At 40.2% G+C, this 57,671-nt stretch carries 44 protein-coding genes, 2 pseudogenes and 1 riboswitch (1 of these 47 running past the window's edge); of the genes and pseudogenes, 31 read left to right on the top strand and 15 right to left on the bottom strand.

Annotation, left to right across the window (positions count from 1 at the left end; genetic code table 11):
- The 12 genes and pseudogenes from LI112_RS13290 to LI112_RS13235 form a co-directional block, all read left to right on the top strand.
- Nucleotides 1–1,111, top strand: the 3' portion of a protein-coding gene (locus LI112_RS13290; protein ID WP_173722370.1) for a CD1107 family mobile element protein. The gene continues 389 nt to the left of window position 1, outside the view; only the last 1,111 of its 1,500 coding nucleotides appear in the window; its start codon lies off the left edge, out of view; it ends in the stop codon at nucleotides 1,109–1,111.
- 48 nt (nucleotides 1,112–1,159) lie between these two features.
- A complete protein-coding gene (locus LI112_RS13285) occupies nucleotides 1,160–3,262 on the top strand; it encodes a DNA topoisomerase 3 (RefSeq protein WP_227190864.1) in 2,103 nt (700 codons plus the stop codon).
- Nucleotides 3,252–9,983: a SpaA isopeptide-forming pilin-related protein gene (locus tag LI112_RS13280; protein WP_227190863.1), complete on the top strand. Its 6,732-nt coding sequence runs from the start codon at nucleotides 3,252–3,254 to the stop codon at nucleotides 9,981–9,983. Before LI112_RS13285 ends, LI112_RS13280 begins: the two co-directional genes overlap by 11 nt.
- A 63-nt stretch (nucleotides 9,984–10,046) precedes the next feature.
- The gene (locus LI112_RS13275) at nucleotides 10,047–10,517 is read left to right on the top strand and encodes a helix-turn-helix domain-containing protein (RefSeq protein WP_114002924.1); all 471 of its coding nucleotides are present in this window, start codon (nucleotides 10,047–10,049) and stop codon (nucleotides 10,515–10,517) included.
- Between the two features lie 130 nt (nucleotides 10,518–10,647).
- Nucleotides 10,648–10,749, top strand: coding sequence for a putative holin-like toxin (locus LI112_RS13270; protein WP_015524590.1), 102 nt, complete (start codon nucleotides 10,648–10,650; stop codon nucleotides 10,747–10,749).
- 1,035 nt (nucleotides 10,750–11,784) lie between these two features.
- The gene (locus tag LI112_RS18545; protein WP_319638779.1) at nucleotides 11,785–12,177 is read left to right on the top strand and encodes a TnpV protein; all 393 of its coding nucleotides are present in this window, start codon (nucleotides 11,785–11,787) and stop codon (nucleotides 12,175–12,177) included.
- A gap of 1,649 nt (nucleotides 12,178–13,826) precedes the next feature.
- Nucleotides 13,827–18,734, top strand: a pseudogene (locus LI112_RS18540) (SNF2-related protein); the annotation flags it as partial.
- Nucleotides 18,735–18,788: 54 nt separating this feature from the next.
- Nucleotides 18,789–23,606, top strand: a complete 4,818-nt coding sequence (locus LI112_RS13255) for a DUF3849 domain-containing protein (RefSeq protein ID WP_227190862.1) — start codon at nucleotides 18,789–18,791, stop codon at nucleotides 23,604–23,606.
- Complete coding sequence (locus tag LI112_RS13250; protein ID WP_227190861.1) at nucleotides 23,603–23,848, top strand: transposon-transfer assisting family protein; 246 nt, start codon at nucleotides 23,603–23,605, stop codon at nucleotides 23,846–23,848. Before LI112_RS13255 ends, LI112_RS13250 begins: the two co-directional genes overlap by 4 nt.
- Nucleotides 23,849–24,572: 724 nt before the next feature.
- Nucleotides 24,573–26,675 carry a penicillin-binding transpeptidase domain-containing protein gene (locus LI112_RS13245; protein WP_138277355.1) on the top strand — a complete coding sequence of 701 codons (2,103 nt, stop codon included), beginning with the start codon at nucleotides 24,573–24,575 and terminating at the stop codon, nucleotides 26,673–26,675.
- A gap of 40 nt (nucleotides 26,676–26,715) precedes the next feature.
- Nucleotides 26,716–27,873, top strand: a complete 1,158-nt coding sequence (locus LI112_RS13240) for a DUF6070 family protein (protein WP_118012902.1) — start codon at nucleotides 26,716–26,718, stop codon at nucleotides 27,871–27,873.
- Nucleotides 27,860–29,098 carry a DUF6070 family protein gene (locus tag LI112_RS13235; protein ID WP_138277356.1) on the top strand — a complete coding sequence of 413 codons (1,239 nt, stop codon included), beginning with the start codon at nucleotides 27,860–27,862 and terminating at the stop codon, nucleotides 29,096–29,098. The genes LI112_RS13240 and LI112_RS13235 overlap by 14 nt, the downstream gene beginning before the upstream one ends.
- Before the next feature lie 27 nt (nucleotides 29,099–29,125).
- Here the strand turns inward: LI112_RS13235 and LI112_RS13230 are convergent, their stop codons facing one another.
- Nucleotides 29,126–30,922, bottom strand: coding sequence for a BlaR1 family beta-lactam sensor/signal transducer (locus LI112_RS13230; RefSeq protein WP_138277357.1), 1,797 nt, complete (start codon nucleotides 30,920–30,922; stop codon nucleotides 29,126–29,128).
- A gap of 10 nt (nucleotides 30,923–30,932) precedes the next feature.
- On the bottom strand, nucleotides 30,933–31,307 hold the full coding sequence (locus LI112_RS13225) for a BlaI/MecI/CopY family transcriptional regulator (RefSeq protein WP_138277358.1): 375 nt from the start codon (nucleotides 31,305–31,307) through the stop codon (nucleotides 30,933–30,935).
- Nucleotides 31,308–31,425: 118 nt separating this feature from the next.
- Here LI112_RS13225 and LI112_RS13220 point away from each other — a divergent pair, with 118 nt between their 5' ends.
- Nucleotides 31,426–31,839, top strand: coding sequence for a response regulator transcription factor (locus LI112_RS13220; RefSeq protein ID WP_138277359.1), 414 nt, complete (start codon nucleotides 31,426–31,428; stop codon nucleotides 31,837–31,839).
- A gap of 23 nt (nucleotides 31,840–31,862) precedes the next feature.
- Here the strand turns inward: LI112_RS13220 and LI112_RS13215 are convergent, their stop codons facing one another.
- Together LI112_RS13215 and mobC are read right to left on the bottom strand one after the other, a co-directional pair.
- Nucleotides 31,863–33,242: a relaxase/mobilization nuclease domain-containing protein gene (locus tag LI112_RS13215; protein WP_138277360.1), complete on the bottom strand. Its 1,380-nt coding sequence runs from the start codon at nucleotides 33,240–33,242 to the stop codon at nucleotides 31,863–31,865.
- Nucleotides 33,191–33,532, bottom strand: coding sequence for a plasmid mobilization relaxosome protein MobC (mobC, locus tag LI112_RS18535; protein ID WP_005426517.1), 342 nt, complete (start codon nucleotides 33,530–33,532; stop codon nucleotides 33,191–33,193). The genes LI112_RS13215 and mobC overlap by 52 nt, the downstream gene beginning before the upstream one ends.
- Before the next feature lie 400 nt (nucleotides 33,533–33,932).
- Between mobC and LI112_RS13205 the strand changes: the two genes are divergently transcribed.
- A complete protein-coding gene (locus tag LI112_RS13205) occupies nucleotides 33,933–34,292 on the top strand; it encodes an MmcQ/YjbR family DNA-binding protein (protein WP_138277361.1) in 360 nt (119 codons plus the stop codon).
- A 53-nt stretch (nucleotides 34,293–34,345) separates the two neighbouring features.
- On the opposite strand, the gene LI112_RS13200 is transcribed toward LI112_RS13205, so the two are convergent.
- From LI112_RS13200 to LI112_RS13190, 3 genes are all read right to left on the bottom strand, one after another.
- Nucleotides 34,346–34,684 (bottom strand): type II toxin-antitoxin system RelE/ParE family toxin, encoded by a 339-nt coding sequence (locus LI112_RS13200; RefSeq protein WP_019162149.1) that lies wholly within the window; start codon nucleotides 34,682–34,684, stop codon nucleotides 34,346–34,348.
- Nucleotides 34,671–34,844, bottom strand: a complete 174-nt coding sequence (locus LI112_RS13195; protein ID WP_005426514.1) for a hypothetical protein — start codon at nucleotides 34,842–34,844, stop codon at nucleotides 34,671–34,673. Before LI112_RS13195 ends, LI112_RS13200 begins: the two co-directional genes overlap by 14 nt.
- A gap of 94 nt (nucleotides 34,845–34,938) precedes the next feature.
- Nucleotides 34,939–35,202, bottom strand: a complete 264-nt coding sequence (locus LI112_RS13190) for a helix-turn-helix domain-containing protein (protein ID WP_015541275.1) — start codon at nucleotides 35,200–35,202, stop codon at nucleotides 34,939–34,941.
- A gap of 171 nt (nucleotides 35,203–35,373) precedes the next feature.
- Here LI112_RS13190 and LI112_RS13185 point away from each other — a divergent pair, with 171 nt between their 5' ends.
- The gene (locus LI112_RS13185; protein WP_022214380.1) at nucleotides 35,374–35,709 is read left to right on the top strand and encodes a hypothetical protein; all 336 of its coding nucleotides are present in this window, start codon (nucleotides 35,374–35,376) and stop codon (nucleotides 35,707–35,709) included.
- A 63-nt stretch (nucleotides 35,710–35,772) separates the two neighbouring features.
- Here the strand turns inward: LI112_RS13185 and LI112_RS13180 are convergent, their stop codons facing one another.
- On the bottom strand, nucleotides 35,773–36,132 hold the full coding sequence (locus tag LI112_RS13180) for a helix-turn-helix domain-containing protein (protein ID WP_015524620.1): 360 nt from the start codon (nucleotides 36,130–36,132) through the stop codon (nucleotides 35,773–35,775).
- Between the two features lie 504 nt (nucleotides 36,133–36,636).
- On the opposite strand from LI112_RS13180, the gene LI112_RS13175 reads away from it, so the two are divergent.
- The 15 genes and pseudogenes from LI112_RS13175 to LI112_RS18530 form a co-directional block, all read left to right on the top strand.
- Complete coding sequence (locus LI112_RS13175; protein WP_005426505.1) at nucleotides 36,637–37,074, top strand: RNA polymerase sigma factor; 438 nt, start codon at nucleotides 36,637–36,639, stop codon at nucleotides 37,072–37,074.
- Nucleotides 37,061–37,333 carry a helix-turn-helix domain-containing protein gene (locus tag LI112_RS13170; RefSeq protein WP_015541278.1) on the top strand — a complete coding sequence of 91 codons (273 nt, stop codon included), beginning with the start codon at nucleotides 37,061–37,063 and terminating at the stop codon, nucleotides 37,331–37,333. The genes LI112_RS13175 and LI112_RS13170 overlap by 14 nt, the downstream gene beginning before the upstream one ends.
- A gap of 424 nt (nucleotides 37,334–37,757) precedes the next feature.
- Nucleotides 37,758–37,979, top strand: coding sequence for an excisionase (locus LI112_RS13165; protein ID WP_021650362.1), 222 nt, complete (start codon nucleotides 37,758–37,760; stop codon nucleotides 37,977–37,979).
- A 104-nt stretch (nucleotides 37,980–38,083) separates the two neighbouring features.
- The gene (locus tag LI112_RS13160; protein WP_195656017.1) at nucleotides 38,084–39,298 is read left to right on the top strand and encodes a site-specific integrase; all 1,215 of its coding nucleotides are present in this window, start codon (nucleotides 38,084–38,086) and stop codon (nucleotides 39,296–39,298) included.
- A 215-nt stretch (nucleotides 39,299–39,513) separates the two neighbouring features.
- Nucleotides 39,514–39,999 (top strand): low molecular weight protein-tyrosine-phosphatase, encoded by a 486-nt coding sequence (locus tag LI112_RS13155; RefSeq protein WP_227190860.1) that lies wholly within the window; start codon nucleotides 39,514–39,516, stop codon nucleotides 39,997–39,999.
- A 233-nt stretch (nucleotides 40,000–40,232) separates the two neighbouring features.
- The gene (locus LI112_RS13150) at nucleotides 40,233–41,159 is read left to right on the top strand and encodes a DUF5688 family protein (RefSeq protein WP_022387991.1); all 927 of its coding nucleotides are present in this window, start codon (nucleotides 40,233–40,235) and stop codon (nucleotides 41,157–41,159) included.
- A gap of 75 nt (nucleotides 41,160–41,234) precedes the next feature.
- Nucleotides 41,235–41,999 (top strand): N-acetylmuramoyl-L-alanine amidase, encoded by a 765-nt coding sequence (locus LI112_RS13145; protein ID WP_022387992.1) that lies wholly within the window; start codon nucleotides 41,235–41,237, stop codon nucleotides 41,997–41,999.
- 22 nt (nucleotides 42,000–42,021) lie between these two features.
- A complete protein-coding gene (locus LI112_RS13140; RefSeq protein WP_173904076.1) occupies nucleotides 42,022–42,606 on the top strand; it encodes a YdcF family protein in 585 nt (194 codons plus the stop codon).
- 287 nt (nucleotides 42,607–42,893) lie between these two features.
- Nucleotides 42,894–44,516 carry a hypothetical protein gene (locus LI112_RS13135; protein ID WP_227190859.1) on the top strand — a complete coding sequence of 541 codons (1,623 nt, stop codon included), beginning with the start codon at nucleotides 42,894–42,896 and terminating at the stop codon, nucleotides 44,514–44,516.
- 70 nt (nucleotides 44,517–44,586) lie between these two features.
- Nucleotides 44,587–44,937, top strand: a complete 351-nt coding sequence (locus tag LI112_RS13130; protein WP_022388701.1) for a TIGR04086 family membrane protein — start codon at nucleotides 44,587–44,589, stop codon at nucleotides 44,935–44,937.
- 75 nt (nucleotides 44,938–45,012) lie between these two features.
- Nucleotides 45,013–45,153: a six-cysteine ranthipeptide SCIFF gene (gene scfA / locus LI112_RS13125; protein ID WP_015541285.1), complete on the top strand. Its 141-nt coding sequence runs from the start codon at nucleotides 45,013–45,015 to the stop codon at nucleotides 45,151–45,153.
- An 88-nt stretch (nucleotides 45,154–45,241) separates the two neighbouring features.
- Entirely contained in the window at nucleotides 45,242–46,606 is a 1,365-nt protein-coding gene (gene scfB, locus LI112_RS13120; RefSeq protein ID WP_182279514.1) for a thioether cross-link-forming SCIFF peptide maturase, read from the top strand.
- A gap of 24 nt (nucleotides 46,607–46,630) precedes the next feature.
- Complete coding sequence (gene secD / locus LI112_RS13115) at nucleotides 46,631–49,039, top strand: protein translocase subunit SecD (protein ID WP_227190858.1); 2,409 nt, start codon at nucleotides 46,631–46,633, stop codon at nucleotides 49,037–49,039.
- A gap of 134 nt (nucleotides 49,040–49,173) precedes the next feature.
- On the top strand, nucleotides 49,174–50,886 hold the full coding sequence (gene recJ / locus LI112_RS13110) for a single-stranded-DNA-specific exonuclease RecJ (RefSeq protein ID WP_117753385.1): 1,713 nt from the start codon (nucleotides 49,174–49,176) through the stop codon (nucleotides 50,884–50,886).
- Between the two features lie 192 nt (nucleotides 50,887–51,078).
- Nucleotides 51,079–51,174, top strand: a pseudogene (locus tag LI112_RS18530) (hypothetical protein); the annotation flags it as partial.
- A 97-nt stretch (nucleotides 51,175–51,271) separates the two neighbouring features.
- On the opposite strand, the gene LI112_RS13100 reads toward LI112_RS18530, so the two are convergent.
- The 7 genes from LI112_RS13100 to LI112_RS13070 are packed head-to-tail and all read right to left on the bottom strand — an operon-like array spanning nucleotide 51,272 to nucleotide 56,126.
- Nucleotides 51,272–52,333 carry a type IV pilus twitching motility protein PilT gene (locus tag LI112_RS13100; protein ID WP_022388025.1) on the bottom strand — a complete coding sequence of 354 codons (1,062 nt, stop codon included), beginning with the start codon at nucleotides 52,331–52,333 and terminating at the stop codon, nucleotides 51,272–51,274.
- Nucleotides 52,326–52,820, bottom strand: a complete 495-nt coding sequence (locus tag LI112_RS13095) for a hypothetical protein (RefSeq protein ID WP_022388024.1) — start codon at nucleotides 52,818–52,820, stop codon at nucleotides 52,326–52,328. Before LI112_RS13095 ends, LI112_RS13100 begins: the two co-directional genes overlap by 8 nt.
- Nucleotides 52,817–53,272 carry a hypothetical protein gene (locus LI112_RS13090; RefSeq protein ID WP_117628244.1) on the bottom strand — a complete coding sequence of 152 codons (456 nt, stop codon included), beginning with the start codon at nucleotides 53,270–53,272 and terminating at the stop codon, nucleotides 52,817–52,819. The genes LI112_RS13095 and LI112_RS13090 overlap by 4 nt, the downstream gene beginning before the upstream one ends.
- Complete coding sequence (locus LI112_RS13085) at nucleotides 53,269–53,766, bottom strand: DUF4860 domain-containing protein (protein WP_227190857.1); 498 nt, start codon at nucleotides 53,764–53,766, stop codon at nucleotides 53,269–53,271. The genes LI112_RS13090 and LI112_RS13085 overlap by 4 nt, the downstream gene beginning before the upstream one ends.
- Nucleotides 53,763–54,125, bottom strand: coding sequence for a hypothetical protein (locus tag LI112_RS13080; protein ID WP_227190856.1), 363 nt, complete (start codon nucleotides 54,123–54,125; stop codon nucleotides 53,763–53,765). The genes LI112_RS13085 and LI112_RS13080 overlap by 4 nt, the downstream gene beginning before the upstream one ends.
- Before the next feature lie 12 nt (nucleotides 54,126–54,137).
- Nucleotides 54,138–55,181, bottom strand: coding sequence for a type II secretion system F family protein (locus tag LI112_RS13075; protein WP_227190855.1), 1,044 nt, complete (start codon nucleotides 55,179–55,181; stop codon nucleotides 54,138–54,140).
- Between the two features lie 18 nt (nucleotides 55,182–55,199).
- A complete protein-coding gene (locus LI112_RS13070) occupies nucleotides 55,200–56,126 on the bottom strand; it encodes a transglutaminase family protein (protein WP_022388020.1) in 927 nt (308 codons plus the stop codon).
- 174 nt (nucleotides 56,127–56,300) lie between these two features.
- A riboswitch (cyclic di-GMP riboswitch) is annotated at nucleotides 56,301–56,384 on the top strand.
- Nucleotides 56,385–56,571: 187 nt separating this feature from the next.
- Here LI112_RS13070 and LI112_RS13065 point away from each other — a divergent pair.
- The gene (locus tag LI112_RS13065) at nucleotides 56,572–57,594 is read left to right on the top strand and encodes a hypothetical protein (RefSeq protein ID WP_227190854.1); all 1,023 of its coding nucleotides are present in this window, start codon (nucleotides 56,572–56,574) and stop codon (nucleotides 57,592–57,594) included.
- The last annotated feature ends 77 nt before the right edge of the window (nucleotides 57,595–57,671 follow it).

The raw sequence follows: 57,671 nt of genomic DNA, 5'->3' as shown, positions 1-57,671 counted from the left end.
GTCAGACATAACCGGAAATATGGAAGTATCCATCTCTTCTAATTGTAGTGTTTATGTGAGAGTTACCGATCAGAATGGAAATACTTATGAGCAGAATCGTTACATAGAGTGTTTTGATAAAACCAAACCAACTATTATTGCGGCTGCGAAGAATGGGATACTGATCGTGCAGGGAGTTGATGCGGAATCGGGAATTGCTGCTTTGTATGTCAATGGAAATGAATTCACAGAACTGACGAATAATACGTTAAATGTCCGTTTGCAAAAAGCGGATACTTCCTATGAATACTTTACCCTGCAGGCAAAAGACAAAGCAGGAAATATGTCAGAGATCTATAAAGTAGGAAACCCTTATTATGAAAATCCAGATGCAGTAAAAGAGAATACAGAGGTTTCCGGAACGGAGCAGAATGCAGCTTCTTTGCCAGCCGATGGAACTGCAAGTAAGCCCACCAGTGCTACGGCAACCGTAACGGAACATCAGACAACGAACGAGACTGCTACTGCACCAACAGAACCAGAAAACACAGGAAATGAAACGGATACAGAAGCAGATACCGGACGGGTGCAGGGAGAAAGTTATGCTTCCGGCATGACAACAGGAACAGTTCAGGACAAAGGGGGAAAGGAATTTTATACGATCAAGACAAAAAGTGATAAGGTTTTTTATCTGATTGTAGATAAGGATAAAACGGATGAAAATGTTTATCTTCTTACAGAGGTAGGCGAAAATGATCTTTTGAACTTTACGGATACCAACATGGTCACACTTCCACAGAACCAGGCTATTGCAGAATCCGCACTGCCACTTGAAACAGAGAAGATCACAGAGACACCGGAACCAGAAGTTACGATCATACCGGAAGAAAAGGAAGAACCTGAGAAGAAAAGCAATAATTCCGGCACGATTTTATTAATGCTGCTGGTTCTGGCAGGAGTTTGTGGTGCTTACTATTATTGGAAATTTATGAAAGGAAGAAATACTTCTTTTGATTATGAAGAGGACGAGGACGACGATGAGGAGGAAGAAGATACAATTCGTGAGGATGATGAAGAATTAGAAGAATATGAAATGGAAGGTGAAGTAGAAGACGAAGAATCAGAGGAATAACTTTGTTTCACTTAATTACAGCGACAGGTGCAGAAAGGAGATAGAAAATTGCAGCTTGTAATTGCGGAAAAACCCAGCGTAGCCAGAAACATTGCGAAGGTGCTTCATGCCACAAACGTAAAAGATGGCTATCTGGAAGGAAAAGAGTATCTGGTTTCCTGGTGTATTGGGCATTTGATTGAACTGGCCAGTGCAGATCAGTACCGGTATGACTGGAAAGCATGGAAATATGAAACACTTCCCATGATCCCGGAGAATTGGAAATATCAGATTAAAGAAAGTACCAAAGGGCAGTTTTGGGTTTTAAAGGAACTGCTTCACAGAGCAGATGTCACAGAAATTATATGTGCAACAGATGCAGGAAGAGAAGGGGAGTTGATTTTCCGCCTGGTATATAACCAGGCAGAATGTAAACTTCCCTTTAAAAGACTGTGGATTTCTTCCATGGAGGAAAAAGCAATTCTGGAAGGATTTCAGCAGATGAAAGATGGACATGAATATGATAATCTTTATTATTCTGCGGTGGCGAGAAGTGAAGCAGACTGGCTGGTGGGAATTAATGCCACCAGACTGTTTACGGTGCTGTATCACCATCGGTTGATTGTAGGTCGGGTGCAGACACCTACACTTGCAATGCTGGTGGAACGGGAAAAGAGCATCGAGAACTTCCAGAAAGAGAAGTATTATCTGGTTCATCTTCTGATGGATGGATTGGATGCTGTAAGCAACCGGATAAAAGAGAAAAGTGCTGCCGTTCAGATGATGGAGGATATGAAGGATGAAACTGCACAGATTCTTTCAGTAAAGAAAGAGAAGAAAAAGGTACAGCCGCCGAAATTATATGATCTGACCACATTACAGAGGGAAGCAAATCGTCTTCTTGGATTTACGGCACAGCAAACCTTGGACTATACCCAAAGCCTTTATGAGAAGAAACTGGTGACGTATCCAAGGACGGATAGCCAATATCTTACAGATGATATGGAAGAAAATGCGTTTTTGGTTATTGATGCGGTAAATAGAGTATTTCCAGAAATATCAATGAAGGGTTCGGAACCAGAGATAAAAAGACTTTTAAACAGCAAAAAGGTATCAGATCATCATGCAATTATACCAACGGTAGAAATTGCAAACACGGATTTAAAAGCACTTCCGGGTGGAGAAAAAGAAATTCTTATGCTGATTGCATCAAAGTTATTATGTGCATCGGAACAGGAATACATATATGAGAGTATTAAGACTGAAATTTCCTGTCATGGAGAACTGTTTACTGCATCTGGAAAGAATGTTCTCCAATATGGATGGAAAGAAGTGGAAGAACGGTTCTTTAAATCATATGGGAAAAATGCAGAAAAGCCAGAAGAGGAGGAAAGTGATTTTCCAGATATAAAAATAGGACAGGTATTTGAATGTGTTGTTGTAAAATTTAGTGAACATTTTACAGCACCGCCGAAACATTATACGGAGGATACGCTCCTTAGTGCCATGGAACACGCTGGAAGTTCGGATACGATAGAAGACGCAGAGAGAAAAGGGCTTGGAACTCCGGCTACCAGGGCAGCGATTATTGAAAAACTGATTGAGAAAGGCTTTATTGAGCGTAAAAAGAAGCAGATATTACCGACTGCAGATGGAAGAAATCTGATCAGGATTCTTCCGGAAATGATCAAATCACCAAAACTTACAGCAGAATGGGAAAATGATCTGACACTGATTTCCAGAGGCCAGAAAAATGTAGAAGAATTTCTCTTCGAAATTGAAAAAATGGTTACCAAATTGGTAAGTGATAATGGACAGCCAGTGGAAGAATACCAGAAACTATTTTCAGATGGTCGGAAAGAAATTGGAAAATGCCCAAGATGTGGCAATAAGGTTTATGTGGGAAAGAGAAATTATTATTGTTCAGGAAGTGATTGCAGTTTTACTTTATGGAAAAATAACCGATTTTTTGAGAGTCAGGGAAAAATACTTGATGAAGCAACTGTCAGGAAGCTGCTGAGTGAGAAGCAGGTGCATTTCAAAGATCTGGTATCAGAGAAAACAAAAAGGAAGTATGAAGCAACTATAAAGATGGAGGTTTCAGAAACCGGAAATCCAAAGTTTCAGTTGATTTTCCCGGAACGGAAGAAAGGAAAAAAGAATGAAGAATAAAAAAAATATGAGAAGATTTTTGTCGGGATTCTTGGCAATGCTTACAGTGTTATCTACAATTCTATCTCCAATACTGTCCTATGCGGCAGATGTAGTGCCAGAAGAGCCACCGTTATACGAAAAGGTAAAAAATGAACTTGATGCAGATGAGGTGGTAAAAGCAAAAGATCTGGAACTGGAAACAGGCAGTATTTTTGAAGTGGAGAAAGATTTTACCGGACTGGAAATACCAGATGAAAAAAAGGTGAAGATCACTTTCCATGAGGCAAAAAATGAGGAAAAGCAGGACTTTACAACAGATTACGAAGATACATACAAAGCTGTTTATTATGTAGAGCCAGTAAGTGGCCACCCAATTTATCAGATCAATCGTAAGCTGATTGTAAAGGAAGCGGTGGTGCAGGTTGCTGAATCTGAGAATCAGGAATCTGTAAGCAACCAGGAAGATGAGAATGAAGCAGAAGGCGAGGAACCAGCCATAGGCACTGCAGAGAGTGAAGAACCTGTGCAGGATGAGGTAAATGTAGAAATTCCGTCAGAGGATAAAATCTATGAAGAAGTAACTCCGACAGAAATTCCGGTTGAGGAAGAGCCAATAGATACACCAATCCCGGAAAATCCGTCTGAGGAAGTTTCAACAGAAGAACCTGCCATAGATGATAATCCGGATACAGACAGCACATTTGAAGAAATTACAGATACAGATCCGGAAGAAATGCCAGAGGCGACAGACGACTCTTTTACAGATGGAACAGAGAAAACAGAAGATGCAGATGGAAATTATCAGGTAAATATTGTTCGTGGAGAGGAATTTCATATTGAGCTGAACCATGAAGATGGACAGTATCAGCCAGGAGAAACCGTTGTTTTTTCCGGAGATATGCCGCAAGGCAGCTTAATTGCAGTAGGAACAACAAAAGTACAGGCAAACCAGACAGAGAATACAGAAGATTTATTGTATTCTGAGGTGACTTATCACGAAGAATCGGATAAATTCAGTTTTGAAATGCCAGCAGATGACATTGATCTAAGTGTTTCCATGGATCAGGCAGAAAACGGTATCATGTTACTTGCAACCGATACTCCATGGGATGATGCAACAAATATTGAAGCAAATAAATATTACTATTATTCAGATGGCCAGCTTCATCCGTTTGATACAGTTATGGGACAGGGTGGAAATGACAGCTACAAATATGTTCGTTACAAAGCAGGCGGAAAGACTTATACAGTAAATGCGTATTGTATGCAGCACTCCATGCAGTCACCTCCAAGTGGGACAACATATAAAAATATGGTTGAACTGGATGAAGGCGGAGATGATAAATATTTGAGAAAAGCCTTATTCTATGGATATGGCGGTCCAGGATGGGGACATACATTCAATGGATATAATGTAAAATCCATTATGGAAAAATATGGATGCAGTTCTGAGACAAGAGCCATGCAGCATTACCTGGTTGACTATTTATATGATGGCGAATCCGGATTTGGAGGTGCGCTTTCTACAACCGCTAAAAATATGCTGAAAGAGATTAAAGCAGCTCTTGCTAAAATGCCTGATCCGACAGCAATGAAACTTCTTCCAGGACTTTCCGTTAATGCAACGGGAAAGGAAACAGAAAGTTTTACCTGGAAGGCAAATGAAGCATTTACCATTACCATTCATCTGGAGAACGGAGTAAGCCTTGTTAATGAAACCACAGGAAAAACGGCATCTGGAAATGTCACTGTAAAGGGTGGAGAGAAATTCCATCTTGTAGCTACAACAGCCAATATGGGCAGTCTGAAAGGAAAGTATGCGATTACATCTAATTTCCCTTTGGATTTCCATGCAATGCTCTTAAAATTGGAGAGTTCACAGGACATTGGTTTTGGCTACTATACAGATTCCTCTGACCTGCAGATTACAGTTGACTGGCCGGAAGAAGCAGTTATTGAAATTACAAAGAAAGATGGAGATACTGGAAAAAATCTAGCTGGAGCCGTGTATGGGGTATATAGTGATAACGCCTGCACAAAGCTGATTGCTAAAATGCCGCCAACAGACAGCAATGGTTCTTCACGTGTAACTCTTACTAAGACACAGGATACAGTTTACTTAAAGGAAATTACAGCACCAGAAGGTTATGTTGTCCAGGCTTCCTCTTATGGAGTGAAATTAGTAGTTGGCAGTACGACCAAACAGACTGTAACGGACAAAGAGCAGAAAGGAAATCTGACCGTTTATAAAGAGGGAGAAGTTTTTGTAGGAGCTGTATCTGATGAAAATGGAACTTCATTCCAGTATGAGAAACGCCGTCAGAAAGGAGCCGTTTATAACGTATATGCTGCCGAGGATATTGTAACAGCAGGTGGAAAAACAGTTTACAAAAAAGGCGCAGAAGTAGCGAAAAATCTGATCACAGGTGAGAACGGTTCTGTAACGGTAAAGAATCTTCCGCTTGGAAGCTATAATGTAACAGAAGCACAGGCCCCGGAAAATTTTTATAATGCAAAAGAAACAAAAAAAGTAACCATTTCTTATGCAGGGCAGACTGCAGAAGCGGCTTTCTCAGAGACTACCTTTACAAATGACCGTCAGAAAGCAGTGGTGCAGGTGATAAAGAAAGACAAAGATACTGAAAATACACTATCCGGAGGGCATTTTGCTCTGTTTGCAGCGCAGGATATGAAAACTGTGGATGGAAAAGTAGCGGTAAAAAAAGATGCTCTGATTGAGACTGCAATTACTGGTACTGATGGAAAAGCAGCATTTAAAGCAGATCTTCCAGTGGGATTTTCTTATTATGTAAAAGAAGTCCAGGCTCCGGCTGGTTATGTCAGAAATGAGAAAGATACTTATTCTTTCCAGTTCAGTTATACCAATGATGAACAGGCAAAAATTTCTTTCAGTCATACTTTTGTGAATGACAGGGTCAGTGCTGCAATCTCTTTGAATAAAAAAGATGCCGAGACAAAAGAAAATAAGGCACAGGGAGATGCTTCCCTGGAAAATGCGGTGTATGGACTTTATGCAAGAAACGACATTACCCATCCAGATGGAAAGACAGGCGTTATTTATAAAGCCGGAAGCCAGATTGGTACGCTAACTACCGATAAAGAAGGAAAAGCAAGGATAGAGAATCTTTATCTTGGAGAGTATTACATCAAGGAAATTACCCCATCCGTAGGATATCTGGCAGACGAGCATGAATATGATCTTGTATGCAGTGATGAAGGTGATCTGACAGCGGTTGTAGAAAAAGAGTGTACCTCACTGGAAACGGTGAAGAAACAGCCGTTTGAACTTATTAAAGCTGCCAATAATGGAGACACAGATGCTGCATTACTATCCGGAGCTGGATTTAGTGCATATCTGGTATCTTCTTTGGTGGTAAAAGAGGATGGAAATTATGATTTTTCCTCTGCAGAGCCAGTTGTGATCGGTGAAAATGGAGCAACGGAAATTTTTACAAATGAGAAAGGCTATGTAAAATCCATTGCAATTCCATATGGAACATATCTGGTGAGAGAAACTACAACACCCCATAATTACAAACCTGTAGATGATTTTATTGTCCGGATTACAGAGAATAAACCAACAGAGCCGCAGACATGGAGAGTTCTTTTGGATAAAGAATTTTCTGCAAAACTGAAAATTATCAAACAGGATGATGAGACTAAAAAATCTGTTCTAATTCCGGGAACAGAGTTTAAAATTTATGATATGGATCATGAAAAATATGTAGAGCAGGTAACTACATACCCGACAACTGTTACACATACCTCATATTTCACAGATATAGATGGATATCTGATACTGCCTCAGAATTTAAAAATTGGTCATTATAGAATCGAAGAGGTAACAGCACCGGACGGTTATACCATTAACAAAAATTATGTCGAAATACAGGTGGATACCAATACCCTGTATCAGACGGATCCGGTTTCAGGTGATGCGGTCATTGAAGTGGTATATGAGGACCATTCGGTGAAAGGAAAACTCACTGTACAGAAAAAAGGAGAGGTTCTTTCGACCTATAAGAATGATTTTAGGTATGAAGTTCAAAACCTTTCCGGTGCAGTATATGAAGTATATGCTGCAGAGGATATCTATACAGCAGATTTCCAGAAAGATGATACAGGAAAAAGAATCCTGAAATATGCAAAGGGTGAAAAAGTTGCAGAACTGACAACGGATGAATCCGGAAAAGCAGAGCTTGATAATCTGCCTCTAGGAGAATACAAAGTTGTAGAAAAGACTGCACCGGAGGGATTTGTATTAAATGAAGAAGAACAGAAGATTTCTTTCGTCTATGCAGACCAGAATACACCAGTGATCTCACAGAGTGCAGAGTTTATAAATGACCGCCAGAAAGTAGAAGTGTCAGTTGTGAAAAAAGATGCTGAAAATGAGAAAGGGCTTTCTGGAGCAGAGTTTGGTCTTTACGCAAAAGAGGATATAAAAGCAGGGGATAAGGTACTGGTAAAAGCAGACGAACTGCTTACAAAAGCGGTAACAGGTGAAGATGGAAAAGCTGTTTTTGAGCAGGATCTGCCATTTGGAACTTATTATATAAAAGAACTGGCAGCCCCAGATGGTTTTGTATCTTCGGATGAGCAGATTGAGGTGACTGCGAAATATCAGGGACAGGAAGTAAAAACAGTAAAACTGGAAACTGTTTTTAGGAATGCGCCGACAACAACTGAATTTACGAAATCAGATATTACAACAGGTGTGGAACTTGACGGAGCAACACTGACGGTTTTGGATTCAGACGGAAAAGAAGTAGAAAAATGGACTTCTGTAAAAGGAAAAGCTCATGTAATAAAGAGACTCCATGTGGGAAAAACCTACACACTTCGGGAAGAGTTTGCACCATATGGTTATCTGCAGGCAGAGGAAGTGAAATTTACAGTTTCTGATACCGCAGAAGTTCAAAAAGTAGAGATGAAGGATGCTGTTCCGGTTGGACGAATCATCATCAATAAAAAAGGTGAATTTGTCAAAGAAGTTACCTGGAAAGATATGCTGGCAGGCGGCATGGACGCAGCATTTGGTTATGTTACAGGTTCTTTGAAAGATGTTACTTTTGAAATTTATGCAGCGGAGGATATCAAGGCTGCAGATGGGGAAAGCAGTGATTATTATAAAAAGGACGAACTGGTAGCAACAATTACGACAGATGCTCTTGGATATGCGAGATCAGAAGATCTTCCTTTAGGCAAATATTATGTAAAGGAAAAAGAGGCGGCGGATGGATATGTTCTGGATGGAGAAATCAGAGAGGTTGATCTGACTTATCGTGATCAGAATACTCCGGTTGTGACTTATGATGAGGACTGGCAGAATAACCGCCAGAAAGCAAAAGTAACTGTAGTTAAGAAAGAAAAAAATACAGATCGTGTTCTGGAAGGCGGAGTATTTGCACTTTATACAAAGAATGATATTTTAAATGCAGAAGGCGAAGTAATCATGAAAGCAGATACCATGATCGAGCAGAAAGCTACGGATCAGGATGGAAGAATTGTATTTACGGCAGATCTTCCAATCAATGGCAGCTACTATGTAAAAGAAGTGCAGGCTCCTGCAGGATTTGTAACAACAGAAGAAATCAAGGAATTTGACTTTACTTATGCGAGAGAAGATGTTGCAGAAGTATCCTTTGAGTTCACTTATGAAGACGAGCCAACTACTTTTGAAATCACAAAATCAGATCTTACAACTGGGGAAGAATTACCAGGTGCAAAACTGAAAGTATCCGATCCAGAGGGAAACGTTGTGGATGAGTGGACTTCCGGAAGCACACCACACATCATTAAGGAACTGGAAGTTGGAAAGAAATATACATTAACAGAGACAATTCCTGCTGATGGTTATGCAACTGCAGAATCCATTACGTTTGTAGTAGAAAATACTGCAGATATACAGAAAGTAGAAATGCAGGATGATACAACAAAAATTCTGATCAGTAAAGTTGATATGACAGATGGAAGCAGCGAGGTCAAAGGTGCTAAACTGTATATTCTTAATGAAAACCAGGAAGTTATGGAAAGCTGGACATCTGGTGATCAGCCCCATTATGTAGAGAAACTTTCAGTCGGCACTTATACGTTGTTGGAGGAAACAGCACCGAAAGGCTATATTGTGGCAAATAAAGTGACATTTGAGGTTAAGGACACCGGAGATGTTCAGGGAGCCAAAATGGAAGATGAACAGGCAATGGGCAAGGTAATCTTAAATAAAACGGATAAAGATACCAAGAAGCCAATGAAAGGTGTAGAATTTGCCCTTTGTGACAGCAAAGGTAAAGTTCTGGAAACTCTGGTAACAGACAGTGCTGGCCATGCAGAATCAAAGAATTATCCGATTGCGACTTTTAAGAATGGGCAGTATAAAAAAGCAATCACATATATCCTGAAAGAAACAAAAACACTGGATGGCTATCAGCTTGATGAAACCGAGCATAAGATTCAGTTTGAATATGTCAATGACCGTACTCCTGTGATTGAATATACTCTGGATCTGACAAATAAGAAAGCTCCGGAAAAAGACACTCCGGAAACATCAGAAAACCAGGGAGTCAGCACTCCTGGTTCCCATGGTTCTGATGCGACTTCTGTATCCAATTCACCAAAAACAGGAGATAATACAAATATTGCTATTTTTGTGCTGGCACTTGCAGTATCAGCAGGATGTCTGGGAACTGTAGTGACAGTTAAGAGAAAACGCAAATGATAATATAAATAGTGTTCTGGGGCTGTGGTTACTGCACAGCCCCATTTTGAAAAGGAGAAGAAATTGAAATTAGGAGCAAGAATAAGAAAAATCCGTATGTTTCGCAACATAACTCAAAAGGAATTGGGACGCAGATTAGGATATGGGGAAAGTAGTGCGGATGTGAGAATCGCCCAATATGAAAGTGGACAGCGTACACCGAAGCAGGAAACGCTTATCCGGATAGCAGAAATATTGGAAGTTGATGTCCGAAATTTTTTAAGTCCTGGAATTGCGACAATGGACGAATTAATGGAAACTTTATTCTGGATGGATGAAGAAAATAGAGGGCTTTTTCATCTGTTCCTGCTAAATGATTCAGAAAGTGAAATAGTTGGAATCACAATGAGGGATAAAAAAACAATGTCTTATCTGCAGGAATGGATGGGGAAAAAGCAGAAATTGGGCGATGGAAGAATCACAGAAGAGGAATATCTGGAATGGAAACTGCATTGGCCAGAGAATAAGAGAAAAACAGAATATAAAACCGTATGAAGTAAAAAGGAATTGCTTTGCGGAGAGTTACCTGTTAGAATATTACTGGAGTAACCGTGTACAGGGTTGGTAAAAACCTCCTGGATTTTCAGATTCCGTTAAGGGATACAGAAGAAGGGAGGTGGAGCGAATGGATACATACGAAGTCTTGAGCTTATTGTTCTTAGGCGGTACGTTTCTGATTGCTTTGCTTGCCTATTTGGATAATAGGGACAACAAGCGAAAAAAATAGCCTACCCTGTCTGCCAACAGGATAGGCAGCTCTCTTTGAGAGCAAAATAAATTAAAACCTAATCCAGGAGCATCCACCTTGTGGGCGGTTACTCTTTTCAATTAGAATATAGCATTTTCTCTCCGAAAAGTAAAGTACATTTTATGCAGCCAATTCTAAAAAAGAGTGGGCTGTTTTTTTATTGATAGGAGGGAAGTTTAATGTCTAAACTACAGGACATCCGAAACTTGGTGCAGGAACATGCCGTATCAGTGAGCAGTTCGCCAGGGGATTGGATGGATTATATGGACACAGCATCAAGGTTATATCGTTATTCTTTTTCAGACCAGCTTCTGATCCATGCACAGCGTCCAGACGCAACAGCCTGTGCATCACTGGAACTATGGAATGAAAAGATGTTACGCTGGGTAAATCGTGGTGCAAGAGGAATTGCCTTGTTTGATGAAACCTGGCAGAATACCAAACTTCGTTATGTGTTTGATATTTCGGATACCCACATGGTAGCCGGAGGCAGAAGCCCATATCTTTGGAAGATGCAGGAACACCAGAGAGAAGAGATCCTCACCCATCTGGCAGAAGTCTATGCTCTGGAAGAAAAGGATGCGGCAACTTTGCAGGACGCATTGATGGCGGTCGCAAGGGAAATGGTCAATGACAATCTGGAGGAATACCTGGATGGATTGGAATATGCTGTAGAAGGTACTTATCTGGAAGATCTGGATGAGGTGACGATCCGCAGTGATTTTCGTCAGCTGGCAACAGACAGTGTTTACTATCTGCTTTCCAGGCGATGCGGGCTTGACCCGATGGAACTTCTGGAAGAAGAGGACTTCATGCATATCACAGATTATAACCGTCTGTCAGTTCTCACCTTCCTTGGAAATGCGGCAAGCCAGCTCAGTGAGAGTATTCTGATTGATATTGGAAAGACCGTACATAAAATTTCTCTGGAAGAAGCGAGAAAAGAGGTTGAAAAATCCAATGAAAGGAATTATAACAACTTTACCACGTTAATATGCGAAATTAAAAATCAGGATGCAGAAACGAAAAAAGAAGGAAATATTGAAAATGAAGGAGGAAACGATTATGGAACTGACATATCATCGCAAGGGAGATTACCTGTTTCCGAATCTGACCGTCGAAGAGGAAGAAGTGACGATCGGGAAATATGGGATGCTGCGGAGGACATTTCTGAAAGAACACAAGAACAGCCTTTATCAGAGCCTGTTCCTGACCGGGAAGCTGAACAGCCATCTGGAACAGATCGAGAAAGCAGCACAGGAGAGAATGGACAGCCAGATGGAGAAATTACTGGAGAAGAATCCGGCACCGGACAAGGAAGCAGATCCGATGGCATGGACAGCACACATGAACGTACTGATGGCAACAGCGGAAGAGAGCATCTTGACGGAATTGGTATACAGTTAGTCGAAGATACAAGAGAAGATGGATTGAGTAAAGCAGAGGAAGAAATCGCCTCTGCTTTATCTTTGCCCGAATATCCCACCGCAAATGAACAAAGACGGCAGATCGAGGAAAGGACAGCTGCCCTTTATGCCGGAGAAATCCCGATTCCAGAGGAAGTTGTCGATGAGATCTTACGGACAGGAGGAAACCGGAAAGCCAGCCAGCTCCGGATCATCTATAATTTCATGAGTGAACAGACACCGGAGGAATATACGGAGTTTGTGAAGCGTGAATACCGCAAAGGGGGAAAAGGTTTTCAGATTGATGGAAATGAATATTCGGTCTGGTTTGATGAAACAGGGATGCAGATCGCAGTAGGGCATACAGTTACAGACCATATCTTAGATAAGGCATTTTTATCATGGGAAGATGTCAGCGGACGTATCCATCAGCTTTTAGACCAGGGTGAATATGCACCGCAGTCTGTATTGGATGCGGCAAGAAGTAATGCAGTAAAAGAACACGCCCAGGCTCTTGCCTATATGAAAGGGGATATGGCAGAAGGAGTAGCGGAGATTGTTTTCGACGAAGAGGACTTACCACATCTTCGCAGTATCTATCCAGAGATCACGGATTATCTGGAAGAAAAATTGGAAGATCCCCAGTGGCTTTCGGAACTGGATGAAAGACTGGATGCACTGGCAGAAGCCTATGAAGAAAATCATTCCATTATGCGTTTCCATCATTATAATCCTGTAAATATCTCAAAGCAGTTTCAGAAGTTTGCGGATGAGGTCATCCCTTATCAGGCAAGGGACGGATTTGTGTGGAAAGAACATCAGATGTTTATTACGCAGGATGAGATAGATTCTTTTCTCGCAAGGGGTGGCCCTTATTCAAAAGATAGGCTCAAAACGTATTCTTTTTATCTGTTAAATGAAAATGAAAAATCCAGAACAGATTTTGTTAAAGAAAAGTATGGAGCTAATAAAAGGATTCATGCACTGCCTGATGTAGATGATTTTTATGTAAATTATGACAGGAAAGGACTGCTTCTTGCAAGAGGTGATGATAATAGCCCATATGCTTCAATTTCATTATCTTGGAAGAAAGTTGCCAATAGAATATCCTATTTGATAAGGAATGACCAGTTCCTGCAGGCAGAAGATTATGTTCATATGCCAGAATATGAACGGGAACAGATGGCGAATAAGATACTTAGTTTTTATGCTCGTCTTCCGGAAGGAATAGACAGACCATTTACCAATGACTTTTTTGGGGCTGTGTCGAGAGCAGAATTGATGGCAGTGTTGGAAAGAACAGAGCAGACAGAGGAACTGTTACAGAAGATGGATGCAGCATTGGCAGCTTTGTCATTAGATTTTGAGGCGTATGGGACAAACTATCAGCAGAAAACAGAACTTCTTTCAGAACTCCACCAGTATGCAGAAGGAACCTATACGATATTTCCGACACCGGAAGTAGAACCGTCTTTTGCGGAACCATCCGGACACCAGATGACCATGTTTGATTTCTTGGATACGAAGGCAGTGACAGAACCGACCGTAGTAGATATGTCAGATGTGGAGGAAATAGAAGAGGAAGAGGTTACTGCCAAAGAAGATATTCCGGAAAGTCAGGAACAGGAAAAAGCTGTGTTAGAACTACACAACTTCCGTATCCAGGATAATGATCTTGGTGCAGGCGGTCCGAAGGCAAAGTATAAGGCAAATATGGAAGCCATCCATTTGTTACAGACTTTGGAGAAAGAAGAACGTTTGGCAACACCCGAAGAGCAGGAAATCTTATCCCGTTATGTTGGCTGGGGTGGTATCCCACAGGCATTTGAGGAGAGTAACAGCAGCTGGGCGAATGAGTATCTGGAATTAAAGAATACCTTATCACCAGAAGAATACAGTGCAGCAAGGGCATCGACCCTAAATGCTTTTTATACATCCCCGACCGTGATCCGAAGCATGTATGAAGCACTGGAAAATATGGGACTGAAACAGGGAAATATCCTGGAGCCGTCCTGTGGTGTCGGTAACTTTATGGGAATGATCCCGGAGAGTATGAGCAAAACCAATATGTACGGTGTAGAACTCGACCCGGTTTCGGGAAGGATCGCAAAACAGCTTTACCAGAAAAATAAGATTGCCGTGCAGGGATTTGAGGAAACCAGTTATCCGGACAGCTTTTTCGACTGTGTGATAGGCAATGTTCCGTTTGGAGCGTATCAGGTCAGTGACCGCAGGTATGACCGCCATCATTTTATGATCCATGATTATTTTATTGCAAAATCCCTTGATCTGGTTCGTCCGGGCGGCGTAGTTGCAGTGGTAACTTCCAGTGGAACGATGGATAAGCAGAACCCAGCAGTGAGACAGTATATCGCAAACCGGGCAGAACTGCTTGGAGCCATCCGATTACCGAATAATGCGTTCCAGAGAAATGCCAATACCAGCGTTGTTTCTGATATTTTGTTTTTCCAGAAAAGGGACAGGGCATCCATTGAGGAACCGGAATGGTTAAATCTAAAGGAAACACCGGAAGGCTATTCGGTCAATGCTTATTTTGCAGAGCATCCGGAAATGGTGCTTGGTGATTTTACTACAGAAAGTACCCAGTACGGAAAGCAGGAAGTGACCGTAAAACCAAAAGAAGGCATTACATTAGAAGAACAATTAAAGGAAGCCGTCCAGAATATCCATGGCACGATCACGGAACTGGAACTTTCGGATACAGAGTTAGAAGAGGATGTTGTCTCTATCCCGGCAGACCCGGATGTAAAGAATTTCAGTTTTTCCGTAGTGAATGAGGAAGTCTATTACCGGGAAAATTCTGTGATGAACCGCATGGAGCTTCCGGCAATGACAGCGGAACGTGTCAAAGGGATGGTGAAGATCCGTGATGTTACGAATGAACTGATCCGGTATCAGATGGAAGAGGGAAGCGATGAGCAGGTCACAAAGCTGCAGGAAAAACTCAATGAAGAATATGATATCTTTACAGCAAAATATGGTCTTATCAGCAGCAATGCCAATAAGAGGGCATTCAGTCAGGACAGCAGCTATTGTCTTTTGACTTCTCTGGAATTTCTGGATGATAAGGGAGAACTGAAACGGAAAGCGGATATTTTTACCAAAAGGACGATCCGCAGGGCAGAAACGGTAACTTCCGTGGATACTGCCAGTGAAGCACTTGCGGTTTGCATTGGTGAGAGGGCAGGCGTTGACCTTTCCTATATGGCACAGCTTTCAGGGAAAACAGAAGAGGAGCTTACAGAAGAACTGGCAGGGGTGATCTTTAAGAATCCGATCGGTGAAAAATGGGAGCCGTCGGACGAATATCTTTCTGGAAATGTGAGGGAGAAACTGCAGATCGCAAAACAGTTTGCAGAAGATCACCCGGAATATCAGGTGAATGTGCAGTATTTGGAGCAGGTACAGCCAAAAGATCTGGATGCATCAGAGATTGAAGCAAGACTTGGGGCAACCTGGATCTCCGAGGATTACATTACACGGTTCATGGCAGAAACATTCCATACACCAAGATATTATGTAGGGAGCAAGGTCAAAGTCCAGTATGCCGAAGTGACCGGACAGTGGAATGTTATGGGAAAAAATGTGGACAGCTACGGAAATGCCCTTGTTACTTCCACATATGGAACACAGAGAGCCAATGCCTACCGCCTTTTGGAAGATGCCTTAAACCTTAGAGATACCAAGATTTATGACACGGTACAGGATGCCGATGGGGAACACCGGGAATTAAATCGGAAGGAAACGATGCTGGCACAGCAGAAGCAGGAGCTGATCAAAGAGGAATTTAAGGAGTGGATATTTAAAGACCTGCACCGACGGGAAGATCTCTGTAAAATTTATAATGAACGATTTAACAGCATCCGTCCACGGGAATATGATGGAAGCCATATTCAGTTTGTCGGCATGAACCCGGAGATCACCTTGATGCCGCATCAGAAAAACGCAGTGGCTCATGTGCTGTATGGAAATAATACGTTACTGGCTCATTGCGTAGGAGCAGGAAAGACGTTCCAGATGATTGCAGCCGGTATGGAATCAAAACGGCTGGGACTCTCACAAAAGAATCTTTATGTTGTGCCAAACCATCTGACCGAGCAGTGGGGCAGTGATTTCCTACGTCTCTATCCGGGAGCAAATATCCTGGTGGCAACGAAGAAAGACTTTGAGCCGGCAAACCGAAAACGGTTCTGTTCCCGTATTGCGACAGGGGATTATGATGCCGTGATCATCGGCCATACGCAGTTTGAGAAAATCCCTCTTTCAAGAGAACGGCAGATTGCCATGCTGGAAGATCAGATCGCAGATATTACGTTTTCCATTGAAGAAGCGGCACATCAGGCAGGGCAGAATTATACCATCAAGCAGTTGGAAAAAACAAAGAAGAGTCTTCAGGCGAGGATGAAGAAACTCAATGACCAGACCAGAAAGGATGATGTAGTAACTTTTGAGCAGTTGGGTGTAGACCGGCTGTTTGTGGATGAGAGCCATAGTTTTAAGAACCTTTTTTTGTATACAAAAATGCGGAATGTGGCGGGTATCTCACAGACGGATGCACAGAAAAGTTCGGATATGTTTATGAAATGCCGGTATATGGATGAACTGACCGGCGGCAGAGGAATCACCTTTGCTACAGGTACTCCTGTATCAAATAGTATGACCGAGCTTTACACTATCATGCGTTATCTCCAGTATGACACACTCATGCGTATGGGTATGGGACACTTTGATTCCTGGGCGGCAACGTTTGGGGAGACAGTAACCGCAATCGAATTATCACCGGAAGGAACGGGCTATCGTGCGAAAACACGGTTTGCCCGTTTTTTTAATCTTCCAGAGCTGATCTCCATTTTTAAGGAAGCTGCGGATATTCAGACATCGGATATGCTGAATCTTCCTGTACCGGAAGCAGAGTTTATCAATGAAGTCTTAAAACCAAGTGAAGAACAGCAGGAAATGGTCAGTGCCTTTTCGGAACGTGCGGAAGAAGTAAGAGCCGGTCTTGTGAATCCAACGGTGGACAACATGCTCAAGATTACCAATGACGGAAGAAAATGTGCATTGGATCAGAGGCTATTAAATGAACTCCTTCCGGATGCAGAAAAAAGCAAGGTCAATACCTGTGTGGAAAATGCTTTTCAGGTATGGGACGAGGGAAAAGCAGATCGGACAACACAGCTGATCTTCTGTGACTTGTCTACTCCAAAAGGGGATGGGACTTTCAATGTATATGATGATGTCCGAAACAAACTGGTTGCCAGGGGAATCCCGAAAGAAGAGATTGCGTTTATCCATGAATACAACACGGAGACAAAGAAAGCAGATTTGTTTGCAAAGGTGCGGGCCGGACAGGTGAGAATCCTCATGGGTTCTACACCGAAACTCGGTGCTGGTACCAACGTGCAAGACAGGCTCATTGCTCTGCATCACCTTGACTGTCCGTGGAAGCCGTCTGATCTGGAACAGCAGGAGGGACGTATTTTAAGACAGGGAAACCAGAATGACAAAGTAAAGATATTCCGGTATGTGACGGAGAACACTTTTGATGCGTATATGTGGCAGATTTTGGAGAATAAGCAGAAGTTCATCAGTCAGATCATGACCAGTAAATCCCCGGTCAGGGCTTGTGAAGATGTGGATGATACGGCACTGTCCTATGCAGAGATCAAGGCACTTGCTACAGGCAATCCGTACATTAAGGAAAAAATGGATCTGGATGTGCAGGTAAGTAAGCTGAAACTCTTAAAGGCAAACCATACCAGTCAGATTTACCGTCTGGAATCCGATATTGCAAAGAATTTCCCGGTACAGATCAGTGCATTGAAAGAGCGGATTGCCGGGATGCAGGTGGATTCGCAGGTAGTAAAAAGCGTGGATTTACAGGATAATGACACATTTGCCATGACAGTAGGAAATGTCCTTTATGAAGATAAGAAAGAAGCAGGCGAGGCATTGATTGCTGCCTGTGCAGGACTAAAAACCGTTAGCACCGGCGGAAAGGTCGGGGAATATCATGGGTTTACGTTATCTGCTTCCTACAATATGTTCTCCAATGCGTTTGAGCTGACGGTCAAAGGAAAATGCTCTTATAAACTGGAGATCGGAAAAGACCCGGTAGGAAATATGCAGCGTATCCATAACACCCTTTCTTCCATTGACAGGAAGCTGACGGAAAGCGAACAGAAACTGGAAACCGTACAACAGCAGCTTGCGACTGCACAGGAAGAGGTAAAGAAACCATTCCCGAAAGAAGCAGAGCTGAATGAAAAGATGGAACGGTTATCCGAGTTAAATGCGTTGCTGAACATGGATGAAAAGGGCAATGAGACGATTATGGCAGATGAAGATATTGGCAGAGAAGGAAGCAGCACAGATAGCAGGGATGCTGTAGAAGAAAAAGAACTTCCGGAAACAGCAGACAGAATCCATAAGCCATCTATTCTGGAACGCTTAAAGCAGGAGAAGGCACAGCAGAATACGGCGGAACAGCCACCTGTACAGAAAACTGCAAAGAAAAAACACGAACAGGAGTTATAAAAGATTTCCCGTCAGAGTTTTCTCTGGCGGGGACATAAAATGGAGGGTTTGTTTATGGCAAATAATATAGAAAAACAGTTAAAAGAAATATCGGAACGGCTGGAGCAGGGAGTAAAAGAAATCTTTACTTCGGAGAGATATACAGAATATCTGAATACCATGTCCAAGTTCCATAATTACAGTTTTAATAACACCCTTCTGATCACCATGCAGAAACCGGAGGCTACTCTGGTGGCAGGGTATCAGGCGTGGCAGAAGAAGTTTAACCGCCATGTAAAGAGAGGGGAAAAAGGAATCCAGATCATCGCACCGGCACCCATCCGTGAGAAAAAGGAGATTGAAAAGATTGACCCTGTAACAAAAGAGCCAGTGATCGGGGATGACGGTCAGCCGGAAACAGAGATTGTGGAGATGGTTATTCCAAGGTTTCGTGTGACAACAGTATTTGATGTCAGCCAGACAGAGGGAGAGCCGATTGCAGAACTGGAAGTACCGGAACTTACCGGGAGCGTACAGTTTTATGACACGTTCATGGAAGCATTGCAGAACATTTCCCCTGTGCCAATCCGCATGATGCAGATAGAAGGGGAAGCAAAGGGGTATTACCATCAGACAGAAAAGTATATCGCAATTCAGGAAGATATGAGCAATCTCCAGACCATGAAAACCGGAGTCCATGAGGTGAGCCACGCATTGCTGCATGACCGGGAGGTAATGGATGCGGAAGGAGTCTTAAAAGACCAGACAACAAAGGAAGTGGAAGCAGAAAGTATTGCTTATATTGTCTGCAATCATTTTGGTCTGGATACTTCAGAATATTCGTTTACCTATATCGCCAGCTGGTGTGAGAGCAAGGATATGAAAGCACTTCGAGCATCTATGGATACTATCCGGAAAACGTCTGCGGAAGTCATTGGGAATATCGAAACACAGATACACGAGCTGGAAATGGAAAGACCAATCGAAGATGCAAGTCTTGAAAATATAGAAGAAACAGCTATGCAGTATGCCCACCGGCTGATCGAAGCGGCAGAGGATGCAAGTAGGGGAAATTTTACGGATAGTCAGAGAAATCTTATTGTGAATTTTGCATATAAGATGGACGACAAAGACGAAGTGCTTGGACTGGTGAACCGTATGATGACTGCAATCCGCAGACCGGGAAGTGAATATACGAGAAGCCTTATGAATGAAACACAGGCACAGATTGACAATTTCCCAGATGGCGTGATCGGTTTTACAGAAATGCACGAAGCAGGAATCCGACTGGAACACATGTATCCTCTTGAAAAAAACAGGGCAGTAGAATTGTATCGTGAGGGTGCGGAAGTTTTTCTCTTACATGGAAATCCAGACAATCCAGAGCAGGCAGGACAGATTCTTGCAGAAACAGAAAATGCAATCCTGGGACATGACGGTATTTTTGGTATCACGGAAGCAGAATGGGAAGTACATAAAGAAAGAGAAGCAGCTGCCGCCAGACAGGAAAAACTGGAACAGGACAGTGCAGAAAAGATTGATGAGACACTTCTTCTGCATGGAGAAAGCAGAAGGTTTGCTATTTATCAGATGGATAGTGGAGATGAGCATACTTATCAGTTTATGGGAATAGAATCCGCAAAGAGTCTGGGCTATACCATTGACGGAAAGGATTACCGAATGGTTTATGCAGCACCGTGGATGCCAACGATCACGTTAGACAATATATTTGAACGCTTTAACATTGACCGACCGGAAGATTTCCGTGGTCATTCCTTATCGGTAAGTGATGTGATCGTGATAAACAGGGGTGCAGAGATCACAGCCTATTATGTAGATTCTTTTGGATTTCAGAAACTTCCGGAGTTTGTCCAGCAGAGAATGAACATACTGGAACATAATTCCGTCAGGGCATATCCGCCAGTTTATAAAGGAACATTGGAACAGGCAATGGGAGAACGGGATGTGGATGCTTATCTGGATTCCAGAAAGTTAAACCTGGACTGTAAGAAAGCAATCGAAGAAGCCATCCGGGAGAATTTTGACGGGCTGCACTTAAAGCAGGATGCGGCAAAAGAAGTCGTGGAACGCTTCGGGGAAGAACGTATGAATTTTGTTATGGCAAATACTATCCGTGAACTTTCCCATGATGGAAGATTTTCCAGACAGAACAAAGACTGGGCGGAGCATATCGAAGTCCCGGAAAATGTCAGCCAGGGTAGAAATCTAAACCTGGATTATGTGATCGAAAGCCACCCGGCAGTTTTAGATGGGTTTATCGACATGGCAAGAGCTGAGATCCGGATGCAGAGGATAGAACAGGCGATAGGAGAAAACGAAGTGACAATCGCGGCAGAGACAAGAGGATATGAAGCAGAAGGACATAACGGGACATGGCATACGGTTGATGAAAAGAAATATGCGGGGGAGAAGTTCTTCTTAATGGAACATGATGAATTTGGCTCCGATGTGGCAGGGATTATCGTAGCAGAAAATGGACAGCTTGTAGCGGAGGATTTATGGAATGGGTTTGATGCAGGAGCGTTAGAAGCTGTATCAGAATATTTGCAGGAAAATGGAACAACACTTTATGACTTGACGGAATTCCCGAAAGATTCTGTTGTAACCCTGCGGAGTGGACAGACACTTACAATCGAAGAAATACAGGCAGTACAGAAAGATACCTGGGAAGAAACGATGGCAGGAAAAAATGAATCTGGAACGGATGTCCGGTTTAATTTCCATGCAGTCAGTGAGGTGCAGCTGCCAGAAGGCATAAAGTTGAAAATGCCAGAGATTCATTACGTTGATAATTTTTATGTGATGGAAGATGTAAATGCAGAGGGTGTAGTAAAAGTAAACCGGTATGAATCACTGGATGAAGCGATGCAGGAATATTTACGCCTGCCAAATCATCAGGAAAAAGTGCTTGGTATCCAGAATACGGAAACAATGCAGGAAAGCATGGATTTTATCCGATGTGAAAACGGAATAGATCAGCTGACCCATGCATATGAACAGATCGGAGGGTGGCTGAATCCGGAAATATATGAAGCGGTAAATAAAATGGAAAATATGCTGGACTGGAATGAGGTACAGATTGCATATCAGATTGGAAAACAATACTTTACAATCCAGACTGCTGAAGATGGCTATGATTATACATTTTACAATGAAGATTATCAGGAGGATGATGGAGGAATCTATGACAATCCGACAATTTATGTAGATGAAGCTGCCAGTGATATTTTGGAAGATAAAGGGTACTCATTGGAAGACGCAAAAGTAGTGGATTATGAAGAACTGATGGCAGATGTGGAAGAAGTTCAGGAAGAACAGATGCAGCGGATACAATTAGAAAAAAACTGCCCAGCAAGTATTTTTGAAGGATTTCGCAGGGAAGAAGCAATGCAAACCTATGAAGGAATCGCAATGCAGTTTATCAGGAGTAAAGGGTATCTGACCATACAGGCAACAGAAGAAGGATATTCGTTTATTTTTTATGACTCTGATCTGCATGAAATCCAGAGTGGTGATTACGATAATCCAGACGCATCCATTCAGGAAGCTGCTTATGAAATCCTTAAAAGTGAAAGAATGGATGACCTGGAATGTGTCAAAGTGGATTATAAAGAATTTGAAGAAATGACGATCCAGCACTCTAAGGATTTATTGCAGGAGGGGGAACTTCGTGCGACTTCTGAGATTGGAAGAAATGAACTGGCATTAAATAGCCTGAGCAGGGCAGAAGTTGAAAGAGGTGTCCTGTATCATGCACAGGCAGTATTAGAAGATATGGGAATGGAACAGGAGGTAGAGCTGCTTGCTGCAAGAGTGTATGGTTCCAGAAGCAGACAAGACCTCTACCGGGAAGATTCTGACCTTGATGTAGTGCTTTCTTATCGTGGCAATATCCGTGAAGACAGTTTCTTCAATGAATTAAATGCTCATGGTATAGCAATGGCAGGCATTAAGGTGGACATCAATCCTATCGCAGAAAAAAGAATCACTCTGGCAGAATATATGAAGGAAGCAGATGCTTACCTTGATCAGCAGGAGATTAAAAAGCTGGCGGTGGATTTAGATAATTTCAGCTATGAATATGACACTTACGAATATAAAGATACCGTTGAGAACAGGGAAGAACAGGTGGAGAAAATCACAGAGGACATTCTGAATAAGAAAACAGAGTGTTTAAAGGACTGGCTGGTTGAAGTATCTGAAGAATCCGATATAGACAGCGATGTTATAATTGCCCGTTCTTTACTTTCCCGTTTGGAGGACGCAGAGAGATTTTCTATCTTTGACAAACAGCCAGAGCAGGAACAGCCAGAAGCCACGATCAGTTTTTATGTCGCAGAGTGCATGGAGTTTCCGGTCATGGGAGAGTACCATAATAACCTCACTTTAGAAGAAGCCATTAAAATATATGAGAGTATCCCAGCAGAGAGACTGCATGGGATTAAAGGAATCGGATTTGATCTGCAAGATGGTGATGAAGATTATTCCGGGGAATATGGACTCATGAGTGGAGACAGGATAGACAGGGATCTGATTGATATGATTCCACATTATAAGGAAAGCCCATTGGTACAGAAAGCAATCAATGACATGGAAAAGTATCTGAATGAGAAACATGGAAAAGTGCAGGAGGCAGAACAGACCGTGGAAGTGAAACAGAAAGTTTCAGAAACACCATTCAAGAAAGAATCCGTATCAGTAGAACCGAACCGGGAACAAAACAAAGAGCCTGCAAAGGGTGGAAAAGGGGAACTGAAAAAATCCGTGCTGCAGTCGTTAAAAGAGTTCCAGGCAAGAGCAAAAGCACAGGAGCAGAAAGAAATGGCAACTGAAAAATCCAAAGCACATACGAAGGGGAATGTAGAATTATGATGAATCTGGCAATGAACTTTGATACAGATGAATGCTTAGTGACCGCAATGTTTGATAAAGGCAACCGAAATGATACGATGGAAGCTATCGACCATATCATTCCATTTCTGAAAGGGGATGCGGATATGATCGGGCTGGTCTGCAATACCATAAGAAAGCTGTTCTGCATGAGTGATGAAGGCTATGAGATTTTTCTTATGGACTTGGAAGATTATAAATCGGAACTGGAAGAGGGGGAATGAATTCAAGCCAGAGTGCAGTATAGCAGGTGAAAGATGAGAAGCGAAGGAAAAAGTGTCAGCATTGAGAAGTGTTAACAGGTATATATTGGAAGAATTCAGCCAGGGAAACTCTGGCTGATATAAAAACACATCTACAGAAACAGTGACTGAAGAAATTTTGAGTAGTGGAATTGGGAAGAAGTATTTAGATACTATAATAAAGAGATTAGCTGGCTTGTATACTGACAGAGAGGACATAGTAAACAGATTTGAGTTATTATCAGGGATTGTAGGGAGATTCCGAAGAGCTTTTGTTCAGATGATGAAACAATAGGATTGGTACAGGAAATATATGGAACAAAAGTTAATAAAGGGATTTGTTGCGTTTTCTGCTATAATAATCTGCCAGCAAAGAATGTGTTGTCTGAATATGTTTGTGATTATAAGAAACGAGCAGGGTTATTTCAAAGATCAGCAGATTTAGAGTAGTTCTTTTTTTCTGAGAGAAAATTAAAAATCGTTTTTGGTTCTTCTGGAGAGTGATTATAGCGTTTGGGAAACATCCGGAGAAACCATTACCTCAGGGTGTCGTAAAGTTCTTTATCAAAGAAGCTTTGAGATGCCCTTTCTTTTTTATCCAAATCTTTTCTTTTGTTTACATATATAAACCTAAGAAAAAGCTTGACGTTTAAATATTACAAGTGTAATATTTAAGAAAATATGAAAAAAGGAGAAATAAAACTATATGAGAAAAAAGAAAAGAAAAAAACACACGAAGATTATCACAAAAATAGTTTTATTTAGCGGTATATTGATTGGTGGTGAAATCGGTATTGTAACAATAATGAATTGTAATGTTCCTGAAAAAAGACTAATGGAATATATGAAATATATTGAAAAAGGGGAATATGAGCAAATGTATGCCATGCTGGATCAGAAAAAAAGCAGCATGAACAGTAAGGAAGAATTTATAGAACGAAATTCTAAAATATATGAAGGCATTGAGATGTCTGATCTGTCCATAACTGATATTACAGTAAAAAGACAAGAAAACGGAAATGCGGCGGTTTCCTATACAACAAATATGCAGACTGCTGCAGGAAATGTAGAATTTACCAACGATGCGGTATTTTCACATGATTGGACAGGATATCATTTAATCTGGCAGGATCAGTTGATTTTTCCAGAGTTATCTGCAACGGATAAAGTTCAGGTAACGTCAGAAGAGGCAAAGAGAGGAGATATTTTAGACAGAAATGGTCGTCAGTTGGCTGGAGAGGGAACTGCATCTTCGGTAGGAATTGTTCCGGGCAGGATGGAGAACAGAGAAGATACAATAAAAAAACTGGCAGAGTATCTTGGAATTGGAGCAGACGAAATTGAGGATAAGTTAAAAGCCGATTGGGTAAAAGCAGATTCTTTTGTACCAGTAGCAACAATTCCTAAAATACAAGAGGTCGATCTTCTGACAGTGAATCCGGATGAAACTGTTCTGGAAGAAAAAGAAAAGCAGGACACATTATTGAAGATTCCAGGTATTATGTTATCTGATGTAAAAGTACGAACTTATTATCTAAAAGAAGCTGCCTCTCATCTGGTAGGGTATGTACAGGCGGTTACAGCCGAGGATTTGCAGGAACATAAAGGGGAAGGGTATCGTACAAACAGTGTGATTGGAAAGACGGGACTGGAAACGCTTTATGAAAAAGAACTAAAAGGGACAGATGGGTGTGAGATCTGTATTGTAGATGCAAATGGAAATAAAAAAAGTGTTATTGCATATGAGCCTAAAAAAGATGGAGAAGATATCCATACTACGATTGATGGCGATCTTCAAAGTACTCTTTATGAACAATTTAAAGAAGACAGAGGATGTTCTGTAGCCTTGAATCCTTATACAGGGGAAGTACTGGCGTTGGTAAGTACGCCATCTTATGATAATAATGATTTTGTACGTGGAATGGACAACAGCCAGTGGAGTGCATTAAATGAAAATGAAGACAGGCCTTTATACAACCGCTTTCGCCAGACATGGTGTCCTGGCTCAACTTTTAAATCTGTAATTGCTGCAATTGGATTAAAAGTGGGGGCATTTACTGCAAATGACGATTTTGGAAATGAGGGTCTGGCGTGGCAGAAAGATTCCTCGTGGGGAGATTATACAGTGACTACACTTCATGATTATGCACCTGTGATCTTGAAAAATGCGCTTATTTATTCAGATAATATTTATTTTGCAAAAGCAGCATTAAAAATTGGTGCGGATCAACTGATGCAGTCTCTAAATCAAATAGGATTTAATCAGGAACTTCCATTTGATATTAAAATGTCAGAGTCCCAATATTCTAATACGGACAAGACAGAAACAGAAATCCAGCTTGCTGACAGTGGGTATGGACAGGGACAGATTCTGGTAAATCCTTTGCATCTTGCAAGCATTTATACGGCTTTTCTAAATGATGGAAATATGATAAAGCCATATCTTCACGCGGATGGTGGAAGCACTTCCGGTGAAATCTGGATAAAAGATGCTTTTTCACCACAAATTGTTTCGGAGGTTATGGAGGGGTTAGAGGGTGTAGTGAATAACCCGGAAGGAACTGGTTATGGAGCATGCCGGGAAGACATTAGATTAGCAGGAAAAACCGGAACAGCGGAACTGAAAGCTACAAAAGAAGATACATCTGGAACAGAAATTGGCTGGTTTACAGTTTTTACTACAGATAGAGATGCAAAGAATCCTATTTTGCTCATCAGTATGGTAGAGAATGTGAAAGATATTGGAGGAAGCGGTTATGTGGTGGAAAAGGATAAGGCGATACTGGATGAATATCTTGGTAATGAATAATTTTTACCTTTAAATATTACAAATGTAAGAGGAAAATGATATGAAAAAAATTTGGAAAATATTTGTGGGAGTTATTTTTCTTGCTGTCTGTAGTGGATGTGGCATAAAGAAAGAGCAGAAAAAGACAATTGAAGATACGAAAGAAAAAATTTACAGAGAGTGTGAAATGCTAGCAGAAGGCTATCAGAGCATATATGAGAATGCTGTGAAAGAAAATGCACTATATGAGCTGAGTACAATACAAAAAAGTATGGATTATTTTGGAAAATATGGATATGCAGTAATTGATTCCTACAATCAGCTGGATATGGTTCAAAGTATTAAAGTAGATGATTTTTTGAAAAAAGCAGAAAAAGAGAAAAATGGAAAAACTACTATATTTCAAGTTATAGCAGGGGATCATTTTATTCGGTATGATCTGAAAACCAAACAGGGGAAAATAGACGTTGAAGTAAGCTCTTTTAAATGGAAAGAGGATACTTGGCAGGAAACATATTATCATGAGTTTAGAGCTAATTCATGGAAATATACAGAAAACGGGTATTTCTTTATGGAAGAATATCATCCGGCTGGATATGATGGACCGTCTGGATATCGGGCCTTTCGGGTAGTGCCGTTAAATAAAAAATGCAGGGAGCTGAATCGAAAATATATACTTCCTTTTGGATATACACTTAATAAATTGTTTACTTCTAATTGGAGTGAAAAAAATTATGATGGAATAAATTTTTATGATGTTTTTGACCGTTTACTTTCAATGGAAGAAAAAGCTGATGAATTTAAGGAAGGAAAGACTTATGAAATCCCAAAAGAATCATTTGAAGCGATATTTCAAAAATATTTTAATATAAGCGCAGAGATACTGCAGACAGGAACGGTATTTCACACGGAAACACAGACATATCGGTATCGAACCAGAGGAATCGTATATGATTTTGCTCCCACACCATATATTCCATATCCGGAAGTTGTTTCCTACATAGAAAATCAAGATGGAACAATAACACTGGAAGTAAATGCGGTATGGCCACAAAAAGAATTAGATCAGGCGTTTTGTCATAGCGTAACCATTCGGCTGTTAGATAAAGATAGATTTCAATATGTATCCAATTATGTATCAAGGTCAGAAATAGAGGTTACCTGGTATACGGAAAGATTATCAGACGAAAAGTGGGAGGAATGTTATGGAGATAATTGATATGAGTACAAAAAGAAAACTGAAAAAGATGGTGAGTGTTTTATTTATTTTGGGATGCTTTTTCATAGGAAATACAAAATGTAAAGGGGCTGATTTAGAATATATTTCACAGGAAACTGCGAATTATGCTGTACAAGAAAGAGGATATGATTTGCCAGTAGATGAAGTCGTGAAAGAAGAAGCTATTGAAGATTGTAAGAATGTTATGAATCAGATGAAAGCCATTTATCAAAAGGCGGATAAAGGAACTTCATCGAATGTAGTAGTTTCTGAGACAGTAATGGAAGAAATGCAGGAAGTATTAAAGGAAAAAAATGTCCCTGTTATTACATCAGCGCCGTATTCAAATATGGCTAATTATTCTAAAATGGAAGAATTTCTTTTCAGGGCAGAACAGGATCTGCCAGGAGATATCGTCTTATATAGGATTAACAGGGATGGTGGGATAGAAAGACTCAAATTCAATTATGATGGGACAGATATGTATTTGCTGGCTGCGAAAGTTGTTTGGGGTATGAACGACAATCCATCTATTGTATATGTTTCGTATACAAGGATAGAAGAATGGAAATATACAGAAAAAGGCTGGTTTGGTTATACGCTATGTGTTCCAAAATATCCGGAAGTATCAGAAGCGGTTGATGGCAGTTCTATGATAAGAATTAAACCTTTAAGTGATGAATGCAGGGAAGTTTCAAAGAGGTGTGTGTATTGGCTTGGATATCAGGGGAATAATCTTTTATGTTCTGATTGGGATAGATCTGATATGGAAGGGTTAGATTATAATGGTTTATATGAATATTTATATCGAATGAAATACGGGGAGAGATATGAGTTTTCAGGTAACTCAAGTGGAATTCCGGCAGAAGAGTTTGAAAATCTGATAATGGAGTTTTTGCCGATAACAGCGGAGCAAATTAAAAAATGGGCAGTATTTGATTCGGAACATCAAACTTATGACTGGGAACAATTTGGTTGTTTTAATTATAGCTTTGGAACATCTTTACCGGAGGTCGTTGAAATAAGAGATAGCGGAGAGGGAAACAATGTGCTGGTTGTTGATGCTGTATGTGATACATTTATATGTAATGATGCCGTTATTACAAGTGAGCTGACTGTTAAGTTCAACGATGATAAGAGTTTTAAATATATGGGGAATAAAATTCTGAATAATGGTACGAAAGAAATTCCCAAATATCAATATAGAATAAAAAGAAAGAACTGATAACAACTATCAGCCCTTTCATATTTGTTAATTCCATATATGTAATTTTTTTAAGATATCAGAAGTGATTTCAAATGCCTTTTTGCCAGTTGCATTAGAATCACTTTGGATATTGGTTGCAAAATAATAGCTGTTATCGGAAGTTTCTACATATCCGATAAACCAGCCGTTGATATCCTGTCCGTTGACACGACCGGTTCCAGTTTTTCCGTAGAAATTACCATTAGGTGTACTGGCAATTTTTATAGCATTTTTAACAGAAAATACATTTTGGGAATTTAGATGGAATTCATTTGTGTTAAATTTTTTCAATAATGTTACTTGCTCTAAAGGCGAGATTTTTAATGAAAAATCGGACCAGTATAAATCCAGATTTGAACTGGTTGTCTGGTTTCCATATTCTATTTTATTCAAAAATTCCTGGACTCTGTTAATTCCGAGCTGCGAATCAATTGCCTGGAAATACCAGTTAACGGAATTTTGCATAGCAGAGTTTAAATCCTGATCAGCTTCCCAGGATGGAAAAGGAAAGGCATCACCATTCCATGTCATGGAAGAGTGTTCTGGTGTGATGATTCCGGATTCCAACCCTAATAATGCATCGTATATTTTGTAGGTAGACTCTGGCGGAATACGTTTGGTGGCTTCTTCAAGATCGTATATTTTCCAGGAATCCAAATTATTGTCATACAAAACAAATGATCCATCATATGTTCCAAATGTTTCGGATATATCTAACAGGGAGATATTTTTGTCTGTATCACTAAAATGATATACGCTTTGAGTAGAGGCATCAATGGATAAAATGGGTGTACATCCAATAAAAACAGCACTAATGACCAGATAAATTATCAATGCTCTCATTTTTTGATAAAGAGTTTCTTTCCTAAAAACGGCGATGTTGAGAATACGTCGTTTCATCTGCCTGAAATTTCCGGACATTCCAACTGCCAGTGGAGAGGAAAAAGAGGATATTTTTTCTGCAAAATTAATCAGTGTAGTTCCATAAGCTTGGTATTCATCAGCAGAAATCATCTGCAATACAGCAGAATCACAGGCTATTTCACGGTCACAGAAAATTTCTTTTAAAGTGTACCAAACAAAAGGGTTAAACCAGTAGAGTATATTACTTATGACCATGAGGAAGCCAATAAATGTATCTTTGTGACGGTAATGCTGTAATTCGTGTAGCAGCATAAAACGCATATCATCAGGATTCAGTTCGGAAATTAAATGGATGGGAATGTAAATCCTGGGATGTATTATTCCGATTAAAACTGGTGATTTTAAAAATGCAGTACTGTAGACTGATACTGGGTAAGAGATTTTAAGTTCCTTTAAACAATTGTAATAAATAGTTTTTACCTGCTGATTTTGAAGCGGGAGAGCAGATCTTTTTATGGAACGTACATAGTTTAATGAATGAAGGGTGAGGACTGACATAATCATAACACCCGTTATCCATATTAGAAAGAGTATGGTATTCAAGCCTCCAGAAAATTGACTACTGATGGAAACTGAAAAATCATTCACCTGGTTTAACAAAATATTTTGTGTATTACTGGTAAGTTCGGATAGCGTGTCGGTACCAGAGTTAAGTCCTGAGTCAGTTTGAAAAAAATGTAACCATGAAAAAAGTTGTGAGCCATGAATCTGTACAGGAAAAAATGGCACGGCAAGTAATAAAAATAAAAGAAAACAGAGATGGTACTGTGTAGCCGCAGATAAATATTTTTTCAGAAGTTTTTTTGTTCCGATTATTACAAGTGTAAAAATACATATGAAGATATTACTGATTAAAAAGTGGATGATCCAGTTGCTCATTGAAAACCTCCTATTTCTGATGTTTTGATAATAAATGGCGTAAGTTATCAATTTCTGTTGAAGAGAGCTTATCGTCTTCAAGGTAAGAAGCCAGCATAGAAGAAAGATTTCCATTATAATATCGCTTTAAAAAAGAATTGCTTTCCTGGCGTATATATTCATCTTCTTGGACTAATGGAGTATAGACAAATACCCGGCTTTGTTTTTCGTAGGAAAGAGCTTTTTTGGAAACAAGTCTCTTGATAAGAGTTTGAATTGTTTTTGGACTCCAGCTGATAGTTAGAGTAAGTTTTTCTGTAATTTCATTTGTATTGATGGGAGCATATTTCCATACAATTTTCATAACTTCAAATTCGGCTTCTGAAATCTGGGGTAGTGACATAATAAAATCCTCCTGCTAAATCCTACATATGTAATAAATATATTATATTACTTGTAGAAGAAAAAAGTCAAATGGCAGATGATATATAGAATATAAAATTAATAATGTAGAGGCAATAAAGGTGAAAAAGGTAGAAATTATTGAGAGAATCACAGATGCTAATGGAAGCATAAGTGAAAACATATTGACTAGCTGGGAACATAAAAACCAATTCATACCGGAAATTATAAGGTTTGGAGAATTAAAAATATATCTACAGGAACGAATTGTTAAAAAGAATGATAGTGATGTTCATCTTTCAAAATATGAATATGATATTTTACTTTTTTTAGCGAAAAGTCCAGGTAGAATATTTGGAAAAGAAATGGTTTATGATCTGGTATGGAATGAACCTTATTCCGGTGATTATAATGTGGTTATGCGACATATCTGCAATATCAGAGAAAAAATAGAAGATGATCCTGGACAACCATTATATATACAAACAGTACGAGGTGTAGGATATCGGTTTAATGGGAATTTAGGCAGCGAGTGAAATCGCTGCCTATTATTATGGTTTTACAAAGAAGGGAGTTGGTTATGAGAAGATCTTTGTATTTCAGGAGCATCCTGTTTGAGATATTTGGACAGGTTTTGATGTATCAATTCCAACTCTTTTATTTCTTGCTTAAAAGAAACGTATTGAGTATTTAGAGATTCTTTTCTGGAAATAAGATCTGCAATTTGCTCTTGCAACTTATTGGAATTAAGATGTTTCAGGTTTATACCATTTTCCTGTAAAATATGTTCAGCACCCGCGAAAAGAATAATTTGAGATTCATATTTACGGAAATAACGATCTGGATCTTTGGAGCTTTTATAATGGTCGTCGTAAATTTTATTTTTCTGATATTGTTCGGCATATTTTAGCATTTCTCGAAGATGGCGTATCTGAGACTCGAGAGAAACAACAGAGGTATTTACCTCTTTTTGCTGCATATGTAACAAGGCTATGCGGTCTTCAAGTTCTGAAAAATTATGTAGATTATGTGTGAACATCTTGTTATATTCAGCAGAGACAATTTTTAAATTTTCCTTATTTGCCCATTTCTGAAGTCCAATGTTTCCTGCTATATTGGGAGCATTGGTATCTATTAATTTGTTATGAACAGAAGGAAAAATAGCTTTCTGACGTTTATTTTCAATGCGTTCTTTGATACGTTCCTTAGTAAAGTTTTTTCCTAAAGATTTAGCACTTCCACGCACTGGACGGGACATATCGGGAGAACGAAAGGTAATGTATTTTCTGCTGTTTTCGCCAAATTCTGCGTTTTTTATTTCATATCCTTTAGCTTCCATAAATGTAAGAAATTCTGAATAAGTGGAAACGATCCGGATTGTCTGGTTGATATCTTTTCGCAGCTGCGTTTTTTTACTGGATTCAGATTTATTTGCAGCCCATTCATTGTATTTCATTCCCTTTTTACCATCTGGCATAATTGTGGACAGGTTATGTTCCAGGCATAAAGTGTCGCTGAGATTTCGTATTTTCCAGTAATTCTTTTTACAGTCATGGTAATGAGAAAAAGTGATGTTATCTGCAGAACAGAAAATTAAATGGTTATGTACATGACCTTTATCAGTGTGTGTTGTCAGAACATAGGAGTATTTTCCCTCCAGTAAGCGATCCGCAAGTTCTTTGCCAATTTGATGGGCTTCTTCATAGGAAACTTCACCAGGGGAAAATGCCTGAATCAGATGAAATGCCTTATTTGTATTGTGCGGATCTCTGCAGTCATGTGTATGATCCAAAGTGTATTTGAAGTCAAGAACGGCTGTTTCGGGAGAGCAGGCAAAGGAAGAAATATATAGATTCTGGCCAGTTTTATCTGGATTGCAGATGTATTCTATTGCTTTATCAACGGTTGTTTTGATACCATGGATTTTTGTAACTGCCATATTTTTTCCATTAACTCCTTTATATCGTCCAGGTCCTTTGGGTAAACTGTATTGGTACTGTTTATACGATGGGTGATCTGATTCAAATTGCTGCTGATATTGCCCAGCAGGGTATTCATTTTTCGGATATGAGAGTAGTCTACTTCATATACAAATCCATATAAGATCATTTTCCGTAGAAAGGCAGATTTGCTTTTCATCCTGGAAAGACGATATTTTTCTTCTAAAATGTATTGTTCGTCATCATTCAAATAAAATTGTACGGGATGAATTCTGGTACGTTTGCTCATTGAAATCCTCCAATTCGTTTTTTTCTATAAAAAAGAGTACAAAAAAACTGTCTAACCAGTTCGGCTATGACAGTTATGGTACTTGGTTTTTTGTTGGTTTGGACAGATGTATCTGTAAGTTATTTTAACAGGACTGGGTGAAAGCGTCAAATTAAGAAATTATAAAATATGAGAGGGCCAGGGATACTCCCTGATACATTTTGGTAGAATGAACCGGAAAGGGAATTTGACAAAATGAGCCAGTTGTCATGACACTGGCAGTGCTTGCTTCTTTTGGGGTGTAGCCTGCAAAGCAGGCTATGCAAAAGCTATAAAACATAAATAGAACTGTGAGAAGTGGTTGAGAATATAATCCTGATAGCGTATAATCAGAGCAAGAAATCGTAAGTGAGGGATAAATTTGAAACGTGAGGAAATTTTTCAATATGTGAAAGAGCAATATGGAACGGAACCGGAATATTTATGGAAAAAAGATCCTGATTCTGCGGTGCTTCGACATAAAAATGGAAAATGGTATGCTATAATTATGGCAGTGGAAAAGAAAACACTGGGATTAGAAGAAGATGGAAAAATTAATATCCTGGATGTAAAATGTGACCCTGATCTGGTTGGGATGTTAATTGAAACGTATGGATTTTTACCGGGGTATCATATGAATAAGCGACACTGGATTACGATTCTTTTGGATGAATCTGTCAGTGAAGCTAAGACGCTAGATTTTCTGGATATGAGTTATGATTTAATTGACAGTGGGAAGTAATTAAAATTAAAAAGGAAGCCTTTCAGAAAAATCTCTGATCGGCTCCCAGGTATTCATTCTGGATATGTATAAGTTGATCTTTGCAACAGGATATTTTCCCAATCTCGTTCATGGCGCAGCACTCGGAGAATATGAATCTCTTTTGTTTCTTCCATTATAATATAAAAAATAATAGATGGCGGAAAAGATCTTTTATGTATGGAATATCCTCTGTACAGAATTTGAGTTCGGGGAAAGGCAGTACTGAACTGGCCTAAATTCTGCATTTGTTCTTTCAGATCAGATTGAAAACGGTCAGCACGTTGCTGGCCGAATTCTTCTTCAATATAATCTGCAATGTCTGTGACATCGTAAATTGCTTCCCAGGTTAAAATAATTTTATATTCTTGCATTTCTTCGTGCATCCCTTAATTCTGTGATTTTGCGAAAAGCATCTTCCAGTGGCAATTCACGACCAGCTTCCATATCATCAATTCCCCGGTCTAACATGCGGAGAAGATGATTGTTTTCCTGGTTTTTATCGGTTGTAGGGACTTTTTTTGTTAATTCCATGAAATCACTCCAATCATACGGTTTATAAATAGTGTATGTTGTTCAGAAGTATCTATCCATAGTTTAGCATAGAATGGGCAGCAATACAATTGAATTATTTTGCAGGAGCGTCCGTCAGACCAAGAAGATATTCGCAGGAAACATTAAATACTTCGGCCAGTGCGACAACTTCGTAGTCGGGAACGAAACGTGTGCCTTGTTCAATTCGCAGGATTGCCAGATCATTAAAATCATATCCTGCAAGTTGTAATTTGGCAGCGAGTGTTTTCTGAGTAAGATTATGAGCCTTTCGTAATTCTTTTACCCGTTGTCCTATTCTGTTTTTACTGTTCGTTTTTTTATCCCAATAAATAATCATTCTGATCCTCAAAAGTTTCTAAAGATGAAGTATTATTATTGATTTTAAGGAAAAATATTGTTACTATACTTCTAAAGATGAAGTTTTTGGAAAGTTTATTTGATTTTTGAAATAAGAAAATGATAATGCTGCCTGTAATGAGAAATAATTCTAATGAGAGGTGGAAAGAAGATGAATGAATTTTATGAAGCAGTATCGAATTTATTTGAGGAATTGCGCTGTGACTTCGGAGAAAGAGAATATACAGTACAGCCGGAAGAATGGAAAGAAGCAGAGAAGAATTTGAAACAAATACAAAAGAAGCTGCCACTACATCTGGAAAAAATCCCAGAGCGTGAGCAGAATTTCTGGAATAAATATCTGGATCAGTTAGAACATTTCCATTATGAAGAGGAGCAGCGGGCTTATTACCAGGGAATGATGGATGTAGTTGAGTTTCTTATTAATATAGGGGCAATAAAGAAATCCACGAATGTTAAGAGAATGATAGAAAAATATGCACGTTAAGAGTGGCGGTATGGGAAACCATACCGCTTCTTCAGAATAATTCAGATAGAATTCAAATGAATTTCAGGGATCTTGTTTATCGTGGTCTGTAGGAATTTTGTATGTGCGCAGGTATGCTTCTACGATGGCAAGGATAGCGGTAATTTGCTCATCGTTGCATTTTGACAGGTACATGAGCAGGCGTTGATAATCAAGATTATCTGTATGATTGTTTGGATAAAACAATGGTTCAGGAGGAACATTTAAAGCGCGTACCAGTTTTCTGATTTTATGAAAACTCGGAACTCGGCCCCCATTTTCAATTTCCTTTAAATATCGGCTGGACATTTCTGCTTTTTCAGCTAATTCTTCATAAGTCAATTTTTGCTCGTGTCGGGCGTTCTTAAAAAACAATCCCAGTTCTTTATCTGTTTGTTTTGGCATATGATACACCTCCATGTTTAGTGTATAGTTCCCTTTCTTGAAAGAAAATGAACTAATATTTCACTAAAAAAGAGGGTGATATTTCACTTTTTAAAAGACATATAAAATTCTGAATTTCCGTAAAACAGATCCGGAGGTATAGGAAAGATTAAGAATTTTATTGTCTGGTATCATATCCGTCATTACGTGACGGATGAAATAGATAAATAGTTCAAAAAAGCAAATAAATTTCTTTACCTCAAAAAGTGAATTATATGCCACAAAAAATGATGGCAAAATATTATCTTTTGATATAAATAGCGTCCGATGGGCTAAAAACTACCCATTAGGACGTTTTTTATATACCTCAAAATACAGGAAAAACAATTTTCTCGTATTTATTAAGAAATTTTTTAAAAATTTCTTCCCACACCCCGACAAATGCACTCATCCGTTTGGGATATGTGTGAAGGGGAAGCAAGAACTTTGCTTATTGCCTACCGGCGGGGAAGGAGGTGAACTCTTATGGAGCAATCCTCTTTTCAAGATGAGCAGACAGTCAGACATCAGTTTGATTCTCTGTGCAAGCTGGCATTGAAAAGTGAAGTTATTAATTATGAAAAGCATATGGCATATCGCCAGAAGTATGAAGTGATGTTGTCAGAATTATCAGAAAAGGAGTTGAGCAGACTTTTTATAATGGATGAGCATGAAATGGAAACACATCGTTTTCAGGTCCTGGGTTACGACATAGAAGTCAAAGATGCATTGATTGCTGAAGCACTGCAGACACTTACTGAAAAGAAAAGGAATGTTGTGTTATTATCATATTTTATGGATATGAGTGATGCAGACATTGCCAGAGAAATGAATCTTGTACGCAGCACAATTAATGAGCATCGTAGACGATCACTGGAACTGATGAGAAAAAATATGGAGGAATCTGCAAATGAAAAAAAGTAAAAAACAGAAATGCGCATTTGATTTGCTGCCATTCCATGTTATTGAGGCAGCATCAACTGGTGATACTGAGGCAATCCAGGCAGTGTTGAAGCATTATGAAGGGTACATAACAGTTTTGGCTACCAGAAAAATGTTTGACGAATTTGGACAGGTGCATTACTGTGTAGATGAAACTCTGCGTCAACGCCTGGAAGCAAAACTGATTACTAAGACCTTGGGATTTGATACGAAATCATATGTAAGGAAAAGTAATCAGTAAAGGGAGTATTTAATATAGATTCCTTTTCCCCTTCAGGAATTTTTGTACCTTGAAAATTGTATATTGTTTTACATACAGGACGTGAAGATATGTAGAGCCACTAGGTAAATCCGCCATGATATATCTGCTCTGTTAATGGAGTAAATACGAGGAAATGCTGAAATATAACATTGAAGTAAAGGTATGGAGCGAGAAGAATTTGACAAAATGTGTAGCAGCTGCACAGGGCGACGAAGCATATCTGTGATAATGATACTTCCAGAAAAAATCTGGTCATATTTAATGACGGTGCAAAACCGATGTGGGCAGAGTACTGAACTGCCACCTGTATTGTAATTTTATCTGCCGATGACAGTGTATAAAATTGTAAATTGTCATGGGCAGATAAAAATGTTTTGTCCAAAGAGAAAAGGAGGAGAGAAGAGTGGCGATTAAAATTGAAAAAGGTAAGATTCCAATTTGGGAAAAATATATGCTTACGGTGGATGAAGCAGTGCAATATTTCGGAATAGGTGAAAAGAAAATAAGGATGCTTATTTCGGAACATCTAAATTCAGAATGTTGCTTTACAGTCCAGGTGGGGTGTAAGTCATTGATTAACCGTAAGAAATTTGAGGCCTTTCTGGATCAGACTACGTCTTTGTAAAAAATATACGAACAATTTAGCGCTTTAAAGTGGAAATGTTAGCCCTGGTATGATATAATACCTATATCGTGCTAGGGCTTCTTCGTAGAAAGGGGCGAAGACGTTTGGGTAAAACAAAACGTGACCAAAAACGACGAGATAAAAAAGGTCGAATTTTACGAAACGGAGAAAGTCAGAGAAAAGATGGAAGATATGCGTTTGTATATACAGATTGTTATGGAAAGCAGAAGTTTTTGTATAGTTGGAAATTAGAGCCAACAGATTCTCTGCCAACTGGATGCAGACCATGCTTAGCTCTAAGGGAAAAAGAAAAAAATATCCAAAGAGATTTACATGATGGTATAGTACCTTACGGAGGAAATTTAACAGTTTTGGATTTGGTTCAAAAATATATTGGACAAAAAAAGGGGGTTCGTCATAATACTCAGGCGAACTATGATTTTGTGATCAATATAATAAAAAAAGAAGAATTCGGAACCAGAAGAATAGATAAAATAAAATTGTCGGATGCAAAAGCATGGTTTATTAAGCTGCAAGCAGATGGAAGAGGATACAGTTCCATTCACAGTGTGCGTGGAATTGTAAGACCTGCATTTCAGATGGCAGTTGAAGATGATTTACTGCGCAAGAATCCTTTTGAATTTCAATTATGTACAGTTGTCGTAAATGACAGTGTTACAAGACAGGCAATTACAAAAGAACAGGAAGAGTTATTTCTGGAGTTTATCAGAAATGATGCCCATTACTCAAAATACTATAATGGAATGTTTATTTTGTTTAAGACTGGACTTCGTATTTCTGAGTTTTGTGGATTGACAGTGAAAGATATTGATCTTCAGGAGAGAAAAATCAATGTGAATCATCAGCTTCAGAGAACCAGAGGAATGCAGTACGTCATTGAAGATACCAAAACTTCAAGTGGAACACGAATGTTACCGATGACAGATGAAGTTTATGAATGTTTTGAACAGATTGTGAAAAACCGTAAAAAAGTAAGGGTTGAGCCGATTATAGATGGATATAGTCGATTCTTATTCCTGGATAAAAAAGATATGCCTGAGGTAGCACTTCATTGGGAAAAACATTTTCAGTGGGCGTTAGGAAAGTATAATCGTACTCATGAGGAACAAATGCCAAAGATCACGCCTCATGTATGTAGGCATACATATTGTTCCAATATGGCGAAAGCTGGAATGAATCCGAAAGCACTCCAATATTTAATGGGACATTCTGATATAGGGGTTACGTTAAATGTATATACGCATCTGGGATTAATTGATGCAAAAGAAGAGATGAATAGGATTGCAAAACTGGCATAGTATGATAAAATAATAGAAAAAAGAATTAAAAATAATCTGATTATAAGGTTCTTAGAAAGCCTGTTTTCCAGGCTGATTATTACTAAGAAGTTACTAAATTTGGATAAGAAAATATACGAATTTATGCTGTGATATACAGGAAAATGACAGGATTGAAGATTATCGGAAAATGCCTGTAAACAGCGTAAATACAGCATTTCAAGGAGTTTTAAGCAATGATAAGAGTGTTATTTGTCTGCCACGGCAATATCTGTCGTTCTCCAATGGCAGAATTTATATTTAAGGACATGGTCAATAACCGTGGACTAGGTGACCAGTTCTACATCGCCTCTGCGGCAACGAGTACAGAGGAAATCTGGAATGGAATCGGTAACCCGGTATATCCACCGGCGAAGCGTGAACTGGCGAAACATGGGATTACATGTGAAGGGAAAAGGGCAGTACAGCTTAAAAAATCAGATTATAATAAATATGATTATCTGATTGGAATGGAAGAGCGAAACAGAAGAAATATGCTTCGAATTCTAGGCAAAGATCCGGAAAAGAAAGTGAGCCTTCTGCTGGATTATGCGGACGAACACGGGGATATCGCAGATCCATGGTACACAGGAAATTTTGACATTACATATCGCGACGTAGTCAGGGGATGCGAGGGCTTTCTGACATATCTGGAAGGCAAAGGGCAGATTATTATGAATTAAACTGACCTGATCTGAATTTTATTCTAAAGTATTTTATAATAAGAAATGTTATAAAAACAATTGTCGATATTCACGAATTTTGTCGAACGAATTTTCTTTACATAAACAATATTATGCGGTATCCTCTAGATACAGCAACTCTTGAAGGGAGCATCTGCTTCCTTCTTTTTTTCAAATCTATTTAAGTCATGGGCAGATCGCCCGAATAATTCAGGAAAGATGAGGAATTGAATATGGAAAACGGTTACGAAAACTTCGTGGACACTTTGAGACAGAGTCTTCTTAAGGAAACTTCTTATGAAGAAGAAATGATCTGTTATAAGAAGGCTGAGGAATATCCTCCGACTTCGGGTGACAGACTGCTTTTGAAAAACAGACAGAAGGAAGGCGTTTATGAAGTCTGTGCACTTTATGTGCGAGATCTGTATGATGAATTTCAAAATGGATGGAGCATGGAGAATATCATACAGGAAATTATGAAAAGATTAGATACGCTTGCTCGTTCCGAGTGTTTTGAGAAAAGTAAAAATCTGGACAGTTACGAAAAGGTAAAGGGAGATCTGTTTATCCGCCTGATGAATGTGGTTAAATATCGAGATGAACTGAAGAATGCAATTTTTCGAACCGTTGGGGATATTGCACTGGTATTATATGCCCGGATGGGAGAACTGGATGGATGCAGTACCAGCATTAAAATAAAAAAACATATGTTACAGAAATGGGAGCAGGATGAACAGTCAGTGTTTAATGAGGCACTTTTGAATACGTATTTTATTTCGCCACCAAGAATTTATTGCTGGGAGAAACTTCTATATAATTTGGATTATGAAGGCGAGAATTTTATGAATCTGCTGTTTGATATGTCTTTGAAGAAAGATGCAATAGGAAATTGTCTGAGTACATCTGTCCGGACCAATGGAGCAGTGGCTGTTTTTTTACCCGGAGTTGCGCAACGATTGGGGAAACTTATTGGTGGCAGTTTTTATATGGTGTTTACAAGTATTCATGAGGTAATGATACACAGCGAAGATAGTGCAGATCCAAGAAAGCTAAAAGAGGTTCTGGCAGAGACTGTAGAGGAAACGACACCGGAAGAAGATTTTCTTACCTATTATGTGTACCATTACAATGCGGAAACTGGTCAGTTCAGCTATTATTGAAGCAATCTGATTATCCCGTATGCTTTTTATCAGTGTGTGCATATACTAATTAAAAAGCAGTCAGGAGATACAAAATTGGCTTATAAAATTGTTTTGGATGCGGGACATGGCGGAACGGATCCCGGTGCTGTATATAATGGAAGAAATGAAAAAGATGATAATCTTGCACTTGCACAAGCGGTAGGAAAAATCCTTGAAGACAATGGTGTGGATGTGGTATATACTAGAACAGAAGATATTTACCAGACGCCATTTGAGAAGGCAAGAATCGCAAATCAGTCAGGTGCAGATTATTTTATCTCTTTTCATCGGAATAGCAGCCCTGAAGATAATCAATATCAGGGCGTAGAAGTTCTGGTATATGACAAAAGTGGAATTAAGTATCAGATGGCACAAAATATTGTTGGAGCACTGGGGGAACTTGGATTCAGAGAAATAGGAGTAAAAGAACGTCCGGGACTGGTCGTTCTGCGAAGAACCAGAATGCCTGCTCTTCTCATTGAAACCGGATTTATAAACTCAGATGCGGATAATGCATTATATGATGAGAAAAAAGATGAAATAGCACAGGCGATTGCAGGCGCAATTCTAGGAACGTTATCGGAAGAAACGATAGAAGCTCCTTTGTATTATCGGGTACAGACCGGCGCATTTCGGAACAGAGAGAATGCAGACCGTATGCTTTATCAATTGACAGATCAGGGATATCCGGCATTTCTGTTGAATGAAAATGATTTATATAAAGTACAGGTTGGTGCATTTCAGCAGATCGGAAATGCAATAAATATGGAACAACGCCTCAGAGATGCAGGATATAGTACGGTCATTGTAACAAAATAAACCAAAAGAGAAGGTATCGAATATGTACGAAGAGTTCATAAAAGAAACAAGTAAGTTCATTTTTGCAGAAAATAAGCCAGAGAAAGCGGATATTATTTTTGTACCCGGCAATGGTTATTCACAGATGGCAGAGAGAGCGGCACAGCTGTATGCGAAAAAATATGCTCCATTTGTACTGCCAAGTGGAAAATACAGTATTTCTACAGGCAGATTTGGCGGAGTACTGACTGGTCAGAAACGGTACAGTGGAGAGTATCAGACGGAATGGGAATTTTTAAAGGATGTACTGATGAAGAATGGTGTGCCGGCGGATGCTGTTCTGAAGGAAGATCAGGCGACATTTACCTGGGAAAATGCAAAGTTTTCCAGAAAAGTTACAGATCAGGCTGGTATTAATATAAGGAAGGCAATTATTTGTTGCAAAAATTATCATGCCAGAAGAGCTTTGATGTATTATCAGAGGGCATATCCGGACACTGAGTTTCGGGTATGCCCATGTTGCATTGATGGCATTACCAGAGATAATTGGACAGAGTCTGAGAGAGGAATAAAAGAAGTTCTTGCAGAAGTAAACAGAATAGTCACTCAATTCTCACTAATGATGTAATCTTGTTAAATATAAAAAAAATAATTTGGGGGTGTCGAAAAAAGTAGAACTGTGATATAATGCTTGTGTCGTAAAATAAAATATTGTGTTACAAATTAGTTACGAAAAGATAAAAGTTTCATATACGACAAAATAGATATTTTTATATTACAGTACTTAAATTCGAATTATATATGATATAGAAACAAGTTACATTTTTTGTTTAAAGATTACATAAATAATATGAAGCTGCCGGCATATAATGGCTTTGTCTGGCAGTAATGAATATAGATTGAGGTGTGAGGATTATGATGAAAAAGAGGAAGAACGTGCAGTTTATTGCTGCTGCAGCACTTACCGCAGCACTTGTAACAAGTCAGTTTTCATTTGCAACAGTAATGGGAGACGATACATCGACCGTACAGGTCAGCAGTCTGATCCCGAATAATGTTACGATTGATCAGCCGGTTCCTCTTTCAGATATTTCACTTCCGAAGAGTGATTATGGAACACTTTCCTGGGCAGATGGGTCTTGCGTACCGTCAGCGAGAGTGCAGACTTATGATGTTGTATTTCGCCCGTATAATGCTGCTGATCTGGCGAAGATTTCCGGCTGGGATGGACAGTCAGATGCAATTTACAGCAGTGTGACAGTTGTTGTAAGCAGTATCAGTAAGGATTCAGATTATGAGGAGACTCAGACAGAGCAGAAAACTGCAGATACTGAGAATATTGCACAAAACACAGAAGAAAACACAGAGGCCAGCACGACAGATAATACTGAAGAAAATACGGAAACTACTGTTCCGGAAGTGACTCCGGAAGTAACGGAAAACCCGGAAAATACCGAGAACACAGCAGACTCTGAGTCCACGGAGGACAAGAATAACGCAGATACAGACAGTACAGAAGTGACGGAAACACCGGATAATGATAATACAGACAATATTATTACTGAGAATACGGAAGCACCGGCTGTAACAGTAACTCCGTCAGAAGATAAAGATACACCAGAGGCCGTTGAGACACCGGGACCTGCAGATATCGCAGAAGTTACTGAGACACCATCAGTGACAGATACACCGGAACCTACAGTGACTCCGGAGGCTGATAAAGACAATATTTTTGATGGAACAGAGAAAGATATCACAGCAGATGACCGAGCTCAGTCGGTTGAGGAGGACACAGAGCCGTCTGATGAAGAAAAAGCACAGATAGCAGAAAAAAATCACACATGCAATGGCATTTCTGTATCAGGGATCAATCTTCCATGGTACGTACAGTTCAGGGCTGCAAGTGGTGAGAATTATGAATTTACCAATGAAGCAGAAGCAAATGTATTCAAATCTTATGATTTTGAATTATGGGATCTGAAAAACAATACAGAGTATGAGATCCCAGATGGTGAATATCTGAGTGTGACAGTTCCTGTTAAGGCCGGATATGATTATACAATTGAGCATCTTCTGGACAGTGGTGCTATGGAAACAATCGTGCCAAGTGTTGAGGGCAGTACAATGGTATTCAGTACACACTCTTTCAGCCCGTTTGGAATTGCAGGAAGCAAGGCACTTGTAGGAGAAGAAATTGAAGATGGAAGCTATTCTTCCGGTACAACTTCTACCGCGACAACGACTCCGCAGGCGACAGCAGCAGCTTCCACAAATACCGGCAGTACATCTGGCGGTACCGCAAATAATGCAAGTAATACAGCATCCACTTCTGCGAATAATACATCTGTTCAGGCATCCACATCTGAAAATCAGAACAGTACTTCTGACTCTGCTGACCAGAGTGAAGCAGACAGTAAGGGGAATTCTGTAGGAGCAGTTGAGACTGGAGATAATACTCCGATCCTTCCGTTTGTGATCATTGGCATCGCAGCTGCGGTAATTGTAGCAGTACTCGTTTATCTTAAGAAGAAAAAATAATATTTTGCATAGCATTTTGCACATATGAAGCAAAGCCCTTCCATATATTTCAATATGGGAGGGCTTTTTTATGAAGGTAAAGGCAATTTTGAGATCATTGTTTCTGGCATATCTTCTGTCGGGTGTCTGCCTGCTCCTGCTGGCATTACTGGTATTCAAACTTGACATAGGGAAAGGGCCGGTTACGGTAGGAATTTTAGTGATTTATGTGCTGTCCTGCCTGGCAGGAGGATTTTTGGCAGGAAAGATACTTCGTCAGGATAAATATCGGTGGGGATTTCTGGTAGGCTTATGTTATTTTGTGTTACTTGCAGCTGTTTCTTTTGCAGTACAGAGAAAGTGGGATATGAGCTTCCAACATCTGGTGACTACATTTTTTATGTGTCTTGGAGGAGGAACCCTTGGAGGGATGCTTTCTTGATAAAAAAATGCTTTTAATTAGGCTGATTTTATGCTATACTATGCCCAGATAATTATACATAAGGAGGGATATATAATGGAACATATCAAAACATTAAATACAAAGAACCTGCAGAACACAGTGAAAAAAGGTGGATGCGGTGAATGTCAGACATCTTGCCAGTCAGCATGCAAAACTTCCTGTACTGTAGGAAATCAGAGCTGCGAGAACAAATAAGCAGGTTCAGAACATTCAGTAAGCAGCGGAGTGAAATCCGCTGCTTATTCTTATGAACAAAAAGTTACAGGAAAGGATTTTCAGAAAGATGAGTCTGATTCATAGATATCAGAGCAATGGCTATAACATTGTTCTGGATATTAACAGTGGATGTATTCATCTGGTAGACCTTGTAACATACGAAGTTCTTCCTTTTATGGAAGAGGGACTTTCAGAGCAGGAGATTGTTGACAAATTAAAAGATCAGTATCCTGAGGCTGATATCCGTACTTCTGTTTCCGAGTGTGAGAAACTGAAAGAACAGGGTATGCTGTTTACCAGAGATATATACGAAAACATTATTGATGAATTTACAGAGAATCGACAGACAGTAGTAAAGGCACTGTGCCTGCACATTGCCCATGATTGTAATTTGGCCTGTCGATACTGTTTTGCCGAAGAGGGAGAATATCATGGAAGAAGAGCACTGATGTCTTTTGAAGTGGGTAAGAAAGCTCTTGATTTCCTGATCGCCAATTCAGGATCCAGAAAGAACCTGGAAGTGGATTTCTTCGGAGGAGAGCCTCTGATGAACTGGCAGGTTGTCAAAGACCTGGTAGCATACGGAAGAGAGCAGGAGAAACTCTATAATAAAAAATTCCGTTTTACACTGACAACGAACGGTGTTCTTCTCAATGATGAAGTTATGGAGTTCTGTAATAAAGAAATGGGAAATGTTGTTCTCAGTGTGGACGGACGTAAAGAAGTTCATGATTATATGAGACCGTTCCGTAAGGGCGCAGGAAGCTATGATCTGATCATTCCTAAATTCCAGAAATTTGCGGAATCCAGAAATCAGGACAAGTATTATGTGCGTGGTACATTTACACATCATAATCTCGATTTTTCAAAAGATGTTCTGCACCTTGCAGATCTTGGTTTCAAACAGATTTCTGTTGAACCGGTAGTTGCAGCTGATACAGAGGAATATGCAATCAGAGAAGAGGATATTCCTCAGATCATGGAAGAATACGATGCACTGGCAAAAGAAATGATCGCCAGAGAAAAAGCCGGAAAAGGTTTCAACTTCTTCCACTTTATGATTGACCTGACTGGTGGACCTTGTGTCTACAAACGTCTCTCAGGATGTGGTTCAGGAACCGAGTATCTTGCAGTAACTCCTTGGGGTGATTTTTATCCGTGTCATCAGTTTGTTGGTGAAGAGCAGTTCCTTATGGGAAATGTGGATGAGGGAATCACACATCCGGAGATCCGTGATAAGTTTGGTAAATGTAATGTTTACACAAAAGAAGCTTGTAAAGACTGCTTCGCAAGATTTTACTGCAGTGGTGGCTGTGCTGCCAATGCTTATCATTTTCAGAAAGATATAAATGGCAATTATGGTATCGGATGCGAACTTCAGCGTAAGAGAGTGGAGTGCGCAATCATGATAAAGGCCGCATTAGCGGAATAAAATAATGCAAGAAGGGAAAGAACAATGAAGAAAAGCAAAGGAATTGTTGTGCTGCTTCTGACCGCCATTATCACAGTCTTTCTGTGTTACACGGCCGGGATTGGCCTCGGACCAACAGGTACCGGTTCTGCAAAAAACATTAAGACCGGCCTGGACCTGTCTGGTGGTGTAAGTATCACCTATCAGGCAAAAGACAGCAACCCAAGTGCAGAAGACATGTCAGATACTGTTTATAAACTCCAGAAGCGTGTTGAACAGTACAGTACAGAAGCACAGGTGTACAAAGAAGGAAGCGACCGTATCGCTGTAGAGATTCCTGGTGTTACAGATGCAGATGCGATTCTGAATGACCTTGGAAAACCGGGTTCTCTGTGTTTTATCACAATGACAGATGATGACGGTAATGCAAACTTCTCCAGTACAGGAAGCGGTTATGTACTGGCAAGAAGTCTGGACGAGATTCGTGAATCCGGATCCGTCGTTCTGGAAGGTACAGATGTAAAAGATGCCCAGGGTGGTGCATTCCAGTCTGACAAAAACAGCTCCAGAGAGTATGCAGTCAGCCTGACACTTACAGATGAAGGTAAGACAAAATTTGCAGATGCTACAGAAGCAAACGTAGGAAAACAGATTGCGATCGTTTATGACAATCAGATCTTAAGCGCACCGAAGGTAAACGAAGCAATCACAGGTGGACAGGCACAGATCACTGGTATGTCCAGTGTGGAAGAAGCACAGAATCTTGCTTCCTATATCCGTATCGGTTCTCTGAGCATCGAACTGGAAGAACTTCGTTCCAGCGTAGTTGCTGCACAGCTTGGTGAAGAAGCAATCTCCACCAGTGTTATGGCTGGTCTGATCGGTCTTGTTATTGTAATCATCTTCATGATTATTATGTATCGTCTGCCGGGTGTTGTTGCCGGTGTGGCACTGATCCTGTATACAGCGATCGTACTTATTACATTGAATGCATTTGACATCACACTGACTCTTCCGGGTATTGCAGGTATCATTCTTGGTATTGGTATGGCGGTTGATGCGAACGTTATCATTTACGCACGTATTCAGGAAGAAATCGCAGCCGGAAACTCTGTAAGAGCTTCTATTAAATCCGGTTTCTCAAAAGCGTTCAGCGCAATCTTCGATGGAAACATCACAACCCTGATCGCATCTCTCGTGCTGATGTGGCTTGGTTCCGGTACTGTTAAGGGCTTTGCTTATACACTGGCTCTTGGTATCGTAGTTTCCATGTTTACAGCTCTGGTTGTATCACGTTTTGTTATGAATGCTCTTTATGCAGTAGGATTCCATGATGAGAAATTCTACGGTCGTGCAAAACAGCGTAAAGTATTCAATTTTGTTGGAAAACGAAAAGTATTTTTCATTATTTCCATCATTCTGATCTTAAGTGGTCCGGTTGCAATGGCAATCCATCACAACGTAGATGGAACAGCTCTGAACTATGCACTTGACTTCTCAGGTGGTACTGCAACAACTGTAACATTCAACGAAGACATGGATATCAAGCAGATTGACTCTGAAGTAACTCCTGTCGTTGAAGAAGTTACAGGTGATAAGAATGTACAGCCGACTAAAGTTGTAGGAACAAATCAGGTAGTTATCAAGACGCGTACGCTTTCTCAGGAAGAACGTGAGAAACTGGATAATGCACTTGTTGAGAAATTTAATGTAGATGATTCTCTGATCACAACAGAAAGTATTTCTTCTACAGTAAGTTCCGAGATGAGAAGAGATGCAGTTGTTGCCGTGATTGTGGCTACACTCTGCATGCTTGCTTACATCTGGTTCCGTTTCAAAGATATCCGTTTCGCAAGCAGTGCAGTACTTGCCCTGCTGCATGACGTACTGGTTGTATTTGCATTCTATGGAATTTCCAGAATTTCCGTAGGTAATACCTTCATTGCCTGCATGCTTACCATCGTAGGTTATTCTATCAACGCAACGATCGTTATCTTCGACCGTATTCGTGAGAATACGAAGGGAAGCAGATCAAACCTTGAAGAGATCGTTAATGAAAGTATCACACAGACACTTACAAGAAGTATGTACACTTCTTTCACAACTTTCGTAATGGTAGCTGTTTTGTACATCATGGGTGTATCTTCTATACGTGAGTTCGCAGCTCCTCTGATGGTAGGTGTTATCTGTGGAGCTTACTCTTCTGTATGCATCACAGGTGCTCTGTGGCTGGTAATGAAACGCTATTATAAGAAACCTGTTGCACAGGCTGTAGCAGCAAAGAATACTGCAGCTCCTGCAAAACAGAACAATAACAGCCAGGATACAAAATCCGGAAAGAAAAATTCAGATCAGCCGAAAAAGAAAAACCGCAAGAGAGTAGCAGAACGTCTGGCGGCACAGGAAGCAGCGGCAAAGGAAAATGCTTCCAAAGATGAAAATAAGGATGCATAATCCGAAACATAAAAAGTAACAATTAAGTTGCTGTGAACGGAGTGAACAGTAACACATCTCAGATCCCGGGACAGACTGCTGCCCCGGGATTTGTGTTTTAATAATGGATAGGTTGATAAACAGAGAGGATCATTATGGAAAAGTGGATGGTATATAATAAGAAAGCAGATTTTCAAAAAATAGGCAGTGAATTTGGAATTGATCCTGTGATAGCGAGATTGATACGAAACCGTGATATACAGGATATGAAAGAGATTCGTTCCTATTTATATGGAACACTTGCGGAAATTCCATCCCCATGGAAGATGAAGGATATGGAACGTGCAGTGCAGATCCTTCAGAAAAAAATTACGCAGAAAAAAAAGATCCGAATCATCGGAGATTATGATATAGATGGCGTGACAGCTACCTGCATTTTGTTGAAAGGTCTGAAACGACTTAATGCAAATGTGGATACTTACATTCCGGACAGAGTAAAAGACGGATATGGAATGCATGAGCAGCTGATCGATAAAGCACTGGAAGATGGAATTGATACGATACTGACCTGCGATAATGGGATTGCAGCTGCAGCTGAAATAGAATACGCAAAAAAAGAAGGACTCACTGTGATCGTTACGGATCATCATGATATTCCTTTCCGCGATACAGAGGATGGAAGAATCTGGATCATTCCGAAAGCAGATGCAGTGGTGAATCCGAAACAGAATGACTGTCTGTATCCGAATAAAAATATCTGCGGGGCGGTGGTTGCGTGGAAACTGATCTGGGCGTTATATGAAAGATTGGGAATTGACAGTGATGAGATATGGGATTTTCTTGAATTGGCAGCAATTGCAACAGTAGGTGATGTCATGGATCTGCAGGGAGAGAACAGGATCATTGTAAAGGAAGGACTGAAAAAACTTTCTTCTACTTCTTTTGAAGGGCTGAAAGCACTGATTTGTGTGAATAATCTTGAAGGTGCAGAGATTACGGCATATCATGTAGGGTTTGTTATTGGCCCATGTATCAATGCAAGCGGACGGCTTGATACAGCAGCAAGATCTCTGGAACTGCTTCTTGCGGATAATATGGAAGATGCAATGAAGCTTGCGGATGATCTGTATGATCTGAATCAGAGCAGAAAAGCCATGACAGAGCAAGGAAAAGAACAGGCGATTCAGAGCATTGAGGAAAATAATCTCGGTAAGGACCGAGTGTTGGTAGTGTATCTTCCAGACTGTCATGAGAGCCTTGCTGGTATTATTGCAGGACGGATCCGTGAAGCATATAATAAGCCGGTGTTCGTACTGACGAAAGGAGCTGACGGAGTAAAGGGAAGCGGGCGGTCGATCGAGGCATATTCTATGTATGAGGAACTGGTGAAATGCAGTGATCTGCTCACGCAGTTTGGCGGTCATCCGATGGCAGCCGGACTTTCAATGGAGGAAAAAAATGTAGAACTTTTCCGCAGACGTCTGAATGATAACTGTACCCTTACAGAACAGGATCTGATTCCCAAAATTATGATCGATGTGCCAATGCCGATTTCCTATCTTTCCAAAAAACTGACAGAACAGTTAAAGGTGCTGGAACCATTTGGTAAAGGGAACTCGAAACCTTTGTTTGCACAGAAAAATCTTCGGGCAGTGGGGATTCGTGTTTTTGGCAGAAACAGGAATGTGGCAAAGATGCTTCTTATAGATGAAAATGGAATAAAGATGGATGCAGTATATTTTGGAGAAGCACAGGAATTCGTGGATTTTGTACAGGCGCATGATACCATATCTGTTACATATTATCCTGAAATTAATGTTTTTCAGGGAAGAGAAAACCTACAGGTGGTCATAAAGAATTATTGTTGATTTTGGCACTGAAATAAGGGAAAAGTATGGAGTTTCGTAAAGTTTTCGTAAATACACTGTATGATAATGTAAATTGCACACAAAATTGCATATAATTTCGACAAATATGATATTTCAGCATAAAATTAAACATCTGGTTCGTCAAATTCTACAGCTAAGACTGCAGTTAAGACTGCAGCTAAGACAGGAGATAATACACCGATTCTTCCATTCGTGATTATTCTTCTGGCAGCAATCGTAGCAATCGTAGTTTTTGTAAAAAAACGTTTCGGAAGCAAAAAGAGCTGATATTTGATCAGAAACAAAAATAAGCAATAAAAAAATCCGTTTCAGGTGATAAGCCTGAGACGGATTTTTTATGTAAGGAAGATTCCAAAAGAAAAAATCATCCAAGTCTTCTGCGGAGCATTTCCGGATTCATTGCGTAGTTGATGGCAGTTTCTTTTGTGATGCGTCCATTTTTGTACAATTCAAAAAGGCTTTGATCCATGGAGCGCATCTGTCCGGGACTGGAAGAAATGACACCGTCGATCTGATGAATTTTATTATCACGGATCATATTCCGGATAGCGGGAGTAAGACGCATAATCTCAAAAACCGGAATATTTTTGCCGTTGACATCCGGAACCAGTTGTTGAGAAATGACAGCCTGAAGTACCATGGAAAGTTGCATGATGATCTGATGCTGCTGGGATGGTTCAAAAACATCTATGATACGGTTGAGCGAATTTGCGGCTCCGAGTGTGTGCAGACTGGAAAGGATGAGATGACCGGTCTCGGCAGCTGTCATGGCAGTCTGAATGGTTTCGTGATCACGCATTTCGCCAAGAAGAATGACATCCGGGCTCTGGCGAAGGGTAGCACGCAGGGAAGTAATATAATTTTCCGTATCAGTGCATATCTCACGCTGGCTTACGATACAACGATCGTGTCGATGCAGGTATTCCAGAGGATCTTCCAGCGTAATGATATGCCCTTCGCGAGAATGGTTGATTCGATCGATAAGGCAGGCCATGGTTGTGGATTTTCCGCTTCCGGCAGATCCGGTTACAAGAACCATGCCTTTTGTCAGATCAGCAATACTCATGACATCCTCGGGAATAGAAAGCTCGGCGGGATCCGGCAGCTGGAAAGCGATAACACGTATGACTGCTGCCAGAGAACCACGCTGTTTGTAAGCATTGATACGAAAACGTGACAGACCTGGAATAGAAAAGGAAAAGTCATCGTCACCGGTATTGTGCAGTCGTGAGATATCACGGTTATTCGCCATCTGATAAATTGCTTCGAGAATTTCACTGGTCTGTTCCGGCATCAGACGGTCACCATAGGTGGAAAGACGTCCATCGGTTTTTATAGAAAGTGGACGTCCTGCAATAATAAAAATATCTGAAGCGTGCAGATCTGCTGCCTTAGAGAGAAATTCCAGAGTTTGTTCTTTATTCATGAGTGCCTCCTTTATAAACAGACTGACTGGTGTCCGGAGTCCAGGAAGCCGTGGTGTCTGTTTTCCATTGTAATATTTGTATCAGAGAATCCCCGGATTTCTCCGGGTATAAAACCTTCAGGCAGACAGTGAGTTGCTGAGTGTCAGAGAGTGATTCGGCGAAAAGCAATGTCTGCTTTTCCTCGTCAAAAGTAAGCTCAGAATGATCCTTGCAGAATTGTCCGACAAGGGCAAGATAATTCTTCTGATCGGTGGCCTGCCGGTAGGCATCTGTGAGTTCTGTCTGAATCTCATTGATAACTGTGGAAGCCTGACTGCAGGCATTATAATAATCTTCTGTCTGTTGCATGGAATTACGGGCAGTGCTTAATTCTGAACGGGAATTTCCGAGTGTCAGCAAAGAAAGCACCGCAAGACAAAGCACGGAAAAGATCAGAAACAGAGAGGGAATTCCCGTGGCAGTAAAAAAGCTGTTATGGTCTTTCATGAGCTGGCCTCCTTGTCTGAATTTTCAATAATAGGAAAAACCAGATCAATCGTGTAAATCTGTATATCATTTGTGGCGTGATAGAAAGTAAGGGTTCCCTGTCTGGGGTTCGCTGTTTCGTGTAATGTAAGTTCCATTTTATAGGAAGCCTGTGAATCGGAACAGAGTTGCCAGGAACTGTCATAGTACCATTCGATGAGATTGTCCTGAATCTGTCCATCAGGAAACAGTGAGACAAAGCTTTTTGCGGTTCCGTCACTGTCTTCCAGAATTTCACCGACGGAAGTTGTGAGCGTTTGTATATGACGCCATTCCTGAGCCTGTATATGATTGTTTTTTGCAGCAGCAAAGATACGGATACAGGCAGCGCTGGAAAGTGCCAGAAAAAGCAGAACAAAGATCATTTCCATTAAAAAGAGACTTGTTTTTGAATGTGCAGATATTTTTTTCATGATGGCTCCTTGGAAACGGAATTCTGATGGAGATAAAAAGTTTCTTTGTTTCCTTCAGAATCTTTTAATTCAAAAGAATAAAAACCAGGTCTGCTTTCAGAGATCTGAAAGTCAGAAAGTTGAGCAATCGTTGTTCCGGCAGATGCATTGGCAGAAGAACTGTCTGAAGTAAAGAGTTCTTTCAGATTACCCTGATCAAGATAAATATAAGTGATGTAATCCTGATCATTCAGTGTATCACGAAAACAAAGGGCAGAAAGATTATCCAGTTTGCCGGTGAAAATTCCATTTACTGTGTCATGCTGTCTGAACTTGGTTGTAAGATAGGAAACAGCAGTACCGAGAGTATTTTCTGCATTTGTATTTTTTACAGTCTGCTGATAAATGCGTGCTGAAAAAAGCAGCATAAGCAGAAGAAAAAGAACAAAAATGCCAAAAAGCAGAAGAGAGGCCAGTTCAGCAACTGGATGTCTGGTGATAAGCCTTTTTTTCATTTGGCAGCCCCCTTTCCATGTCCGGCAGTATCGGACAGCAGAATTACACTTATATAAGGAAGCAGGTTGGAACCGTTTGGGGTATATTCGACAACAAAACGAGAGCGGTCATAAGTTATGTGGTAATCACTCAGAATCTGGTCCAGACTTTCTGGATATTGACCATTCATGGCATATGACCGGATAGCACCATTTTCAAGCGCCTGTTCCAGTGCCTGTTGTTCTTTGTGAAGGGTTTCATCGGATGCAAAGCTGACACTGATGAAAAAAATGCTGCTGATCAGAATGAGAAAGCATAAAGGTAGTAACAGACTGAATCTGCGTAAAAATTTTTTTCTGTGGATGTCAAAAAGTTCCATTTATAGCTCACCTCACAATGCAATATCAGAGAGAATACCCAGAAGCGGCATCATTACAGAAAGCAGAACGAGACCGACAAGCAGGGACAGGATGATGACAATCGTTGGCTCAACGATGGAGATTGCTTCCGAAATCAGATCAACTGCTTTTTCACGATATTTTACGGAAAGCTGATTAAGTGCCTCATCTGCCGAACCAGATTGAAAACCAACAGAAATCAGTCTTCCCTCCATACCGGTAAAAAGTTTGGAATCTGTCAGTGCCTGATAAAACGGAGTGCCTTCTTCCAGTAAATGACCTGTTTCTTCCAGTCGCTTCAAAATCAGAGGATGTGAAACCATTTCAGCAGACAGCTCAAGACTTGTATCTGGAGTGAGACCGCTTTTCAGCCCGAGAGAAAGTCCCTGTGCAAGACGCCCGTAATCGGCAGCCAGTGGGATATCGCGAAAGACTGGTAAGTGGTAGGCTGCGTTTCTCAGATAAATGTGTCCTTTTTCGCTCAGACTGAGAAAAAGAATCAGACCAACCAATAGAACTACCAATATCAGGAAAATACCGGAATAATTGCTGAGAATACTTCCGGCTTTCAGTAATCCAAGAGAAAGTGTGTTCATTTCCATCCCCATCTGCTGAAAGACCTGCTGAAATACAGGAAGTACTTTTACAAGAAGAACGACGATAACGATTCCCATCATTCCAAGCATGATCAGGGGATAGGTAACTGCACTTCGAATCTGTTCGGAAACTTCCTGCTCCTGTTCATAGTGCTGAGCCAGGCTGTTCAGAATTTCATCCAGACATCCTGTTTCTTCACCAGTCTTTATATAAGAAACAGAAGAATGGGGGAATCTTCCGGAAGTTTCCATTGCCTGTGTAAGACTTCCGGTTCCTTCCATGGAAGTGAGCAGCGCGGTGATGATTTCACGGTCTGTATCCGTCTGACTTTCATCGTGAAAAATTGCCAAGCCTTCTGTTAAAGAAATGCCTGAATGAATCAGCATTCCAAGCTGTCCGAAAAAGTTACTGAGCTCCCGGGCTGTTAATGTGTATTTCATAAAAAATCTCCTTTGCCATTAACGTGTGAATTGTACAGTGTAATTGCTTTCATCTCCAATGTAATCCTGAATAGCTTCTTTGTCATCGCTGTTGGAATCAAAGGTAGGATCCATAAGTGTCCAGGTATCTCCTTTAAAGGATACTGCCTGATTGACCCAGCCTTTGGAGCGTATATATACATCGATCCAGGCATGCTTGATATCTCCGGCATAACCAATCTGAAGTTTGCATGGAATATCACAGCTTCGGAGCATGGCCGTGGTGAGCGCGGCATAATCAAAACAGATGCCGGTGCCTGTTTTCAGGGTTTCATCGACATCGGGAAGATATCCGGTGGTCACAGTATCTGCTTTTTCATAATCATAAGTCAGATTTGACACAACATAATCGTAAATCTGCTGCAATGCATCTACATCAACGGTGTCCTCATCGATCAGGGAGAGCGCAAGCTGGCTGGCTTTGCTGTCCGGTGTAAAGTTTACATATTGATTTGGATAGAGAAAAGGCAGAAAATCATTTTCAAGCTGTACGGTAACTGTTTCGCTGTAAAGAGCTGCATACTGGTCACCCTGTACCTGTTGGTAACCGGTAATTGTGTAATCACCGCTGCCTTCTGTAAAAGTGACGGTTGCGGATTCTCCGGGTGCAATAAAATAAGAATAAAGTGCACCAGAAGGAGAAATGATCTGCAAACTGCATGTCAGGTCAGAAGAATCGGACTGGGCAATAAAGTAGCCCTGGCTGATATTGGATACATCCAGTATCATAGGCGATGAGCCAATAGTTTCTTTTCCGGTGGCTTCAGGAACAAGAACCTGGAGCGGGGAATAGACAGGGGGTTCATCTTTTTTTTGCGAAGAAGATCCGCAGCCTGAAATAAATATTAACAGAAAAGGCAGACACAATAGCATGGCAAGGAGTCGTAAGCGAATGAATCGGTTCATGTGACTGCTCCTTGATAATATGAAATATTTACTTGTGTTTGTTTTGAATTAAGTATAGCAGAGTAGATGTTTACAGGCAATATTCCTTAAGAGGTTTTTGATTTTTTGAATTATTACAGAAATGTGAAATATACAGGAAAAAATGTTGACATTCACTGAAAAAAAACTATACTTACAGCATAAAGGCAAACCTGCTGAAAGGCAGGGACGCAAAGCCACGGGTCTAAGGTCGTGAGACTAAGGCAGCCGGTTGCCGCATTAAATTCCGATTTAGTGACGTATTATGGACTACAGAAGAGAGAATCTGAATTAACATATGCGGCCGTTTAATTTAATTAAACGGTTTTTTTGTGTGTTAAAATATAAATAACTCTGATGTTCCGGCGACTGGATTGCTGTGAACAATATTGTATTTCATACGTCGATATCTGAAAGGTGTGATAATATGAAAAGAAAAATGAAAATCAGAGAATTCCTTACAAGGAAAAAAGTTGCAGCAGGATGTGTTGCAGCAGCCGCGGTGATTGCCGCAGGAAGTTTTTCGATGGTGATGCAGTCTTCTGACATACCAGAACTTTCCAGTTATACGGATCCGGTGATCGAAACAACAATTACCGGTGATGATACTCCGCTAGCATCAAAGCCAAAGGTAACAACGAAGACAAAAAGAAAAACGAAGACAACGAGAAAGAAAGTAAAACTGAAAAAAGCATCGAAGAAGTCATACACCAAAAAACTTCCAAAAAAGAAAAAAACAACTACCAAAACCAGGAAGAGTGGTAAGAAGACTGTGAAGACACAGACAACTGTACAGACAGCAACGACTGAGAAGTACACAAAGAAATCCAAACAGAAAGTTGTCACACAGAAAATAGTAACAACAGTCAAGACTACAACAACAGTTGCAGCTTCACAGCAGAATGCGCAGACGCAGGAAGTTTCATTCCAGAGTTCCGGAACTCAGAACTCTGGTTCAGCAAAGACCTCCAGTCAGAAGGCATCCAAGCATACGATCAGCAATGTTGCTTCTATTGCACCGAAGATGGACAGCAGAGTACTGAATGCGTATGCAAGAATGGGATTTACGGTAACGGTTGATCCGAATGCCGCTTATGCAGGACATTTTGATGCAAGATCACGAAGCATCACGATCCAGGAAGCAGATGAGACAATTTATCATGAGCTTGGACATTTCCTTGCATTTATTGCAGGCAACGTAGATCAGAGCAGTGCATTCGCATCTGTATATAACAGTGAAAAAGCGAAATTCACAGGATATAACAAAGCATATGCAACACAGAATGCTGCGGAATATTTTGCTGAATCTGTGAAGGATTATATGCTGAATGGAGCTGCACTGAGCAGCCAGCGCCCGAATACATATAAGGCGATCCAGTCAGCATTGAATACAGTAACAACTGCCAGAGCAGATGTAATACTGAAAGCTTACTCTTCAATCTGGAGCTAATAAAAGAACAATTAAGAATTAGAAAGGGGCTGTCGCACTAAGTAATTAGTGCGCAGCCTCTTTTTGGTGCAAAAAAA

This window comes from Blautia sp. 210820-DFI.6.14, from assembly GCF_020558815.1.
GTDB lineage: Bacteria > Bacillota > Clostridia > Lachnospirales > Lachnospiraceae > Blautia_A > Blautia_A obeum.
Note: the sequence above shows the minus strand (reverse complement) of the source record. Positions and strands in the feature narration are given on the sequence as shown.

Bases quoted from the DNA above. Each gene is read 5' to 3' on its own strand.
- LI112_RS13170 (WP_015541278.1), top strand. From the start codon at position 37,061: ATGAAAAAAAGTAAAAAACAGAAATGCGCATTTGATTTGCTGCCATTC.
- recJ (WP_117753385.1), top strand. From the start codon at position 49,174: ATGGAAAAGTGGATGGTATATAATAAGAAAGCAGATTTTCAAAAAATA.
- LI112_RS13175 (WP_005426505.1), top strand. From the start codon at position 36,637: ATGGAGCAATCCTCTTTTCAAGATGAGCAGACAGTCAGACATCAGTTT.
- LI112_RS13085 (WP_227190857.1), bottom strand. From the start codon at position 53,766: ATGAAAAAAAGGCTTATCACCAGACATCCAGTTGCTGAACTGGCCTCT.
- LI112_RS13185 (WP_022214380.1), top strand. From the start codon at position 35,374: ATGAATGAATTTTATGAAGCAGTATCGAATTTATTTGAGGAATTGCGC.
- LI112_RS13075 (WP_227190855.1), bottom strand. From the start codon at position 55,181: ATGAAATACACATTAACAGCCCGGGAGCTCAGTAACTTTTTCGGACAG.
- LI112_RS13150 (WP_022387991.1), top strand. From the start codon at position 40,233: ATGGAAAACGGTTACGAAAACTTCGTGGACACTTTGAGACAGAGTCTT.
- mobC (WP_005426517.1), bottom strand. From the start codon at position 33,532: ATGAGCAAACGTACCAGAATTCATCCCGTACAATTTTATTTGAATGAT.
- LI112_RS13280 (WP_227190863.1), top strand. From the start codon at position 3,252: ATGAAGAATAAAAAAAATATGAGAAGATTTTTGTCGGGATTCTTGGCA.
- LI112_RS13235 (WP_138277356.1), top strand. From the start codon at position 27,860: ATGGAGATAATTGATATGAGTACAAAAAGAAAACTGAAAAAGATGGTG.
- LI112_RS13065 (WP_227190854.1), top strand. From the start codon at position 56,572: ATGAAAAGAAAAATGAAAATCAGAGAATTCCTTACAAGGAAAAAAGTT.
- LI112_RS13215 (WP_138277360.1), bottom strand. From the start codon at position 33,242: ATGGCAGTTACAAAAATCCATGGTATCAAAACAACCGTTGATAAAGCA.
- LI112_RS13070 (WP_022388020.1), bottom strand. From the start codon at position 56,126: ATGAACCGATTCATTCGCTTACGACTCCTTGCCATGCTATTGTGTCTG.
- LI112_RS13080 (WP_227190856.1), bottom strand. From the start codon at position 54,125: ATGGAACTTTTTGACATCCACAGAAAAAAATTTTTACGCAGATTCAGT.
- LI112_RS13100 (WP_022388025.1), bottom strand. From the start codon at position 52,333: ATGAATAAAGAACAAACTCTGGAATTTCTCTCTAAGGCAGCAGATCTG.
- scfA (WP_015541285.1), top strand. From the start codon at position 45,013: ATGGAACATATCAAAACATTAAATACAAAGAACCTGCAGAACACAGTG.
- LI112_RS13130 (WP_022388701.1), top strand. From the start codon at position 44,587: ATGAAGGTAAAGGCAATTTTGAGATCATTGTTTCTGGCATATCTTCTG.
- LI112_RS13135 (WP_227190859.1), top strand. From the start codon at position 42,894: ATGATGAAAAAGAGGAAGAACGTGCAGTTTATTGCTGCTGCAGCACTT.
- LI112_RS13155 (WP_227190860.1), top strand. From the start codon at position 39,514: ATGATAAGAGTGTTATTTGTCTGCCACGGCAATATCTGTCGTTCTCCA.
- LI112_RS13245 (WP_138277355.1), top strand. From the start codon at position 24,573: ATGAGAAAAAAGAAAAGAAAAAAACACACGAAGATTATCACAAAAATA.
- LI112_RS13140 (WP_173904076.1), top strand. From the start codon at position 42,022: ATGTACGAAGAGTTCATAAAAGAAACAAGTAAGTTCATTTTTGCAGAA.
- secD (WP_227190858.1), top strand. From the start codon at position 46,631: ATGAAGAAAAGCAAAGGAATTGTTGTGCTGCTTCTGACCGCCATTATC.
- LI112_RS13230 (WP_138277357.1), bottom strand. From the start codon at position 30,922: ATGAGCAACTGGATCATCCACTTTTTAATCAGTAATATCTTCATATGT.
- LI112_RS13190 (WP_015541275.1), bottom strand. From the start codon at position 35,202: ATGATTATTTATTGGGATAAAAAAACGAACAGTAAAAACAGAATAGGA.
- LI112_RS13180 (WP_015524620.1), bottom strand. From the start codon at position 36,132: ATGCCAAAACAAACAGATAAAGAACTGGGATTGTTTTTTAAGAACGCC.
- LI112_RS13250 (WP_227190861.1), top strand. From the start codon at position 23,603: ATGATGAATCTGGCAATGAACTTTGATACAGATGAATGCTTAGTGACC.
- LI112_RS18545 (WP_319638779.1), top strand. From the start codon at position 11,785: ATGCAGAAACGAAAAAAGAAGGAAATATTGAAAATGAAGGAGGAAACG.
- LI112_RS13270 (WP_015524590.1), top strand. From the start codon at position 10,648: ATGGATACATACGAAGTCTTGAGCTTATTGTTCTTAGGCGGTACGTTT.
- LI112_RS13195 (WP_005426514.1), bottom strand. From the start codon at position 34,844: ATGGAATTAACAAAAAAAGTCCCTACAACCGATAAAAACCAGGAAAAC.
- LI112_RS13095 (WP_022388024.1), bottom strand. From the start codon at position 52,820: ATGAAAGACCATAACAGCTTTTTTACTGCCACGGGAATTCCCTCTCTG.
- LI112_RS13200 (WP_019162149.1), bottom strand. From the start codon at position 34,684: ATGCAAGAATATAAAATTATTTTAACCTGGGAAGCAATTTACGATGTC.
- scfB (WP_182279514.1), top strand. From the start codon at position 45,242: ATGAGTCTGATTCATAGATATCAGAGCAATGGCTATAACATTGTTCTG.
- LI112_RS13255 (WP_227190862.1), top strand. From the start codon at position 18,789: ATGGCAAATAATATAGAAAAACAGTTAAAAGAAATATCGGAACGGCTG.
- LI112_RS13240 (WP_118012902.1), top strand. From the start codon at position 26,716: ATGAAAAAAATTTGGAAAATATTTGTGGGAGTTATTTTTCTTGCTGTC.
- LI112_RS13090 (WP_117628244.1), bottom strand. From the start codon at position 53,272: ATGAAAAAAATATCTGCACATTCAAAAACAAGTCTCTTTTTAATGGAA.